We start from the raw sequence: 57,671 nt of genomic DNA on the forward strand, positions 1-57,671 counted from the left end.
GTCGGCCACTGGTTCGAGGACAACTGGGACACCATCGTCACGGTCTGCAAGGTCGTCGTCGCGGTCGTCGGCATCATCGCGATGATCATCGGCGGCCCGATCCTCGGCGCGATCGTGCTCGTCGCCGCCCTCGTCGTGCTCGCCGACACGCTCTACAAATACTCCAAAGGCCAAGCCTCGCTATGGGATGTGGCGTTCGCGGCCCTGGACTGCATACCCGGCGGCAAGGGCATCACCAGCCTCGGCAAACTCGCCAAGGGATTGAAGACCTTGGGCAAGGGCGGTCTGAAAGGCATGGCCTTGGCCCTGAAGGGGATGGGGCCAAGGCTCAAGGGTCTGGGCCGGGAGATGAAGAGTCTCTTCACCTGCGGCGACCCCATTGACATGGCCACCGGGCAGATGGTCATGTCGATCGCGGACCTGTCCCTGCCCGGTGTCCTGCCGGTCGTCGTGGAGCGCAGCCACCGCACCGGAGTTCAGGCCGGCGGCTGGTTCGGACCGAATTGGACCTCGACGCTTGATCAACGGCTGATCTTCGACGATGACGGCATCCGGTTCGTCGCGTCCGATGGCACTGTCCTGTACTACGCGATCCCGGAGCCGGGCGAAACGACGGGTCCGATACTCGGCCCCCACTGGCCACTCACGCAGGGCGGTTTGCCCGACGCGGGCTTCGCACTGCGGCAGCCGGAGACGGACACGACGCTGCGGTTCCGCCGCCTACCGGGCGGCCCGGCGAATGAACTCCCCTTGGTCGGTGTGCAGGACCGCCACGGCAACACACTCACCCTGCACCACGCCGAGGACGGCTCCCCGTCGGAACTGATCCATCACGGGGGGTACCGCGTCAGCATCAGCACGGCGGGCGGCCGGGTGACGGCCCTGGCTCTCCTCAGCGCGCCCGGCGAGCCCACACTCCTGAGATACGGATACGACGCGGACGGCCGTCTCACGGACGTCGTCGACTCCTCTTCCGTACCTCAGCGCTACAGCTACGACGAGCGGCTGCGCGTCACGGGCTGGCAGAGCAGAACAGGCGACTGGTACCGCTACGCATACGACGACGAAGACCGCTGCGTCCGCACGGGCGGTGACGACGGCGTACTCGCCTACCACTACAACTACGACACCGACACCCGCACCACGATGGCCACGGACTCCCTGGGTCACTCGATCACCTACGTGTTCGACGAGAACCACCGTCCCCTGCGCGAGACCGATCCGTTGGGGCACAGCACCCTGCGCGACTGGGACGATCTCGGTCGGCTCGTGGCACAGACCGATCCGCTCGGTCACACCACGCGCCACGGTTACGACGCTGCTGGAAACCTGACTCGGACCGTGCGCCCGGACGGCGCCGTGGTGTCGTTGGAGTACGACGACTACGGCCACGTCACCAAGGTGACGCAACCCGACGGCAGCGTGTGGCAGTCGGTCTACGACGAGTGGGGCAACCGGGTGGCGGTCATCGACCCCCTGGGTGCCACGACGGCCTTCACCTTCGACGAACGAGGCGGCCTCACCGGCATCGTCGACGCACTCGGCGAGCGCCAGCAGACGCTCGTCAACGATGCCGCGGGCCTGGTCGTCGGCGTCACCGACGTCCTGGGGGCGACCGAGAGACTCGTTCGGGACGCCTTCGGCCGTATCACCGAACTCACCGACGGCTTCGGCGCGGTCACGCGAGTGGGCTGGACCCTGGAAGGGCAGCTCGCGTGGCGCCACCTCCCCAATGGGAGCACCGAGCAGTGGACGTACGACGCCGAGGGCAACCCCCTGGAGTACCGCTCCTCGAACGGCAGGCACACCAGGTACGAGAACACCCACTTCGATCTCTGCACCTTGCGGGAGGACGAGGACGGGAGCGTCGAACGCTTCGCGTACGACAGCGAGCTCAGACTCCGCAGCGTGACCAACGGCGCCGGAATGAGCTGGAGTTACGAGTACGACGGGGTCGGCCGGCTGGTCGCCGAGACGGACTTCAACGGCCGTACTCTCACCTACGGCTACGACGCGGCGGGGCGGCTCGTCCAACGGACCAATGGGGCGGGTGAGATCACGCGTCTGCGCCACGACGTCCTCGGAAACGTCGTCGCCATGGATGCCGACGGCGCCACCACCACGTACGAGTACGACCTGCGCGGCAGACTCGTCGGGGCCAGGAACACCGAAGTCGAGCTGCGCCGGGAACTCGACGCGGCGGGCCGTCTGCTCACCGAGTCGTGGAACGGCCGGGAGGTCCGCTCCGAGTACGACGCCGCGGGCCGCCGGGTACTGCGCAGGACGCCGAGCGGCGCGGTCACCCGATGGGCCTACCAGCTCGGGAGGCGAGAGGTCGTCCAGCGGATCGGGGAACACGATCTCACCTTCCGGTACGACGTCGCGGGGCGTGAGATCGAGCGGGTGATGGGGGAGGCCGCCCGCTTGACACAGGACTGGGACAGCGAGGGGCTGCGTACCACCCAGCGAATACTGACCGCAGCCGGTGACACCCGGCAGCGGATCTTCCAGCACCGTGCCGACGGCGCGCTCACCGAGATCCACGACTCCCGCCATGGCCCGCGGACCTTCACCTTCGACCGCTCCGGAAGGGTGACAGCGGTGCACGCCGGCGTCGGCCGGGAGGAGACCTACCGATACGACGCGGTCGGCAACCTCACCGCCTTCACCACATCGGCAGCCGTCCGGGACGAGGAGACGGGGCCCGGCGATCGCAGCTACTCGGGCACCCTCATCGAGCGTGCCGGCCGAACCCGCTATCACCACGACGATCAGGGCCGGGTCGTCCGCAGAGTCACCGGGCTCATCTCCGGCGGCAGGCGCGAGTGGCACTACGCGTGGAACGCCGTAGACCAGCTCACGGACGTACTGACACCGGACGGCCGTCGCTGGCACTACGTCTACGACCCCGTCGGCAGGCGGGTGGCGAAACAGATGCTCGCCGCCGATGGGACCGTCCTCGACGAGACGCGGTTCTACTGGGACGAGGACGATCTCGCCGAGCAGGCCGCCGGGACCGTCAGTACGGTCTGGGACTGGGCCGGTGGCCCGGCGCCGGTGGGGCAGCGCGTGCGTGAGGCCCGTCCGCTCGGCCCCGGGACGTCCCAGGAGGAGATCGACGAGCGCTTCTACGTTATCGTCACGGATCTTCTGGGCACCCCGACGGAAATGGTGGACACCGAGGGCGGTGTCGTATGGACGCAGTCGTCCACGCTCTGGGGGGTCCCCGTCGTCTCGACGGCAGCCCCGCAGGTCGACTGCCCGCTGCGCTTTCCCGGGCAGTACGTCGACGCGGAGACGGGGCTCCACTACAACTACCACCGCTACTACGAGCCCGGCACCGCCCGTTACCTCAGCCCTGACCCGCTGGGGCGGACCCCTGCCCCAAACCCTCACGCCTATGTGAAGAACCCGCTCCAGTGGAAGGACCCGCTGGGGCTCAAGGCTCCGTGTCTCGTCGATCTCTACCATGGGACGCTCGGCCAGCACGCGGACAGCATCATGGCGAACGGGATCGACATGACGGCCTCGGCCCGCAAGATGGACTTCGGGAGGGGCGGCTTCTACGTCACGAACGATGCCCGGCAGGCCCTGGACTGGGCGAAGAAGCTGGCGAACGACAGGGGCGGGGTGCCGGCCGTCATCCACTTCAAGGTACCCAAGGCCCAGCTGGAGGGGTTGCGGAGCAAGATCTTCAGCGGGCCGGGGGACGACGTGGCCGAGTTCATCCGGCATAACCGCAACGGTGGCGCCATGCACAACTACGAGCTGGTTGAGGGGCCGATGCTGCGTAACCTCAAGGGATTCCTGAGGGAAGGGAAGCCCCCCGTGCTGAACGGGCACCAGATCGCGATCTTCGGTGACAGGGCCGCCGAGCTCTTCACTGGCTCCGTTTTCCGACGAGTAGGACCTCCGACACCATGACAACGGAATTCTTGATGGATCTCGACGAGGGAATGGTCGAGTACTTCCGCGACATCGCGAACGAGATGATCTCGCGGTTCGGTATTTCTCGGGCGGAAGCGGTGGCCAGGATCAACGAGCGGTATCACGACTCGGAGATCTCTGCGTACCCCGATCTCATGTGCCACGAGTTCCCGGAGTACTGGTCGTACGGCCTGTACTACTACCCGAACGAGTCCGGACGCCTGCCGACCGGTGACGAGGACGACGACGAGGGCTTCGACATGTCCGCCCTGCGCGTCCGCCCCGCGCCTCCGACGGACTCGCCCTACTGGACGCTCGGGACCTGACCGCCCTTCACGATCGACGGCGAGGTCTTCCCCGCCGTCCCCCGTCCGGCCACCACCGCGGTCTCCGGGCCGCCGCCACGTCCTCCACCCACCCGAAGGCCAGCACCGCCGCCGCGATCAGGGGCCACACCAGCACGAACGTCCAGAAGCCGTACGTCGAGTCCAGCAGGGACGCCGCCCGGTCGGAGGCCATGAAGGGCAGGTTGTACGCCTCGTCGATGATCGGGAACGTTGCCATGATCAGCACGTTGTGCCAGAGGTAGATGGTCACCGCCCGGTTGTTGGCAAGGGTGATCGGTCTGTCCCAGCGGCGCAGGCGGCCCGGCAGCTCCCGCCATGACGGGGAGTACTGCAACAACAGCACCACGGCCCCGAACGACCAGCAGGCCTGCGCCAACGGGATGTCGTTCAGGTCCCAGCCCTCGGGGCCCGGGTGGCCCGACGCCCACCACAGGCCCACCGCCATCACCAGGCAGGACAGCGAGACCGCCGCGTATCGCGGGACCCGCGCCAGCGCGCCCTCGTGGTGGGCGAAGCCCAGGATCCAGCAGCCGCCGTACACCGCGAAGTCGGTCACCGCGTCGCCGGTTTCGCCGGGGACGGACACCACTCCCGTGCCCACCACCGCCGTCAGCGCCAGCGGCGCCAGCACCGTCGGCAGCGGCGCCCTGCGGAACGCCCGCAGCAGGAGCGGGGACAGGAGCACGAACCAGAGGTAGGCGCGCAGGTACCACAGCGGGCCCGCCGCCTGTTCCGCCCAGGTGTCGTCCAGCAACCCCGAGGCTGAGCCCAGGTGTTCGGGGTACGGCGGGGCGCCGATCGGCAGGAAGTAGTCGATCAGCCTGCCCCAGCCGGCCCAACCGCTGCCCACGTCGGGGTCGTTCAGCGGGTGCCAGCCGGCCGTCAGCATCATGGTCAGCAGGACCGCGCTGAACAGCCAGAGTGGCGGCAGGAGTCGGCGGAGCCTGCCCCGGATCACGTTCGCCGCCGGGCGGCCCAGGCTGCGTGCCATCAGCGAGCCGGCCAGCGCGAACATCACGCCCATGGAGGGGAAGAGGATGGTCAGCCAGGGCCAGCCGAACAGGTGGTAGACCACCACGCGGAGCAGGGCCAGCGAGCGGAGCAGGTCCAGGTAGCGGTCCCGGCCGCCGGTTCCGGGCTTCCCCGTTCGGACGGGGGCCGCTTCTGCCTGTGTCATGCCGCCTGCCTCCCCTTCGCCTTCGCCTGGTCGGCGCCGCCGCCCGGCGCCTCCACCACCCCCGTGCGCCGCAGCTTCTGCCAGCGCAGCCGGCCGCCGGTGAGGGCCGTGATCCAGGACTGGAGCAGCACGACGTACATCAGCTGGCGGTAGAGGATCTGCTGGAGAGGGAGCGAGACGAGATGGGTCATGCGTTCGCGGTCCAGGCGAAAGGCGTAGGCCGCGCAGACCGCCTGCACGGCCAGTACGCCCAGCCATGCGCCGATCGTCCGCTGCGTCGGTCCGAAGACGATGCCGTAGAGGAGGAACGCGTCGATCAGGGGGGCCAGGAGGGGGGCCACCACCATGAAGAGCGAGACCAGGGGGAGGCCGACGCGGCCGAAGCGGCCCGACGGTCCACGGTCCAGGAGCGCCCCGCGGTGTTTCCAGATCGCCTGCATGGTGCCGTACGACCAGCGGTAGCGCTGGGACCAGAGCTGGGAGACGGACTCCGGGGCCTCGGTCCAGGCCCGTGCCCGTTCGGCGTACACCACCCGCCAGCCGTCCCGGTGGATGGCCATCGTGATGTCGGTGTCCTCGGCGAGGGTGTCGTCGCTCATGCCGCCGACCCGTTCCAGGGCGGTACGGCGGAACGCGCCCACCGCGCCCGGGATCGTCGGCATGCAGCGCAGTACGTCGTACATCCGGCGGTCCAGGTTGAAGCCCATCACGTACTCGATGTGCTGCCAGGCGCCGATCAGCGAGTCCCGGTTGCCGACCTTCGCGTTGCCGGCGACGGCGCCGACCCGCGGATCGCCGAAGGGCTGGACCAGCTCCCGTACCGTGGCCGGTTCGAAGACCGTGTCGCCGTCCATCATCACGACGATGTCGTGGCGGGCGTTGACCAGGCCCCTGTTGAGGGCGGCGGGCTTGCCCGCGTTCACCTGGCGGATCACCCGGACGCCGGGCAGGTCCAGGTCCGTCACGATCTCCGCCGTGCCGTCCGTCGAACCGTCGTCGACGACGAGGATCTCGATCGGGTGCTCGCTCGCGGTCAGTGAACGGACCGTGTTCTCGATGCACTTGGCCTCGTTGTACGCGGGGACCAGGACGGAGACCGGATCCGTGACCGGCCGGCCCCACGTGAATCCCCTGCGGCGGACCCTGCGGGTGTGTACGAAGGAGAGCCAGAGCATCAGGGCGAACCGGGCCAGCACCGCCACACCGACCACCGCGAGGCCGGCCACCAGCACGTTCGTGACGCCGTCCGCCGCCTGGACCAGGGAGATCCACGCCCTGCCCTGCCAGAGGTCGGCGCCGGTGACCGGGGTGTGGGCGCTCGGCGCGTTCAGGGCCTCGGTGAGGTTGCCGAGGGTGTAGCCGCGGTGCTGGAGCAGCGGAATGAAGCGGTCCAGTGCCTGGACGGTCTGGTGGCGGTCGCCGCCCGAGTCGTGCATGAGGACGATCGCGCCCTTGCCGTCGTGCGGGGTCGCGTTGCGGACGATGGCGGCGACGCCCGGCTTGCGCCAGTCCTCGCTGTCCGTGTTGTTGACGACCGTGATGTAGCCGCGGCTGCCGATGTACCGGGTCACCGGCCAGGAACGGTTGTCCATGGCGTCGGCGAAGGAGGAGTACGGCGGCCGGAACAGGGACGTCCGGATGCCGGCCGCGCCGGTGATCGCCAGCTGGGTCTGGGACAGCTCCCAGTCGATGCGCTTCTTCGACTGGTACGACAGATCGGGGTGGCTGAAGGTGTGCACGCCGACCTCGTGTCCCTCGGCCACCATGCGCCGCACCAGCTGCGGATAGCGGGAGGTCATGGTGCCGGTGACGAAGAAGACGGCGTGCGCGTGGTGCTTCTTCAGGACGTCCAGGACCTTCGGGGTCCAGGTCGGGTCGGGGCCGTCGTCGAAGGTGAGGACCAGGTGGTGGTCGGGGATGCGCAGTGACGTCGTACGGCCGCCCCGGGTGTCGATGACCGGGCCGCCGTCCAGGATCTTCTCCGGCACCTTCTCGGAGGAGGCCTCGGGGCGGACGCGGTGGTCGGCGAGGATCTCGCTGTGGACGTAGCCGCGCAGCATCAGCATCGCCATCACGGCGCCGAGCACCAGCACGGGCAGCGTCAGGCGCATGGGCAGGCGGCGGCGCCGGGAGCCCTCGGTGAGCGGTGCGGGGGCGGTTCCATGACGACGGGTACGGGTGCCGGTCCGGGTACTGCTGCGGGTACGGGTGCCGGTTCGGGTACGGCTGCGGGACGCCATCACAGGACGGGGGTGGGAGAGGTGCCGGTCCCGGTCCGGGGGGCCGCGCCCTCCGCGACCGGACCGCCGGTCGGCGCGGCCGAATCGCTGGGCGAGGGCGGCGCCGACGACGCGGGCGGGGTCGGAGTGGCCGACGTGGGCGCCGAGACGGACGGCGAGGGCGGCACGGACGACGCCCCGGCCTTCGGCGAGGAGCCCGCCGTCCCCGCGGACGACGTCGGCTGCGCGGACGTCGACGCGCTCGGCCGGCCGGCCCCCTTCTTCCCCGCCCCGGGCGCCCGGGAGGAGGCGCGGGCGGACGGGGTCCTGCCGTCGCCGCTCACGGCCGGACCGGCCACCGGGACGCCGTCCCCCGAGGACCCGGCGCCCGGGGCGGGCTGCGGCGAGTCGTCGACCTTGCCGGCCGGCCGGTCGTGGTTCTGCCCGGGCACCGGCAGCCAGGGCGCGTCGGAACTGCCGGACAGCAGGGTTACGACGATGACGACCGCGTAGACCGCGCAGGCGAGGCCGACGGCCATCCCGATCCTGCGGAACCGGCGACTGCGGCGCCCCGACTCGTCGACGAAGACCGGAGCGTCGGAGAGCTCCGCCGCACCGGTCGGCCGTATCCGTACCGCACCGACGTCGACCGGGGCGGCCACCCGGTCCGGGCCCTGGAAGGAGCCCGGGCCCTGGAAGGAGCCCGGGCCCCGGAAGGAGTCCGGGTCCTCGGCAGCGAACGGCCCCTCCGCGCCGGCCGGGACCGCGCGAGCCCCGCCGCCCGGGATCACGCCCCACGGATCCCGTAGCGCACCGACCCGCAGCACCTCGGTCATCCCGGTCGCCTCGGTCGTCCCGGTCGCCGCGGTCGTACCGGGCACCCCGGACGTCCCGGTCACCCCGGCGCCGTCGGCTCCCCGGGCGGCCTCCTCCGGTGCGTCTCCGCCCGCCAGTGGCACATCCCGGGCATCCAGGGCCGCCTGGGGCAATTCCGGTTGGGTTTCTTCTCGCCAATTTTTCACGCGCACGCATCCCCCCACGGGAGTGTTCCGGGCGCGCTGACGAACCCGAGCACACGTCATCGGATCCGGGCCCCCACCCGGTTCCGAACGCCCCCTTCTAGCTCTCCGCGCTCGGGGCCATGAAGCTAGCGCACGAGGGGAGGCCACGTTCCCGATGTGTCATTTGTGGTCGTCCATCACATCTTGATCACTGGCCGGAATCCATCCATCGGACGGCCACCGAAGCCAGCCCTCCGCCCGCCCGATCTCGGCGGCCGCCCGCCGCAGCGCGTCCACTCCCGGATGGACCAGCCCCTTTCGCCACACGAGCGACACGGGCGACAAGGGGACGGGGTCTACCAGGGGCCGCGAGACCGTCCCAGGTATGGCCGGAAATCCCACTACCCCGAGGATCGGATTCCGGTTCTTGGCCATGATGCGCTCGAACTCCTCCTCTCCGACGGCCAGCGGCAGGGGCGGCGCGACCGCGATACCCCGCCCCTCGAAGAGAGAGAACGCCAGGTCAGTCCATTCCAGCGTGCGCTCGTTCCCCGCGCCGGCGTACACCGTCTCGCCCGCCAGCGCGGCCAACGGCACCTCCGCCAGTCCCGCCAGCCGGTGATCCGAGGGAATGATTACGGCCATTCGTTCGAGCCGTACGGGCTGTTGTTCGAGCCCGGAGCGCAGCGCCGGATCCAGTCCCGCGAACCGTCCGAAGGACGCGTCGAGCCGCCCGGCGAGGAGTTCGGCCGCCGCTCCGGTGAGCCCGCTCTCGTAGCGGGCCATCAGCTCCCCGTCGGGGGCGAGTTCACGGGCGCGGTGCAGCACCCGGCGGCCGGTCTCCAGACCCGGGGAGTTGAGGTCCACCAGCAGCGGCCGGGCCTGCCCGAACGCGGCGAGCAGCGCGTCCTGGGCGGCCAGCACCCGGCGGGCGTACGGCAGCAGCCGGGCACCGTCGGCGGTCAGGGCGACCTGCCGGGTGGTCCGGAGGAACAGCTCGGCGCCCAGCTCCCGCTCCAGCCGCCGTACATCACGGCTCAGGGCCTGCTGGGCGACGTACAGCCGGGTGGCGGCGCGAGTGAAGTGCAACTCCTCGGCGACGGTCACGAAGACACGCAGCAACCGGGGATCGATGTGGGCGGGCGCTGACATCACGCGAACTTACAACACGGGTGCGTGAATCGGCACCGAGCAGGTGTTGGACCCCTTGATCGGCCCTGGGCGACGGTGATGGACATGCCGCATCCGACCGAGCCGACCGCCCCGAAGCCCCGCCCACAGGCCCCTCCGAGGCCGCACCCGCAGGACCCTCCGCACCCCCTCTACACCGTCACCGCCGACGCCCTCGTCGCCGTCGACTTCGGCCCCCGCACCCACCACCGCACTCGCGGCCGCTCCGGCTCCCGCACCACCGCCCTCTCCCACCGTCCCCGCCGCCCACCCGGCCCCTACCGCCGGCTCTTCGCCCTCCCGGGCGCCCGCGCCTTCACCGCCGGGAACCTGCTGGCCCGGCTGCCCATGGGCATGTTCAGTGTCAGCGCGGTCGTCATGATCGCCGGTGCCCGTGGTTCGTACGCCCTCGCCGGTGCCGTCACCGCGACCGGCCTCGCGGCGACCGGGGTGGCCGGGCCATGGGTGGCACGGCTGGTCGACCGGTACGGCCAGGCGCGGGTCGCCGTACCCACCACCGTCACCGCGGTGCTCGGCAGCCTCGCCCTGCTGCTCTGCGTCCGCTTCGGCGCCCCGGACTGGACCCTGTTCGCCGCCTACGCGGCCACCGCCACCACGCCCAACCTCGGCGGCATGTCCCGGGCCCGCTGGGCCCATCTGCTGCGCGCGGACCCGGATGCCCTGCACACTGCGAACTCCTTCGAACAGGCCGCGGACGAACTGTGTTTCATGCTCGGCCCGGTGCTGGCTTCCTTCCTGACCGGCACGTTCTTCCCGGAGGCCGGCACGCTGGTCGGCGCGGTCCTGCTGCTGTCCGGCATGCTGCTGTTCACCGCCCAGCGGTCCACCGAGCCGCCGCCCCGGCCCACCCGCACCGGAAAGGGCCCCCTGCCCATCCCTTCCCTCCTCGCCTGCTTCGTCGCGACCGGCGCGGTGTTCGGCTCGATGGAGGTGGTCACGATCGCCTACGCCGACGCCCAGGGCCACCGTGCGGCGGCCGGTGCCGTCCTCGCCCTCCAGGCGGCCGGCTCCTGCGCGGCGGGACTGGTGTACGGGGCGATCCGGCCGACCGGACCGGCCGAACGGCGGCTGCCGGTCTGCCTGTTGTCGATGGCGGCCCTGATGCTCCTCCCCCTCCTCGCGGCCCGCACCGCCGACAGCCTGTGGGCGCTGGCGGCCGCCCTGCTCGTGGCCGGCATGGCGACCGCGCCGACCATGGTGACCGCGATGACCCTGGTCCAGGACCGCACTCCCGAGGAGCGTCTCAACGAGGGGATGAGCCTGGTCGTGACCGCCCTGCTGACCGGCATCGCGGCAGGCTCCGCACTGGGCGGCTGGGCGGCGGAACACGTCTCGCCGACGGCCGCCTTCGCCGCACCGGCCGCGGCGGCCGTCACAGCCCTTGTGGTCAACACGGCCGGCCGAACGGTGAACATGGCGAGATCGTCGAGGCGGCCCGGATCGACGGCGCGAACACGTGGCAGATCCTGGTCCGGATCGTCGTCCCGGTGAGCCGGCCCACCCTGGGCGTCCTGCTGGTCTTCTTCATCTGGACCTGAGTTCACCGACGGCCACGGTGAAGCAGGCGGTCGGGAGCGATCAGTCGGCGTCGATCAGGTACTGCACGTCGGAGACGTGGTACTCGCCGTACCCGATGCGCTCGCCGATCGCCTCGTAGCGGCCGTACTGCTCCCGGGTGAGCGGTACGGCCAGCGTGCTCAGGACGCGGAGGAACAGTCGGAAGCCGAGATCGGGATCGATCCGGGTGACCACGTGTTCCAGGGCGGCCATGACGTCCGCGGCGGGAACGGGGCGCCAGTGCGGACTGGCGACCTCGTCCACCACGACGGCCGCCGTCTCCCGTACTTCCCGCAGCACCGTGCCGGCGAGTTCCGTACGGGCGGGCGCCACCACGGGTGTGTACGCGGGGGCGGCCTCCGCCAGCCGCTCCCGGCACACGTCCGCGATCAGCCGCAGCCAGTCACGGCCTTCGACGCGCCCCGGTGTGCCCGAGGCTCCGACCCACAGCGCGCAGACCGCGGCGTCGGACAGCGCGGACCGCAGCAGGCGGAGTGTGTCCTCCAGGAGGACGGCGGCCGCGGAGCCCGGGGTCTGCCCGACGTCGTCGCCGTCCGCCGCGTCGCGGATCTCCTCCCGGCTTCCGGACCAGTCCTGGTGTGCCTTGCCCGCGAGGTGGGAGAGCCCGAAGTCCCAGACGGTGTCGCGGCGGGCGGTGTCGATCGGCGGCCACGCGATGTCGAGACCGGACTCGACGAGCGCGGAGTGGTGCTCGAACCTCTCGGCGAGCGCCTGGAACCGGTCGTACCACGCCTTGTCGATCCGAACGGAGTGGACCTTCAAGGTCCGCAGGAGGAGCCGGAACGCGAGTTCGGGACTGGCGTGGGCGGCCACCTCTTCGAGGGCCGCGATGGTGTCGGCGGAAGGCGGGGCAGCCGCCGTCCGCTCGCGGCAGAACCGTATCTCCGCGACGACGTCGTCACGCACCTCGTCGGGCTTCGGCGGCCGGGCGTCCCAGATCGGGGACGGCGCCGGGCGCCGCCCGGGGACCTGCCGGGGCGGACGGGCGGCGCAGGTCTCGTCGACGCGCCGCAGCCAGTCACGTGCGCTCATGCCGTGCGCCGCCGGATCCCACCGGCCTCCGGCGGCGGCTCGCCACACCGTCCGGATCGTTTCGTCCGTCAGCGGTGAGGCGACGAGAGCGCGCACGTCCTCGCGCAGATCGTCGGCGTACCCCCACTCGTCGTGGCTGGTGTCGTAGCCGAAGCTGCTGCGCTGTTCCGCGCTGAGGTGGTCGACGGTGTACACCGGGCGGTCGAGGTCGTAGGCATCGAGCTTCGCGGTGACGAGATCGAGTGCCGTGCCGGTGTCCCGCGGGGTGGCCGAGAGGGCGAACGCCTCGGTCAGCCCGCTGAGCCCGAAGTCCCCGTAGTAGTCCACGTAATACGGTTCCTGACGTCCCGTCATGGCCGCCGCCTCCCCTTCCCGGTCAGAGCGACGGCTCCGCGGTCGGCACGGCCCGGCGCCTGCGTCCGCGCAGCAGGTTCCTGACGGTACGTATCCGCCACGCGGTGAAGCCGAGGATGACGACGCCGGTGAGGGTCGGGATCTTCCAACTGCCGGAGCCGTCACGGGTGGCGGTGTGGTCGCCGGGGCCGTCGACGAGGGCGGGCAGGGTCCCGTCGGCGGGACGGGAGTCGACCACCCCGTCGACGGTGACGGCGCTGACGCCGACGGTGTGGTCGGTGGCCGCGAACGAGCCCTCGCAGGCCCAGCCGTCCTGCCACAGGTCGCTCAAACCGCCGGTCGCGGGCGTGCAGTCGGAGACGGTGACCGTGCCGGGGACGCCGGTCGCCTCGGCGTAGGCCTGCTGGACACCGTGCACGGTCAGGAACAGCCCGAAGACGAGCCCGACGAGGCCGAGGGATATCTCGCGGGGCAGCGGAGGGAGAAAACGGAGCAGGAACATGGGCGGACGGGTCCTTCACGAAGTCGGCCAGCGAGGGCAGTGGGAACGCCACCGGACCACGGACTCGTACCGGTGCTGGGACAAGGTAAGGCCCGCACCCGGGTGCGTGCCCCCCTATCGCCTACAACTTCCTTTCGCCCTGCCAGGTGAGGGCCGTCATCATGGACAGGCCGCCGTGGGCCAGGCCCCGGTAGGTCACCCTCCGAGCGGGGCCGACCTCGTGGGCGACGCGTCCGGCCAGCTCCTTCCCGTCGTGGAACAGCCGCTGCCACGCGTCGTCGTACCTGCCTTCCTCCCGGTCCCGCAGGTCCAGGTTCAGCGTGGTGTCGATGGCCTCCGCCCACGCGTACAGGTCGGCTACGAGTTCTTCGGACAGGTCCAGCCCGGCGGCGGGATCGTCGGGGAAGAAGTCCCCGAATCCCTCGGCGCGCAGCGGGCCGAACCGGAACTCGCCCTCGACCGTGAGGTCGACCGGGTACGCGGGTGCGCCGTGGCTGTCGCGTTCCCAGTGCAGGCGGTCGCAGCTCCAGCACACCCACTTCGCCGTCCGGTGGCGCTCGTCCCAGAAGCGCAACGGCCACGACGGCCCGAGCCGCACGGCCAGTCGCCGGGCGTTCACCAGACCCCGCGCGACGTGCCTGCGCAGCTCCGGGCGGGAGGTGAAGCCCTCCGGCGGGCGCGACAGCGACCAGGAGCTCAGCGCGTCCGCCAGCTCTGCCGGAAGGGCCAGCCGGCCGTCGTCCAGCGGGACGTTGCGGGTGAAGGCGGCGGGATCCTCGTGAGTCCCGGAGTCCTGCGGCACGTACAGCGGAGACGGCTCGCCGCGGGCCTGCACGAGCAGGTCCCGCGGTTCTTGGTGGGTCATCCGGGGTTCACTCCGATCACGTGTCCGTCGCCGGCCACGGTCCTGTCGGCGCCGACGGCCTCGGGGACCGGCGGCCTCGCGTACTCCGCCGGCGGCATGACGAAGGCCCCGCCGCTCGGAAGCGTCGGGGCCTTCGCCCACATGGGATGTGGAGGTCCGGGGACCTCCTGATCGTGGAGATGGCGGGAATCGAACCCGCGTCCAACGGTGCAAAAGCAGGGCTTCTCCGTGTGCAGTTCGCTGTGATTTTCTCGGCCCCGGCGATCACGCGAACAAGTCGCCGACGGGCCCAGTCACTGTTTGATTTCCCATCGAACCCCGTGACCGGGCTCGATGGTTTAGTCCCCTAGATTATGCCAGGGTCCGGGTCGGGAACACCCCCGGGCTGACACCCGTTAAGGGCCTTCACTCACTGCTTATTAGGCAGCGAGGGCGAAGGCGCGGGAATCGCTCTTGGAATTGGCGATTATTGGTTGCGACATATGGTTAACGAGATCATTGCCGCTTCCTCGACACGCTTCCCCTGTTTCAACATCCGCTGTCGAAACCGATCATCCCCATGTTGATTTTTCAATGCGCACACCCGGGCTTCCCCTGGTGTTGGTGCCATCGTACGTGACCAACGCACGTCGATGCCACCGTATTCCCGGCGGCTTCGCCCTACTGGCCGCGCTGCTTCCGCTTCGCCGCCGCGATCGCCCGGTCCGACTCCCGCCGGTCCTGCTGCTCGCGCAGGGTCTGCCGCTTGTCGTACTCCTTCTTGCCGCGGGCGAGCGCGATCTCCGCCTTGGCGCGGCCGTCCTTGAAGTAGATGGCGAGCGGCACGATCGTGTGGCCCGTCTCCTGGGACTTGGCCTCCAGCTTGTCGATCTCCTCCCGGTGCAGCAGCAGCTTGCGCTTGCGGCGCACCGAGTGGTTGGTCCAGGTGCCCTGGCTGTACTCGGGGATGTGGGCGTTGTGCAGCCACGCCTCGTTCCCGTCGATCTGCACGAAGCCGTCGGTCAGCGAGGTGCGGCCCTGGCGGAGCGACTTCACCTCGGTGCCGGACAGCACGATGCCGGCCTCGTAGGTGTCGATGATCGCGTAGTCGTGCCGCGCCTTCTTGTTCTGCGCGACGATCTTGCGCTTGCCGCCCTTCTCGCCGTCCCTGGCTTTGGCGGCCGTCCCCTGCTGCTTCTGCTGGGACTCTTTCGGTACGTACATTCCCTTGGCCATAGTGCCCTCCATTTTCGCACTACGGAGGGGGTGCGAGGGAAGTGGATTAGCTGCGGGTCCCGCAGGGGCACCCACGGCGGGCTACGACGGGTCGCCCAGACCGCTGAGGACCGTCTCCGCCCGCTCCAGCGCCCCGGAGCCCACCTCCAGGTCGGGGGTGATGCCCCGGCCGTCGACCGTGTGGCCCGAGGGGGTGCGGTAGTGGCCGACGGTGAGCTCGGCGACCGAGCCGTCGGGGAGCCGGGTGGGCATCTGGATGGAGCCCTTGCCGAAGGTGCGGGAGCCGAGGACGACCGCCCGGCCGCGGTCCTGGAGGGCGCCGGTGAGCATCTCGGCCGCGCTCATCGTGCCGCCGTCGACGAGCGCGACCAGGGGTCTCGCGGTGTCGCCGCCGGCGTCGGCGTGCAGGGCGCGCTGGGCGCCGTCGACGTCGTAGGTGGCGACCAGGCCGCCGTCGAGGAAGGCGGAGGCGGCGGTGACGGCCTCGCTGACCAGGCCGCCGGAGTTGCCCCGCAGGTCGAGGACGATCCCGCCGTCGGCGGGGGCCTGCCGTACGGCGTCGCGGACGAGTTCCCCGGAGCCCCTGGTGAAGGCGGAGATCTTGATGACGGTGATACCGGTGGACAGCTTGCGGACGGTCACCGAGTCGGTGGACAGCAGCGCGCGGCGCAGGGTCTCGGTCCACGCGTGCGTGCCGCGTTCGAGGCCGAGGGTGACAGTCGTGCCGGCGCGGGCGTCGGTGGCGTCACCGCGCAGTAACGAGACGACGTCGGTGACGGGCCGCCCGTCGACGTCCGCCCCGTCGACACTGCGCAGCCGGTCGCCCTTCCTGATGCCGGCGGTGGCCGCCGGCGACCCGGCCTGCACCTTGGTCACCTCGATCCGGCCGTCCCGCTCCCGCCGGGCCCACAGCCCGACACCGGTGTACTGGCCGTCGAGCGCTTCCTCGAACTCCTGGTACTCGCCCTCGGAGTAGACCGCGGCCCACCGGTCCCCGCTGCGGCTCACGGCCCGTTCGGCCGCCTCCATGGGCGACTTGCCGTCGGCCATCGCCTCGGCGGCCGCCCTGGCGACTTCGTCGTGCCCGGCGGCCGAACGAGCGGCTCCGCCCGACGTCTTCCGGTCGGCCAGCCCCGGATCGGGAAACGCCCCGGTGGCCGCCCCGGTCACCAACAACCCTGCGAACACCAACGTCAGAGCCGCCCCCCGGCGAACCCGGCGGGGCTGACAGAACAGCTCTCGGCCTGACATGCCGGTGAGTCTAGGACAACCCGAAGGACCGTACGGGAGGTTGTCCGCACGGTCCTCGTGGCATCCGTCACGCGGCGCCGCCCCACGGGGGATACGGCGTCCACCGGACGATCAAGCATTCACTCGTGAGAGTTGCGGCGACTCGACTGCGCCCAGCTGTTCGGAGGAGGCGGCCTGAGCCGGGAATCCCCTCCCCCCAAGGAGGGGAGCGGTCAGACCTTCAGGTACTTGCGCAGCGCGAAGAACGCAGCAAGGGCGGGCATCAGGAGACTTGTTGCGAGGATGAGCGGGAGCTTGGTCAGCACCGCGTCCCAGCCGATGAAGTTGATCAGGTTCAGCTTCTGGGAGAGGGCCAGGCCGTGGTCGATGATGAAGTAGCGGGCGATCACCAGGAATCCGCAGGCGACCGTGCCGCCGATCAGGCCGGCGACCGCGGCCTCCGCGATGAACGGGGCCTGGATGTAGAAGCCGGAGGCGCCGACCAGGCGCATGATGCCGGTCTCGCGCCGACGGCTGAACGCGGAGACGCGCACCGTGTTGACGATCAGCATCAGGGCGACCACCAGCATCATCGCCATGACCGCGCGGGCCGCCCAGTTCATGCCGTTCAGCAGCCCGAAGAGGTTGTCCAGGATGCCCTTCTGGTCCTGGACGGACTGGACGCCGTCACGGCCGTCGAAGGCCGTCGCGACCACCTGGTACTTCTGCGGGTCCTTCAGCTTGATCCGGTAGGACTCCTGCATCTGGTCCGGCGTGAGGGAGTCGGCGAGCGGGGAGTCGCCGAACTGCTCCTTGTAGTGCTTGTACGCGTCGTCCTGCGACTCGTAGGTGACCTTCTCGACCACCGACATCTTGCTGAGGTCGGCCTGGATCTGCTTCTTCTGGTCGTCGGTGACCGCGCCCTTGGCACAGTGGGGGTCGGACTCGGCATCGCTCTTGTTGCAGAGGAAGATCGAGACGTTGACCTTGTCGTACCAGTAGCCCTTCATAGTGGTGACCTGGTCGCTCATGAGGAGCGAGCCACCGAAGAGCGCCAGGGACAGGGCGACCGAGACGACGACCGCGAAGGTCATCGTCAGATTGCGGCGGAGACCGACTCCGATCTCCGACAGTACGAACTGGGCGCGCATGGCGTCGGGTTATGCCTTTCCGTCGTGGAGCGCGTGAAGCGTCGGGAACGTGTGCATCGGTTTCAGTGCTGGTAGCCGTAGACGCCGCGGGTCTGGTCGCGGACGAGTCGGCCCTTCTCCAGCTCGATGACGCGCTTGCGCATCTGGTCCACGATGTTCTGGTCGTGTGTCGCCATCACCACGGTGGTGCCCGTCCGGTTGATCCGGTCGAGCAGCTTCATGATGCCGACGGAGGTCTGCGGGTCGAGGTTGCCGGTCGGCTCGTCGGCGATCAGCAGTTTGGGCCGGTTGACGAAGGCCCGCGCGATGGCCACCCGCTGCTGCTCACCACCGGAGAGTTCGCCCGGCCTGCGGTCCTCCTTGCCGCCGAGCCCGACGAGGTCGAGCACCTGCGGCACCGACTTGCGGATCTCGCCCTTGGACTTGCCGATGACCTCCTGGGCGAAGGCCACGTTCTCGGCGACCGTCTTGTTGGGCAGCAGGCGGAAGTCCTGGAAGACCGTCCCGAGCTGGCGGCGCATCTGCGGCACCTTCCAGTTGGAGAGACGGGCGAGGTCCTTGCCCAGGACGTGCACCTGGCCGTGACTGCACCGCTCCTCGCGGAGGATCAGCCGCAGGAAGGTGGACTTTCCGGAGCCGGAGGAACCCACGAGGAAGACGAACTCGCCCTTCTCCACTTCCAGGGACACATCCCTGAGTGCGGGGTGGGTCTGCTTGGGGTAGACCTTGGAGACATTGTCGAATCGGATCACGGATGCACCACGGGTCGCCGGGGGTAGATGAGCGTGACCATACGCGAGTCGGGTGAGGAAGCGCAGGCGCCGGTCACGGTTGGGTGAGGCTTGTGCGGTTTTGTTCCGGGGGAGTCTTTCCGGAACGCCGGGGCGAGGTCTACGGACGGCCGCGCTCTTTCCGGGGGAACCTGGCACAGTGGAGGGGGAACGTTCTCGTTCCGCTGAGCGTTGTGTAGGTAATGGCCGGTGCAAGGAGGGCGAGCGCATGACGTACGACCGGTTGGTGTGCGCGAACTGCGCGGCGCCCGTGAGCGAAGGCCGGTGCCCCGTGTGCCGCGCCAACCGCGAGCGTCTGCAGCAGGAGAACTTCCTGGGTGGGCTGAACCCGATGGCGCTGATCGGGCTGCTGGCGGTACTGATCGCCGCCGTGGCGCTGCTGGCGCATCAGACCGCGTAGCGAACGTCACAGACAAACGCACCGCGCGAAAAGCGACCGAAGGGCCCGGAGCTGCTGCTCCGGGCCCTTCGCCGCACGTGAACGCCTACGCTCCGTGAGCGAACGGCTGCCGTCAGGCGGCGGCGCCGCCGCGGCCGCCCATGAGGCGCGGCAGGATACGGAAGCCGATGCCGCCGGCGATCATCGTGGCGGCACCGACGATCAGGAAGCCGGTCTGCGCGGCACCGGTCTCGGCGAGCTGGTCGCCGCCGCCCTGGGCCTGGGTGTTCGTGGAGTCCGAACCGGTGTCGGTGAGGGCGGAGGAGCCCTCCTCCTGCGCGGAGGTGCCGGAGTTGCCGTCGGTGCCGGTGTTGTTGCCGCCACCGGTGCCCGTGCCGCTGCCGTCGGTCGGGTTGTCGCTGGTCGGCTCGTCCGTCGGCTCGGTGGGCTCGTCGGTCGGCTGGGTGGGCTCGTCCGAGGGCTCCGAGGACTCGGACGGCGGCTCGCTGGTCGGCGGCTCGCTGGTCGGCGGCTCGCTCGTGGGCGGCTCGCTGGTGGCCGGGCCGGTCGGGATCCCCGTGGGGTCGTCGGTCGGGTCGTCGGCCGTGTTGACGGTGGCGGTCAGACCGTCCTCGTTGGCCTCGACGCCGATGGAGAGGGCGGAGGCCGCGCCGGCGGCGGTCAGCGAGGCACCGGCGGCGATCACGGCGCAGGCGGCTATCCGCGCGACCCGGATCCGTGTCTTCTTGGTCATCTGGTTGCTACCCCCAGTAGCTGAATGTCAGGTTGGCGGCGCTGGGGCTGTGCTCTACGGAGGTAGCTACGGATACGCGAGCCCCCCGGTTCTCATGCGCCCCAGAGATACGCATGCCACGCTTCACCCTTCCCATTTTTCAAAGCAACGTCAAGGCCGTTGCGGGCGCGATGTCCAGTTGCGCGCCGAATGCGGGGAGTTGAAGCCTGTGAGTGTGATGTAAAACCCAGACACAGCCCCGGCGTGGCCCGGAAATACGAGAACTGCCGCCCCGGGGGCGGCAGTTCTCGAATCGGGCCGACTCGCCATGGGCAAGTCGACAAAGTTACTTCTCCTGCTGCTTGCGCCAGCGAATTCCGGCCTCCAGGAAGCCGTCGATCTCGCCATTGAAGACGGCCTCGGGGTTGCCGACCTCGTACTCCGTACGCAGGTCCTTGACCATCTGGTACGGGTGCAGGACGTACGAACGCATCTGGTTGCCCCAGGAGTTGCCGCCGTCGCCCTTGAGGGCGTCCATCCTGGCCTGCTCCTCCTGCCGGCGCCGCTCCAGGAGCTTGGCCTGGAGGACGTTCATCGCGGTCGCCTTGTTCTGGATCTGCGACCGCTCGTTCTGGCAGGAGACGACGATGCCAGTGGGGATGTGGGTGAGGCGCACCGCGGAGTCGGTGGTGTTGACGCCCTGCCCGCCGGGCCCGGAGGACCGGTACACGTCCACCCTCAGCTCGGACTCGTCGATCTCGATGTGGTCGGTCGTCTCGACGACGGGGAGGACTTCCACGCCCGCGAAGGAGGTCTGCCGCCGGCCCTGGTTGTCGTACGGCGAGATCCGCACCAGCCGGTGGGTGCCCTGCTCGACGGAGAGCGTCCCGTAGGCGTACGGCACCTGCACGGCGAAGGTGGTCGACTTGATGCCGGCCTCTTCCGCGTACGACGTCTCGTAGACCTCGGTCTTGTAGCCCTTCTGCTCCGCCCAGCGCAGGTACATCCGCTGCAGCTTCTCGGCGAAGTCGGCGGCGTCGACGCCACCCGCTTCCGCGCGGATGTTCACGAGCGCCTCGCGGGAGTCGTACTCCCCGCTGAGCAGCGTCCGCACTTCCATCTCGTCCAGCGCCTTCTTGACGGCGGCGAGCTCGGAGTCGGCCTCGGCACGGGTGTCCGGGTCGTCCTCCTCCTCGGCCATCTCGAACAGCACCGCGAGATCGTCGATCCGCCCGCGCAGCGCCTCCGCCTTCCTGACCTCGGCCTGGAGGTGGGAGAGCTTGCTGGTGATCTTCTGCGCCTCGTCCGGGTTGTCCCACAGGGACGGCGCGGCCGCCTGCTCCTCGAGCACGGCGATGTCTGCCCTCAGCTTGTCGAGGTCCAGAACGGCCTCGATCGACTCCATGGTCGAGGAGAGGGACTTGAGCTCTTCGGATACATCGACGACTGCCACGCCTCCCAGCGTAACGGCTCCGCCAAGCGCACAGCGCCCGGCCACCGGCGCCCGGCCCGTCCGCCGGGTGGAGCGGGGTGCCCGGGGACCGCGGTCGCCGGGTCAGGCGGGCGGGCGGAAGGTCACGGCGTAGAGGTGCTGTGGGTGTCCTGGGGCGGGGAGTCGTCTCCGGAGCCCGCCAGCCACGCGCCGACGCCCACCGCCGCCGCCAGCACGATCCCGGCCACGCCCAGCGTCACCCTGCGCCGCCGTGCCGCCGCCTTGTGCCGGGCCGAGCCCGGTCGCGGCGCCCCGGACGCCCTCGGCGCCCTGGCCGTGCCCCGCGCGCCGCCCGCCAGCTCGTCGGGACCCGGCACCCTCATCGACGTGTGCGTGTCCCGGTTGGAGTCCGGCTTGGCGCCCGGCACCAGGGAGACGGCCCCCCGGCGCCGTACCCGCTGCTCCTCCGCGGCCGGAGCGGCGGCCGTCTCCTCGGCGGCCTCCTCCGACGCCTCGGTCTCCGGCTCGTCGACGTCCAGTGGCGGCATCCCGGCCAGCGTCGGCAGCTGCTCCCGCAGCCGCGCGGCCAGCTCGGACGCCCGCAGCCGGGAGGCCGGCGCCTTCGCCAGGCACTGCACGAGCAGCTGCCACAGCTCCTCGGGGATACCGGGGAGGGGGACGACGGTCTCCGTCACGTGCCGGCGCAGGACCGCGCCGGGGTGGCCGCCGCCGAACGGGGTGAAGCCCGCGAGGAGCTCGTACAGGACGGTCGCCAGGGCGTAGATGTCCACCGAGGCCCGGGGCGGCAGGCCCTCGACGATCTCCGGTGCCAGGTAGTCCGGGGTGCCGATGATCTTCGTGGCGCGGGTCCGCTTGGGGGAGTCGATCAGCTTGGCCACGCCGAAGTCGGTCAGCAGGGCGGGGTGGGCCCCGCCGGGGCCGAGCGGGCCCTGCATGTCGAGCAGGACGTTCTCCGGCTTCACGTCCCGGTGGACCACGCCCGCCGCGTGCGCCGCCGCCAGCCCGTCCGCGACGTCCGCGACGATGGCCACCGCGGCCTCGGGCGCGAGGCGCCGCTCCCGCTCCAGGCGGGTGCGCAGATCGGTGCCCCGGACCAGGTCCATGACGAGGGCGAGGTCGTTGCCGTCGACGACGAGGTCGCGGACGGACACCACGTTGGGGTGCTCAAGGCCCAGGAGGGCCGTGCGCTCCTGTACGAAGCGGCCCACGAGCTCCTCGTCGGACGCGAGATCCTCGCGCAGCAGCTTGATGGCGACGGGCCCTTCCGGCCCCTCGCCCAGCCACACCGTGCCGGCGCTGCCCCGCCCCAGGATCTGGTTGGCGGTGTACCGGCTGCCGATCTTCCGTGCCAAGGCTGCTCCTACAGACGCGTGTTGCCGACAAAAGTACGCGTCCGATGAGCCAACCTTCACCACGGAGGCGGAAATCACCCGCCAGGTGTCGACAAATCCCCAGACTCGCGGTCAGTTGTTGTTGCCGGAGCCGTTGCCGAGGTCGCCGATCCAGTTGCTGACCGACGTCGTCCAGTCCTTCAGCTGGCTCCAGTAGCCCCTGCCCTCCCCCACCCATGTGTGCACCGGGGTCAGGTCCCAGATCAGCCAGCCCGCGACGAACAGGATGACGACCATGAACAGGCAGCCCTTGAGGCAGCCGAGCCCGGGGATCTTCATCGGGTTGGCGCTGCGCTGCCGCGGCTCGCGCGGGGCCCGCTGCGGCTCGGCGGGGGCGGCCGGGGGCGCGTAGCGCTGCTGCGGCCGCTGGGGCTGCTGCGGCGGGGCGTACTGCTGCGGCTGGTGGCCGTACCCGGCGGGCTGCTGCTGCCCGTACCCGCCCTGCTGGCCGTACCCGCCGCCCTGCTGGCCGCGCGGCTGCGGCCGGCGTACCGGCTGCTGCTGCGGAGCCTGGCGCGGTTGTTGCTGCTGCGGCCGGGCCACCTGGCGCTGCGGGCGGCGGCGCAGCGGGTCCTCGTTCGGGTCGAGGTACTGGACCTGGGTCTGCTCGTTGCGGTCGCGGGCCGCGCGGAGCTGGGTCTGCCAGGGGTGCGGCTGGTCCGGCTGCGGCTGGCCAGGCTGCCCCTGGGGCATCGGCGGCATGACGGCCGTCGGGTCGGCGGCGCCGGTGTTCGGCAGCACGGCGGTCGGGTCGGCGGCGCCGGTGGGGCCGCCGGTGTGCGGGAGCACGCTGGTCGCCGCGTTCGGGTCGTACGACCCGAACGCGCCGGTGTTCGGCAGCACCTGCGTGGGGTCGGCCGACCCCGGTACGGCCGTCGGCGCCGGGTCGGGGGCCAGCAGCGCGCCCACCCCCTCGGCGGCGGCGATCTGCGCGGAGTTCGCGTGCACGCCGACGCCCTCGGCGACGACCCGCAGGCCGCGCGCGAGATTCTCGGCGCTGGGCCGTTCGTCGGGGTTCTTGCGCAGGCAGCGCTCTATGACCGTCCACAGCGGGTCGGGGACGGTGGAGGGGCGGCGCGGCTCGGCGCTGAGGTGCTGGTGGAGGACTTCGAGGGCGCTGCCGCCGGAGAACGGCGGGCGTCCGGTGACCAGCTCGTACAGCAGGATGCCGGCGCCGTAGACGTCGACGGCGGAGGTCTGCGGGCGGCCCTCGGCGGACTCCGGCGCCACGTACGCGGGCGTGCCGACGAACTCGTGGGTGCGGGTCAGGCCCGGGGAGTCGGCGAGCCGGGCGATGCCGAAGTCGGTCAGCAGCGGGTGCATCTGGCCGTCGTACTGCTGGAGCAGCACGTTGGCGGGCTTCAGGTCGCGGTGCACGACGCCGTCGGCGTGGCTGGCGGCGAGCGCGTCGGCGATCTGGGCGGTCAGCAGCGCGGCGGCGACCGGCGAGAAGGGGCCGTTCTCCCGCAGGTAGCGGTGCAGGTCGGGGCCCTCGACGAGGTCCATGACCAGGGCCAGCAGATCACCCTCGACGACCAGGTCACGGACCCGGACGATGTTCGGGTGGGTCAGCCGGAGCAGCACCGAGCGCTCCCGCAGGAACCGCATCACGACATCGGCGTCGCTGGCGAGCTCCTCCTTGAGGACCTTGATCGCGACGGTCTCCCCGGGCTGGCCGGGCACGGCCGCCTCGGCGCCCGCGGTCTCCCGCTGGCGGGCACGCCAGACGGTACCGGTGGCGCCGCGTCCGAGCGGCTCCTCCAGGAGGTACTTGCTGCCTACCGGCCGCACGTCATCCGCTCCCTGTTGCTTGCTGGTGTGTCCGGTTCTTGTGTCCGACCCACTGTAGTGCCGTGGTCCCTGGCACCGGGCTGTCGTCCGGCTGTGCTTTCCCCCGCACCGTAGGCGGCCGATAAGTGTTCCGGACGTATCCCCATACGTAGGCGTTCCCTCAGTTGTTCGATGGAAAGACGCTCGCTTCGGTCCGGTGGTTGCCGGGTCCCGACGTGACCGATCTCAAGTGATCGCCCGCACGGTATTGGTCAGGCACTTTTGGGGGCAGAGCTGACCAATCAAGATCACTTACCATCGGGGCGTGGGCGCGTTGTCAGTGGCAGGTGCGAGGATGCGTGCGACAGCAGAACTGGCCGACGTGCTCGTGGCGGTGGGGGGAATTCCGCGCCCGCGCAGAAGGGACCGCTGACGGCGATGCAGATCCGGCTGACCGTCGTAGACCCGCTGGGCCCTGCCGCGCAGCGGGGCCGGCCCGTGAGCCGGGACGTGCTGGTGACGGCGCCCGCGGGCACGGATCTGGCCGCGGTGGCCTCCGCGCTGGCCTCGGCTGTCACCGGTGACGGCGGCCCGGGCGGCCGGGAGACGAGCGGCGCCCCGGTGGTGCTGTACGCGGGGACCGAGCGGCTGGACGCCCGCCGCCGGACCCTGGGCGAGCCCCCGCTGGTCGACGGCGCCGTGCTGTCCCTGGGCGCGCCGGCCGCCCCCGAGCCGCATCCCGAGCTCGACGACGCCCCGACCCAGCTCCATGTGATCGCCGGGCCCGACGCGGGCGGGGTCCACCTCCTGCACGGCGGCCAGATCACCATCGGCCGCTCCGCCGACGCCGACGTCCCGCTCGACGACCCCGACGTCTCGCGGCTGCACTGCGCCGTCACGGTCGCCGCCGACGGCCGCGTCTCGGTCGCCGACCTGCACTCCACGAACGGCACGGCCCTGGACGGCACCCGCGTCACCGACCGCCCGGTCCGCCTCGCCGCGGGAGCGCTCCTGCGCATCGGGGAATCGGCCCTGCGGCTTACGCCGTCCGGGGGACCGGGAGCCCGGGTGGACACGGCACCGGACGGGGAGGGCTGCGTACGGGTGCTGCTCGGCGGTGAGGGCGCGGACGCGGACGAGGGGAGCGGCGGCTTCGCGGCCGGTGGTTTCGCGGGCTCCGCGCGCGGGGCGGCCGCGGCCGACGGCCCGACCGGACCCGCGGGCCGCACCCATCACGCCTACGGCACCGCGGGCTGGGGAGCCTCGGGCGGAGCGGCGGGGGGCCAGGAGCACGGGCCGGTGGAGCCACCGGTCGTACCCGCGCAGGGGGAGGCGCCGAGGATCGAGAGCCGGGGTGGACTGCCGACGGCCGGCCAGGGCGGCGGGTTCCCCGCGGGCGCCGGGCGCGGGGACGCACCGCAGACGGCCGGGCGCGCAGACGGTTCACCGCCGGCCGGGCCCAGGCACGAGCCCCCGTCGGCCGGGCGCGGAGGCGGACCGCAGCCGACCGGATCCAGGCACGAACCGTCCCGGGCCGGACGCCGGGACGGAGCACAGACGACCGCACCCGGGCAGGAACCGCCCATGTCTGCCGGGCGCGGGTACGAGTCCGCGCCGAGCGGACACGGGTACGACGCTGCGTCGACCGGAGGCCGCGGCGGACTGCCCGGCCCACGCGGTGGCGCCGCCCCCGCGCAGCGCTCCGGCGACCCACAACGCCCCGCCGCCGCGGAAGGCTCCACCGTCACGGACCGCCCCACCACCACCGACCGCTTCACCGCCACGGGCCGGTCCGCTCCCACGCAACGCTCCGGCGACACCCACGTCGGCCGCTCCGGAGTTCTCGGCGGCCCCGGCGCCCCAGGCGGCTCCCACGGTCCCGCGTCCGGCCCCAGCGCCCGAAGCGGCGGCTCCGCCGGGCCCGCGGCCTCCGATCCTCCGGCGGCAGCGCACCACCGCCCGTCCCCGGACGACGCCTCACCGACCGACGACGCCTCCGACGGCCCCGCCCTCTCCGCGAGGCGCAAAGGCACCCCCCTGCGCGGCACCGACGCCCCCGCCCTGCCCGGCGCCCGTAGGCGCGGCGGGCTCGGGGCCTGGGCGCGGCGGCTGGCCGGCGGGCGCGGTGAGATCCCGTCGGCCGCCGACGGCGAGCCCGCGGCCGAGGTCGGCGGCCCGGCATCGGCCGGTCTCCCCGCCCAGCCCGAGACCTGGCCGGATCCCGCCGCCCTGCTGCTGACCGCGCTCGGCCCCGGCCCCCGTCTCTGGGAGCGCGGGCCCGGCCACCCGGAGACGCTCACGGTCCGGCTCGGTACCGCGGACCGCCCGGCGCCCGACGCCCCGGGGCTGCTCCCCGCCGTGCCGGTCACCGCCGACCTGCGCGAGGCCGGCGCCCTCGGTCTCGCGGGCCCGCGCAGCCGCCTCGCCGGCCTCGCCCGCGCGGTACTGGCCCAGCTCGCCGCGCTGCACTCCCCCGACCTGCTGGAGATCGTGCTGATCAGCGCGGACCGGGCCCGCCCCCTGGAGGAGCGCACGGCCGAGTGGTCCTGGCTCGGCTGGCTCCCGCACGTCCGCCCCGGACACGGCCAGGACTGCCGCCTCCTGCTCGCCTACGACCGCGAACAGGCCGCCGCCCGCGTGGAGGAACTGCTCCGCAGGGTGGAGGACCTGTCCGCGCCCCGCCGACCGGCCACCGCCGCCGACCGCCCGAACCTGGCCGGTACGACCCCGGACGCCTCGTCCGCCGAGGCCGGCCACCGCCCCTCCTGGGCCCGCGACGACCTCGGCGCCGACGACGGCGACGGCAGGGGCGGCTTCCCGGGGCCGTACACGGTCGTCGTCGTGGACGGCGATCCCGGCGGCTCCGCGCTGCGGGACGCGGTGGCGCGGCTGACCGTCGCCGGGCCGCGCGCCGGAGTGCATGTGATCTGCCTGGCGGAGACGGCACCCACCTCGCCCACCTCGCCGGTCACCCAGACCTACGAGGCGGCGTGCGCGGTCACGCCGACGTTCCGGGAGTGCGGGGCCGTGGCCCTGCTCAGCGGGGACGTGGCGACCGCACTGCATCTGCTGCGGGTGGCCCGCACCGACGCGGCGGGCCCTCTCGGCCCCGGCACCCTGGCCGCGGTGGACGCGGTCTCCCCCGCCTGGGCCGAGCGGTTCGCGAGGGCGCTGGCCCCGCTGCGCCCCGACGGGCCGGCCGGCGACCGGCACACCCGCGTGGCCACCCCGCTCCCCCAGTCCGCCCGTCTGCTGGACGAGTTGGGGCTGGCCCGGGCCACCCCGGCCTCGCTGATGGCCCGTTGGGCGGACGCGGCCGACGACGCGGAGTCGCTGGGCGGCCGGGCCCGGGCGGTGCTCGGCGCCGGACCGCGCGGCCCGCTCGGCGCCGACCTGGTGGCCGAGGGACCGCATCTGCTGATCGAGGGGCCGCCCGGCAGCGGCCGTACCGAACTGCTGCGGGCGATCGTCGCCTCGCTGGCCGCCGCCGAGCGCCCCGACCGGCTCGGGATCGTCCTGATCGACGGCCGCGACGGCGTCGGCACCGGTTCCGGCGCGGGACTCGGCGAGGGCCTGCGGGTGTGCACGGACATACCGCATGTGACCACCCATCTCTCCGTCAACGACCCGGTCCGGATGCGTGAGTTGGCGCAGTCGCTGAGCGCCGAGCTGAAGCGGCGGGCCGAACTGCTGGGCCGCTCCGACTTCGCCGACTGGCACGCCCAGCGGGAGATCTCGGGCCGTATCGTCGCCCAGCGCGGCCGCCCCGCCGCGTCGGGCGCCGCCGACATAGAGGCGCCGCCGAGCTCCACGATCCGGCTGCGCCCGTCGGCCGGGGCCGCCGCCCGTCAACGCACCGAGGCACCACCGCCGTTGCCGCGCCTGGTCGTCGTGGTCGACGATCTGGACGCCCTGGTCTCCCCCGCCCTCGGCTCACCGGGCCGGCCGGCCGCCGGTTCCGTGATGCGGGCGCTGGAAGCGGTGGCGAAGGAGGGCGACCGGCTCGGCGTCCACCTGATCGCGGCGGCCGGCGCGAGCGGTCGTACGGCGGAGACGGAACCGGCCCGGCGGGCCACCCTGCGCGTCACCCTGGACCCACCGGCCTCGGGACCCGACGAACCGGCGCCGGGCCGCGGCCGCCTGACCACCCCGGACGGCCGTGTCACGGCGTTCCAGGCGGGCCGCGTCACCGGCCGCATCCCCCGCACGGCGACCCAGCGCCCCACGGTCGTCCCCCTCGACTGGCCCCGCATGGGCGACCCCCCGACCCGCCGCCCGGTGAGGGAGCTGGGCAACGGCCCGACGGACCTGGCGCTGCTGGCGAGCGCGGTGGAGAGAGCGGCCAAAGAGGTCGCGGCGGCGGAGGTTCCCTCGCTGCTGTGAGCGAGGGCGAACCCGGGTCACTGATCACGAGGCGATCACGATCTACGGCCCTCACCTGTACGCACCCTTGCCGCACAGGCGCCCCCCGCGTACACCGGAGCGCACGGAACAGAGTTCTGACGTTCAACGAGGAACGACGAACGGGGAAGTGATGCGCGCCATGAGCAACACCATCCGGACAGGCAGGGCCCTCACGACACTCACCGCACTCCTCGCGGGAGCCCTCGTGCTCACCGCGTGCGGAGGCAGTGACGACAAGAAGGACGGCAACGGCTCGGAGAGCAGCGCCAGTACGTCCGGTTCCACCCTCACCCTCCCGAAGCTGGACGGCACCACACTCGAGGTGGCCGCGGTCTGGACCGGCCAGGAGCAGAAGAACTTCAAGCAGGTGCTCGCGGAGTTCGAGAAGCGCACCGGTGCGAAGGTCACCTTCGTGCCCGCCCAGGATCCGATCATCAACTTCCTCGGGTCGAAGATCGCGGGCGGTCAGCCGCCGGACATCGCGCTGCTGCCGCAGCCCGGCGCGATCAAGCAGGCCGTGCAGAAGGGCTGGGCGAAGCCGCTCGGCGCGGACGCGGTCAAGGAAGTGCAGAAGAACTACTCGCAGGGCTGGCAGGACATCGGCAAGGTCGGCGGCAAGCAGTACGGCGTCTACTACAAGGCCGCCAACAAGTCGCTGATCTGGTACAACGCCAAGGTCTTCGAGAACGCGGGCGCCACCGAGCCGAAGACCTGGAAGGACCTGCTGACGACCTCGCAGGCGGTGTACGACTCCGGTGTCACCCCGTTCTCGGTGGCCGGCGCGGACGGCTGGCCGCTGACCGACTGGTTCGAGAACGTGTACCTCTCCCAGGCGGGCCCGGAGAAGTACGACCAGCTGGCCCAGCACAAGATCAAGTGGACCGACCCGTCGGTGAAGCAGGCGCTGACCACGCTCGCCCAGATCTGGGGCAACAAGAACTATCTGGCGGGCGGCCAGAACGGCGCGCTGCAGACGGAGTTCACCACCTCGGTCACCCAGACCTTCACGGGCGGCGACCAGCCGAAGTCGGCGATGGTCTACGAGGGCGACTTCGTGCAGGTCAACATCGGTCAGACCAAGGCGAAGGTGGGCACGGACGCCAAGGTGTTCCCGTTCCCGGCGGTCGGCTCCGCCGCGCCCGTGGTCTCCGGCGGTGACGCGGCCGTCATCTTCAAGGACTCCAAGGGCGCCCAGGCCCTCGCGACCTTCCTGGCCTCCCCGGACGCGGCGACGATCCAGGCGAAGCTCGGCGGCTATCTCTCGCCGAACAAGAGCGTGCCGAACTCGGCGTACCCGAACGAGGTGCAGCGCACCATCGCCAAGGCCCTGATCTCCTCCGGTGACGACTTCCGCTTCGACATGTCCGACCAGGCCCCGCAGGCGTTCGGCGGTACCCCGGGCAAGGGCGAGTGGAAGGACCTCCAGGACTTCCTGAAGAACCCGAAGGACGTCGCGGGCACCCAGGCGAAGCTGGAGAAGGACGCGGCGGCCGCCTACGGCAGCGGAAGCTGACCGGGCGATGGCCGCACCCGCGACGACGGCCCCCGCCCCTCCGGGCCGCCGCAAGAGCGTGACCGGCACCCGCAGGACCGTGGCGTTCCTCTTTCTCCTGCCCGCCCTGGTGCTGCTCGGCGCGCTCGTGGTCTACCCGATCGGGTACTCGCTGATCCGCAGCTTCTACAACGCGAACGGCGACGGTTTCGCCGGCTTCGACAACTACAAGGCGATCTTCACGGACGACGGCATCCGCACCGCCCTGAAGAACAACATCATCTGGGTGGTGTTCGCGCCGACGGTCTCCACCGCCCTCGGTCTGATCTTCGCGGTGCTGACCGAACGGATCCGCTGGGGCACGGCGTTCAAGCTGGTCGTCTTCATGCCGATGGCGATCTCGATGCTGGCCGCCGGGATCATCTTCCGTCTCGTCTACGACCAGGATCCGGACAAGGGCGTCGCCAACGCGGTCTGGGTCGGGATCCACGACACCTTCGCCCAGTCCTCCGCGTTCCCGAACGCCCACCCGGGTCGCGAGTCACCGCTGAAGCCGGACCAGGGCGGCTTCGTCACCACGGCCACCGTCCACACCGGGCAGACCGTCGCTCTCCCCCTGGTCGGCGTCGCCCCGGACCAGATGCCCGACGGTGCGAAGAAGGCCGTGGCGGCGAAGCCCGACCCCGGGAAGATCACCGGCACCACCTGGCAGGACTTCACCCGTGGCAAGGGCGTCGGCAGGCTCGGCGCCCCCGACCCGTCCGAGGTCGGCTACGACGGGATGCGCATCGAGGCGGTGAAGGACGGCAAGGTGGTGGCCTCGGCCAAGGCCGCCGCCGACGGCACCTTCACGCTGCCCGCCGCCGCCGACGGTGCCCGGCTCAAGCTGCCGGCGAGCAACTTCAAGCAGCCCTACAACGGCGTCGACTGGCTCGGCCCGTCCCTGGTCACGCCCGCCATCATCGGGTCGTACATCTGGATGTGGGCGGGCTTCGCGATGGTGCTGATCGCGGCCGGGCTGGCGGGTGTCCCCCGGGAGCTCCTCGAGGCGGCCCGGGTCGACGGGGCGACCGAGTGGCAGGTGTTCCGCAAGGTCACCGTGCCGCTGCTCGCGCCGGTCCTCGCGGTGGTCACCGTCACCCTGATGATCAACGTGCTGAAGGTCTTCGACCTCGTGTACATCATCGCGCCCGGCTCCTCGCAGGACGACGCGAACGTGCTCGCCCTGGAGCTGTACCGCAAGGGCTTCGCGGAGGACCAGCCGGGCATCGCGAGCGCGATCGCGGTGTTCCTGCTGCTCCTCGTGATCCCGGTGATGTGGTTCAACGTGCGTCGGCTGCGACGGGAGGAACGGCGATGAGCTGGCTGCTGGAGAAGATCAACGGCGGTCTGGTGCGGGTCTTCCTGATCGTCGTCGCCCTGTTCTGGCTGGTGCCGACGATCGGGCTGCTCGCCTCCTCCCTGCGTTCCCCGGAGGACATGAGCGCGAGCGGCTGGTGGAACGTGTTCGCCAAGCCGTCCCAGCTGACGTTCGACAGCTACCAGAACCTCCTCGAGAACAGCGACATCACCCACTCGCTGTGGAACACGGTCCTGATCACGGTTCCGGCGACGGTCCTGGTGGTGATCATCGGGGCGCTGGCCGGTTACGCGTTCGCGTGGATGGAGTTCCCGGGCCGGGACTGGTGGTTCCTGATCGTGGTCAGCCTCCTGGTGGTCCCCGTCCAGGTCGCGCTGATCCCGATCGCCGAACTCTTCGGCAAGATCGGCCTGTTCGGGACGATTCTCGGGGTGGTCCTCTTCCATGTCGGCTTCGGCCTGCCGTTCGCGGTGTTCCTGCTGCGGAACTTCTTCGCGGAGATCCCGCGCGAGCTGCTGGAGGCGGCCCGTCTCGACGGCGCCGGTGAACTGCGCCTGTTCACCCGGGTGGTGATGCCGCTGGGCGGCCCGGCGATCGCGAGTCTGGGCATCTTCCAGTTCCTGTGGGTGTGGAACGACATGCTGGTCGCGCTGGTGTTCACCAAGTCGGGCACCCAGCCGATCACGGTGGCGCTCCAGACCCAGGTCCGCCAGTTCGGCAACAACGTCGACGTCCTGGCCCCCGGCGCCTTCATCTCGATGGTGATCCCGCTGGCGGTGTTCTTCGCGTTCCAGCGGCAGTTCGTGACGGGGGTGATGGCCGGCGCGGTCAAATAACCGCACAAGACGCCTCGAAGAAGGGCGAGTCGGTCATCGGCTCGTCCTTCGCCGGGTTCTGGGGGTGGCCCTGTCCCCCGGAAAGCGCAGGTACGGAACGTAACCCACATGACGTAGGGAACCGTAACCAAATCACTCCATTGGCCGTTCCCGGGCAGAACGCCCGCGCCGACCGACCCATGGATGCCCCTTGCCCAGGTTCAGTGTCATTGTCCCCGCGTACAAGGTCCAGGCGTATCTGCACGAGTGCCTGGACTCGGTGCTCTCGCAGTCGTATCCCGATCTGGAACTGATCGCCGTCGACGACCGCTCACCGGACGCCTGTGGCGCGATCATCGACGAGTACGCGGCCCGTGACGCGCGTGTACGGCCTGTGCACCTGCCGGAGAACCAGGGCCTGGGCGGTGCCCGCAACACCGGGATGGAGCAGGCGGGCGGCGACTACCTGCTCTTCCTGGACGGTGACGACACGCTCACCCCCGACGCGCTGCGGGCGATCGCCGACCGGGTCAAGGAGACCGGCGAGCCGGACGTGCTGGTCTACGACTACGCGCGGACCTTCTGGACGGGCCGGGCGGAACGCAACAAGGTCGCGCCGCAACTGACCGAGCAGGGTCCGGCGCCCTTCCGTCTGGAGGACCGGCCGGGTCTCCTCCGGGTTCTCATGGTGGCCTGGAACAAGGCGTACCGGCGGGAGTTCGTGGCGGAGCACGGCTTCGTCTTCCCGCCCGGCTTCTACGAGGACACCCCCTGGACCTACCCGGTCCTGATGACCGCCGGGTCGATCGCGACCCTGGACCGGGTCTGCGTGCACTACCGGCAGCGACGGCAGGGCAGCATCCTCTCCACCACCAGCCGCGGCCACTTCGACATCTTCGAACAGTACGACCGGGTCTTCGCGTTCCTCGACGAGCGGCCCGAACTGGCCCGCTGGCGGCCGGTGCTGTTCCGGCGGATGATCGACCACCTGTCGACGGTGTTCACCAAGCGGGAGCGGCTGCCCCGCGGCACCCGCGCCGAGTTCCTGCGCAGGGCCCGTGCCCACTACCGCCGGCACCGGGCCGAGGGCGCCCCGGTCCCGTGGCCCACCCGGCTCCGCCACGGCCTCGTCCACTACGGTCTGCACCGCACCTACCGCGCCCTCCAGCTGGCCCGGTTCGCGGGCCGCCGCACGGTGAAGACCGGCGTCAAGTCCCTCCGGGGCCTGCGCTCGGCCCTTCTCCAGCTGCACTACCGCGTCCAGCTGCGGCTGCCGCTGCGCGCCGACCGCGCGGTCTTCGCCGCCTACTGGAACCGCGGCCACAGCTGCAACCCGGGCGCGCTGGAGGCGGCGTTCCGCAGCCACGCCCCGCACATCCGCACCGCCTGGATCGCCCGCCCCGAGCACCAGCACGCCGTCCCGCCGGGCCCGCGCCGGCTGCGCCCGGGCACCTTCGGCTACTGGACCGCGCTGGCCCGCTCCAAGTACCTGGTGAACAACGTCAACTTCGACCGGCGGCTGAGGAAGCGCCCCGGCCAGGTGTTCGTGCAGACCCAGCACGGCACCCCGCTCAAGCACATGGGCCTCGACCTCCAGGAACACCCGGCGGCCGGCGCCCGCATGGACTTCGAGGAGCTCCTGCGGGGCGTCGACAAGTGGGACTACCTGCTGTCCGCCAACCGCCACACCACCCTGACCTGGGAGCGCGTCTACCCCGGCGGCTACACCACCCTCGAATACGGGTATCCGCGCAACGACGTCTTCCAGCAGGCCACCTCGGCCGACGTGACCCGGATCCGCGAGTCGCTGGGCGTCCCCGAGGGCACGGTCGCGCTGCTGTACGCGCCCACCCACCGCGACTACCGGCGCACCCAGCGCCCCGCGCTCGACCTGGACCGGATCGTGCGCCGGCTCGGCCCGCGCTTCGTGGTCCTGGCCCGCGCCCACTACTGGCACGGCGGCCCGCTCGCGGCCGGGGCGCGAGTGATCGACGTCAGCGACCACCCGAGCGTGGAGTCGCTCTGCCTCGCCTCGGACGCGCTGATCACCGACTACTCGTCGATCATGTTCGACTACGCCAACCTGGACCGCCCGATCGTCGTGCACACCGAGGACTGGGACGCCTACCACGCGGCCCGTGGCACCTACTTCGACCTGCGCTCCACCCCGCCGGGCGCGGTCGCCCGCAGCGAGGACGAGCTGATCGACATCTTCGCCGGCGGCCACTGGCGCGGCTCCCGCTCCGCGCAGCTGCGCGCCGCCTTCCGCGAGCGGTTCTGCCCGTACGACGACGGACGCGCCGCCGAGCGGGTCGTACGGCATGTGGTGCTCGGCGAGACGGCCGGGCTGCCGGAGTTCATCCCCCTGGACGAGCGACACCCTGTTCCGTCGGCGGCCTCGGGGCTCGCCCACTCCCCGCTGGCCACCGTTCCGCAACCTTCTGGTCACCCGCCCGTCACCGAGAGCCGCTGACCGCCGTTTGCCTTCCAGGGAGTTCTTTCGTGCCCCCCAACACCTCGCGGCCCACTCCGTCCCGGCCGTCCACCTGGCGCCCCACGGGGAGGCCGGGCCGCATGGACACCTGAGAAAGAGCAGCATGCCCCGCTTCAGCATCATCGTCCCGTCCCACGGGGTCGCCGGCCGGCTGTCCCAGGCGCTGGACTCGGTCCTCGCCCAGTCCTTCGGCGACCTGGAGCTGATCCCGGTCTGCGACGCGCCCGACGCCCCGGCCGCCTCGGTCGCCGCCGCCTACGCCGAGCGGGACTCCCGGGTGGCCCCGGTGCACTCACCGCCGTCCGCCGGGCTGAGCGGGGCCCGGAACACCGGGATGCGGGCGGCGCAGGGCACGTACCTGCTGTTCCTCGACGGCGACGACGTCCTGGTCCCGGGCGCGCTGGCGCGGCTGGCGGCACGGCTGGCCGAGACCGGTGACGTGGACGTGCTGTACTTCGAGCACGAGCGGGTGCCCTGGTGGGAGGGTGAACCCGCCAACCCGGCGGCAACGCTGCCGGCGGGCACCCCGCAGGGCGCCTTCGCCCCGGCCGAGGCACCCGCGCTGACCGGCGTGACACGGCCTGCGTGGAGCGCGGCCTACCGCGGCGCCTTCCTCACGGATCGTCGGCTCCGCTTCCCCGACGGCCACTTCACGGACCTCGGCTGGGGTGGCCGGACCACTGTCGCCGCCGGCCGTGTCGCGGTGCTGCGTTCGGTGGTCGTACGCCACCGGCTGCGCCGGCAGGGCAGTCGGCTGAACCTGCCGGGTGCGCACCAGCACGAACTCCTCGACCAGGTCGAACGGGTACTGGCGGGGGCGTTCGCGGCGGAGCTCCCGGGCGAGCGGACGCGGCCGCTGTTCGAGCAGCTCTTCGAGGCCGTGCTGGGGACGGCCGCCCGCCCGCAGCGGCTGCCGTCCGGGCACCGGGCGTTCTTCCGGCGGGCGGGGGCGCTGTACCGCACGTACCGGCCGGCCGGGTTCCGGATGCCGGGCGGCAGTCTCGGGGTGCAGCACCGGCTCCTCGCGGCGGGCGCGTACACCGCGTTCCGGGCGCTGCGCGGGGCCAACCGGGCGGTGGTCCGGGCGGCCGGACGGCTGCCCCGCCCAAGGCTGCCGCTCACCCGGCTGCGCTACGCCCTCGACCTGCGCCGCCCGCTGGACGAGAGCCTCGCCGTGTACTGCGCCTACTGGGGACGCGGTTACGCGTGCAACCCGGCCGCGATCCACGCCACGGCCCGCCAGCTGGCCCCGCGGCTGCGTTCGGTGTTCCTGGTCGAGGCCGGCCAGGAACACACCGTGCCCCGGGACGTCGAGTACGCCGCGATCGGCAGCCGCCGCTACTGGCAGGTGCTGGCCCGCGCCAAGTACCTCGTCAACAACGCCAACTTCGCGGAGGGCGTCGTCAAGCGGCCCGGCAGCGTGCATCTCCAGACACAGCACGGCACCCCGCTGAAGAAGATGGGCGTCGACCAGTCGACGTACCCGGTGGTCGCCGCGCAGACCGGCAGCTTCACCAAGCTGCTCGGCCGCGTCGACCGCTGGGACTTCAACCTCTCCGCCAACCGCCACTCCACCCAGACCTGGGAGCGCGCCTTCCCCGGCTCGTACGAGGCGCTGGAGTACGGCTATCCGCGCAACGACGTCTACTACACGGCGTCCGCCCACGACGTGGTCCGGGCCCGCCGCGGCCTGGGCGTCCCGGACGGCAGGACGGCCGTGCTGTACGCCCCCACCCACCGCGACCACCACAGCGGCTTCGAGCCCGGCCTCGACCTGGAGGCGTTCTGCGAGGCGGCCGGCGAGAACGTCGTCGTCCTCCTGCGCGCCCACTACTTCTACGACCGGGGCGCCTTCGCAGGCACCGGCCGGGTCATCGACGTCACCTCGCACCGCTCCGCCGAGGACGTGTGTCTCGCGGCGGACGCGCTGATCACCGACTACTCCTCCATCATGTTCGACTACGCCAACCTGGACCGGCCGATCGTCGTCTACGCCGACGACTGGGAGGTCTACCGGGAGACCCGGGGCGTCTACTTCGACCTGATGGCCGAGCCGCCGGGCCCGGTCGCGCGCACCCCCGAGGAACTGGCCCGGATCTTCCGCGAGGGTTCCCACCTGAGCCCGGAGTCCAAGCGGCTGCGGGCCGAGTTCCGGGCCCGCTTCTGCCAGTTCGACGACGGTCTGGCCGCCGAACGGGTCGTACGCCGGGTGTTCCTCGGCCAGCCGCCGGAGTCGCTGCCGCCGCTGATCCCCCTCGCGGAACGCCTGCCCGCGCCGGCGTCCACCGCCTTCGTGAGGAGCTGACCGTGCCCCGACTCAGTCTGATCGTGCCCTGTTTCAAGGTGCAGGGCTTTCTGCGCGAGTGCCTCGACTCGGTCCTGGACCAGTCCTTCCACGACATCGAGGTGATCGCCGTCGACGACCGCTCCCCGGACGGCTGCGGCGCGATCCTCGACGAGTACGCGGCCCGCGACCCGCGGGTACGGGTCCTGCACCTGCCCGAGAACGTCGGCCTCGGCCGTGCCCGCAACGCCGGACTCCCCCACGCCACCGGCGACTTCCTCCTCTTCCTCGACAGCGACGACACCCTCACCCCGGGCGCGCTGCACGCGATCGCCGACCGGCTGACGGAGACCGGCGACCCGGACGTCCTGGTCTTCGACTACGCCCGCACCTACTGGTGGGGCGGGACCCGGCGCAACGCCCTCGCCGAGGTGCTGAGTTCGACCGACGGCGTCTTCACCGCGGCCGAACATCCGGAGATCCTCGACCTGTTGATGGTGGTGTGGAACAAGGCCTACCGGCGTGACTTCGTCGCGGAGAACGGCTTCCGGTTCCCGCCGGGCTACTACGAGGACACCCCCTGGACCTTCCCGGTCCTGCTCGGCGCCGGCCGGATCGCCACCCTCGACCGGATCTGCCTGAACTACCGCCAGCGCCGCCAGGGCAACATCCTCTCCACCACCAGCCGCAAGCACTTCGACATCCACGACCAGTACCGGAGGGTGTTCGAGTTCGTCGACTCGCGCCCGGAGCTGGCGGGTTGGCGGCCGTATCTGCACCGGAAGATGGGCGAGCACTGCCTGGACATCCTCGCCAAGCCGGACCGGCTGCCGCCCGCCGCCAAGGGCGAGTTCTTCCGCCGCACGGCGGAGCTGTACCGGGCGTACCGGCCGGAGGGTGCCGACCTCGGGGTGCTGGGCGGCTCGTACGCGTCGTACCTGCTGCGGCGGCAGGCCGGGCGGGCCGGCCGGGAGAGCGGACGGCAGGTGCTGCGGGTGCGGCGGGCGGCGGGCGCCCGAGCCCGGCGCGCGCTGACCGGGCTGGGCGGCCACCGTGCGCTGGACGAGCGGCTGGTCCTGTACTCGGCGTCCTCGCACCGGGGCCTGCGGGGCGACCCGGCGGCCGTCTACCGCAAGGCCCGGGAGATCGCGCCGGAGCTGCGGGGCGTCTGGGTGGTGAAGGACGCGGAGGTGGCGGCGGACCTGCCCGCGGACGTGGAGCACGTCCTGCTGGACTCCCCGGAGTACCGGCGGCTCACCGCCCGCGCGAAGTTCCTCGTGAACGACGTCAACTGGCCCGGCGCGCTGGTCAAGCGGCCCGGCAGCGTGCACATCCACACCCATCGGGGCACCCCGCTGAAGTACCTGGGCGCCGACCTGCTGGGCAAGCCCGGCGCCCGGCTCGGTCTCGACGTGCCGCAGATGCTGCGCCGGGCCGACCGCTGGGACCACAGCCTGGTCGCCAACCTCCACTCCGAGTTGGTGTGGGAGCGGGCCTACCCCTGCCACTTCGCGTCGGCCCGCACGGGCAGCCCGCGCAACGACGTCCTGGTCCAGGGCGGTCCCACGGACTTCCGGGCCCGGTACGGCATTCCCGCCGACCACACGGTCGTGCTCTACGCCCCGACCCGCCGGGACTACGTCCGGGGCGGTCATGTCGAGCGGATCGACCTGGCCCGGTTCGCCGCCGACCTCGGCGCGGGCCACACCCTGGTGGTCCGGCTGCATCCGGCGCTGGCGACCGGCCCGGCACGCGGGATGGGCCTGGCCGAGCTGCACCGGCGCGGGATCGTGGTCGACGCGACCGGCGAACCGCACGGGGAGCAGGTGCTGCTGGCGGCGGACGCGCTGGTCACCGACTACTCCTCCGTCATGTTCGACTACGCGAACCTGGACCGGCCGATCGTCGTGCACGCCGACGACTGGGCCGCGTACACCGCGAGCCGGGGCGCCTATCTGGACATCACCGCCGAGGCGCCGGGCCATGTCTCCCGCTCCTACCGGGAGCTGGCGTGGCTGTTCGCCTCGGGCGGCTGGCGGGACGAGGAGTCGGCACGGCTGCGGGCCGACTTCCGCTCCCGTTTCTGCGAGTTCGACGACGGCAGGGCCGCCGAACGGGTCGTACGGACGCTGCTGCTCGGCGAGTCGATGCCGGCCGCCGACGTGCGGGTGCCGGAACCGGCCCCGGGTCACGATCTGCTGGCGTCGACGTGAGACCGCGCACCTGGGTGCTGGTCCTGGCCGCCGTGTTCGCGGTGCTGCAACTCGCCGACGTCACCGGCCGGGACACCCCCGACTCCAGGAACTACGTGTCCTACGCGCTGACCCTGGGCGGCGCGGACCAGCGGACGGCGGCGGCCCGGACGGTCGACTGGGCGTGCGCCGGCCAGGCGTCCGAGGCGGCCCGCGCGCAGAGCGTGAACGTCGTGCACTTCCATGCGCCGAGCCCGGCGGAGCGGGTCTTCGCCGAGTGCCGGGAGGACGAACTGCGGCGCGTGGAGACCCGGTTGGCGGCCGGGCAGACGGACGGGCACGTCGTGCCCTTCGTGGGCCCCCGGCTGCGGGCCATCTTCGAGGTGCGGCCCGGCTATCCGGTGCTCCTGCTGCCGTTCGTCACCGTGTTCGGGGTGACCTGGGGGGTGTGGCTGGCGTCTGTCCTGGTCACGGTCGCGGGCGGGGTACTGGCCTTCCTGGTCCTGCGGACCCTGTCGGTACCGGTGCCGCTCGCGCTGACCGGGCAAGCCCTGTACTACGTCCTGCCGGTGGGCACGACCGCGATGCGGCCGATGACCGAGGGCCTGATGCTGGCGCTGACCCTGACGGCGGTCTGGGGCTGCGCACTGGCCCTCACCGGGCGGGCGCGAGGTGGAACGGCGCTGGTGGCGGGCGCGCTGTCGGCACTGTTCGCCGTGAAGCACGCACAGGCGCTGTTCCTCGGGTTGTGCCTGGCCGGGGCGGGAGCGGCGGTCGCCCTCGGGCGGCGACGGCACGGCCGGGCATCCGGGCGCGGGGTGGTGGCGATCGCGGCGGCGGGCTGCGTGGCGGTCGCCGGCACCCTGCTGCTGGCTCGGCTGCTGCACTATCCCTCCGAGGCGGAGAGCATGCAGGACCTGCTGACCGACCACTACCGCCACCCGGACCGGGTGCGGCCCTGGCCGGAGTTCCTCCATCTGGAGTGGGACTTCTGGGTGGAGTGGCTGCGCCGGCAGCTGCCGTCCCCGCTGTTCCCGGCGGCGCTGGCGGCCGGGGCGTGGGGAGCGCGGCGGCGGCCGGCCTTCGGGGCTTTCCTGCTGGCCGCCGCGGCCACCGGGATCCTGACCCAGGCCGGGCATCCCGACATCACCATCGGGGGCGACCGGCTGATCGTGCTGGCCTGGCTGCTGCCGGTGGTGGGCATCCCCCTGCTCCTTGACCGCCTGGCGCACCGGGCGATTCCGGTTCCCCTGCAGGGGACACTCGCGGAGACGAACGCTGCGGGCCTGCGGGAGGGTCACTCGATGACGTGAGCGGTATGGGCCTGCGGGAGGGTCACTTGATGACGTGAGCGGTGTGGGCCTGTCGGAAGCTCACTCGTTGAGGTGACGGGCGGCAGAGCGGACGGGATGCCGGCGGGGCGGGCGGGAACACTCGGCAAATGGTCCGCCCTGTCCGTTCTCTCCGGTGAGCACCGGCGCCCTGGTCCGGCGCGCCGCGCGCGGCTCCACCGCCCTGCGCGGCGGCCGCGTCCGGAGACTCACCCCGTACCAGGTCTTCGGCCTGCTGTTCTGGCTGGTGATGACCCTCGCGTACTGGCGGGTGCCGCCGTGCTGCGAGGCCGGACAGCACGCGGCGGCGGTGGAGCGGCTGCTGCGGGCGCGCCCGGCCGACACCGCTGCCTCCCCGTACGTGCTCGCGCAGGACGCGCTGGCGCGGCTGACCGGGCTCAGCGGGTGGCAGCTGCTGCGGGTGTGCGGCCCGCTGAACCTGCTGGTGCTGCTGACCGGGCTCGGCCGGCTGGTGCGCGTCCTCACCCCGCGCCCCTGGGCGCCGGTACTGGCGCTGGCCTTCGGGTCCGTGCTGTGGGGCACCCGGCCGGGATGGGGCGGTGGCTCGCTGGCCCTGCTGCCCCTGACCGGCAGCCTCGGCTACCCCTCCGCGTTCGCCCTCGGCCTCACCCTCTGGGCCTGGGCCCTGACCGGCGCCCGGGCCCGTGATCTGCGCCGGGTGCGCTATGTCGGTCCGAGCGGCCTGCGCAGCCGCTCCGGATACGCGGCGCTCGGGGTGCTCTACGGAGTGGTGGCGCTGGTCGACCCGCTGCTCGGCGTGGCGGCGGCAGCCGGGGCGGTGGCGTTCGGGGCGGGATGGCAGCGGGGGTGGCCGGGCGCGGTGTGGGGGCGGTGGGGGCTGATGGGCGCGGTGGCGGCCGGGGTGATCGCCTGCGGCACCCACGCGCGTGTGCTGCCGCAGGCGGACGGGCTGGACGGACTGGAGGGCGTGTACGGGCTGTACGGGGCCTACGGCGGGGTGGTCGGGCAGTGCTGGCTGGCGCTGCTCGGCGTACCCGCGCTGTGGCTGCGGGCACGGGACGCGGGATCGGCCCCGGAAGTGGCCGCGGGATCGGCCCTGGGAAAGGCCGCGGGATCAGCCCTGGAAAAGGCCGCGGGATCAGCCGCGGGAAGGGGCGAGGGATCAGCCCTGGAAAACGCCGCGGGATCGGCCGCGGGAAGGAGCGAGGGATCGGCCGCGGGAAGGGCCACGAGGCAGGACGCGGGACGGTCCGCGGCTTGGCGTGATCCGCTCGTACTGCTGTTCCTCATGGGGGCCCTGTTGGCCGGGTACGGCGTTCGCCACGGCTTCGGCGAACTGCTCGGCCCCGCCCTCCTGGCACCGCAGTGCGCGCTCGCGGTGGAGCTGGCGGCACAGCGTCCCTGGCCGGTCCGGCGGCGGGCGCTCGGCTGGGCCGCGGCCGGCGGGGTCTGCCTGGGCTTTCTGACGGCGCAGGCCGGAGCGGTCGTACCGCGGTCACTGGACCCGGTCGGCTTCGTCCAGCCGCCGCGCTGGCCGTCGTACGACTGGGCGGCCCGGCACATCGGCCCCGGGGAACCCGTGGTCACGGACGCCTACTACGCCGTACGCCTGCTCCCCGGATACGGCATCGAGCTGGCCGACGCCCGCGACCACCGCCCCCGGGTGCGCTGGCTGCTGCTGACGCGGCGCGAGCGGCTGCCCGGGGATGCGGTGGTCGTGGACTGGAGCCGGCGGACCGGGGAGGTGCTCGCGCGGCTCACCGGGACGAAGGACGTACCGGTGACCGCTCGGCCGGCTGCCCGACTGACTGCTCGGGCGACTACTCGACGATGAGCTCGACCGGGATGTTGCCCCGGGTGGCCTTGGAGTAGGGGCAGTAGTCGTGGGCCTGGTGGACGAGCTTCTCGCCGGTCTCGTTGGCGAGCTCCTCGGGGAGCTCGACGCGCAGCGTGACCTTGAGCGCGAAGCCGCCGTCGGACTCGTCCTTGCCGATGCCGACCTCGGCGGTGACGGAGATCTCGCCGGTGTCCACCTTGGCCTGGCGCCCGATGGCGCCGAGCGCGCTGGCGAAACAGGCGGCGTAACCGGCGGCGAAGAGCTGCTCGGGGTTGGTGCCCTGTCCGTTGCCGCCGAGAGCCGGCGGGAACGCCAGCGCGAGGTCCAGCTGCCCGTCCGAGCTGACCGCCCGTCCCTCCCGGCCGGTGGCGGTGGCGGCTGCGGTGTAGAGCGCGTCCATGGAAGACCATCCCTCTCGAAGTTTCGGTGTTCCGGCGGCTCCGTTCCTGCCGCCCTCACGACGACAAGTAGAGCACACAACTCAATTGCGCACAACTAAATGACTCACAAGAGGTAGGATGGAGCCATGACCGCGACGACCCCGACCCCCGCCCCCGAGGCAGAGTGGCTGCGCCTGGACCGCCAGATCTGCTTCTCCCTGCACGCCGCGTCCCGCGCCTTCAACAGCGTCTACCGCGTGATCCTCAAGGACCTCGGGCTCACCTACCCGCAGTACCTGGTGATGCTGGTGCTGTGGGAACAGGGCGACCTGCCGGTCAAGAAGCTCGGCGAACACCTTCGTCTGGACTCCGGCACGCTGTCACCCCTGCTCAAGCGTCTGGAAGCGGCGGGTCTGGTCCACCGGGAGCGCAGCGCCCGCGACGAACGCTCGGTGGAGGTACGGCTGACGGAGCAGGGCGCCGAGCTGCGGGAGCGGGCGTTCGAGGTACCGCGCAGGATCATGTCCGCGACCGGCTTCGACGTGGACGAGATCCGGGATCTGAAGGCACGCCTGGACCAGCTGACGGGGTCGTTGGACACGGCGGCTTCGGAGGAGGGGGCGCGCTGAGCGCCCCGCCAGGGCAAGGGGCGCGCTGAGCGCCCCGCCAGGGCATGGCGCGCGCTGAGCGCCTCGTCAGAGAAGCGTGCGCTGAGCGCCCAAGTCAGAGAAAGGGGCCTGGTGAGCGTCCCGCCAGGGGCGCGGGGCTGTGTCAGGGGCGGTGTCGATGGTGCGGCTTACCGCCGCATGGGCGCGACCAGTGCTCCCCAACCCCCGCCGAGCCCGCAGCCGGCACTCAGCCCAACCCGCTCCGGATCGGCCGCACATACAGCCGCAGCGCGATCCGGTCGATCACCATCTCTTCCCGCAGCACGAACTGCTGGTTCAGCACGGCGAGTTTGGCGCGCTCCGTGCCGAGCCGCGGCCGATACCCGCTCACCAGCGCGTACTTCTCCATCACCGCCCACACCTCGTCCACTCCGGCCAGCCGCCGCCGCAGTGTCCCCGCCCCGACCTCGCGGCCGTACAACGTCCCGGACGCCGAAGCCGGTTCGGCCAGTGCGACGTCCCGGGTGCCCTTGAAGTCGTCGGGGTAGGCCAGCTCCGTCCCCCGCGCGTGGGCCGGCAGGTACAGCACGGGATCGCCGGGCCGCAGCACCCGCGCCGCCGCCTCCGCGACCGCGCCGAGGTCGTCGGGCCGGTTGGTCGGCACACGGTCGTGCCGCAGCAGCGGCACCTGGTGGGTGAAGGCGAGCACGAGCGCCAGGACCCCCGCCAGGGTGAGCGCGGGCGACCTGGGCGTGGTCGCCGTGCCGCGCGGCCAGAGCCGGCCGAGCGCCCCGGCGACCCGGTCCGCGCCGAGCGCCACCAGCAGGGGCGCCCCGGCGAGCGCGTACAGCACATACCTGTCGACGTAGAGTGGCGTGAGCTGCGACGCCAGCATCAACGCCACCGGTGGCAGCACCGCGAGCGGCAGCGCCACGGCCGCGAGGGTCACCTCACCGCGCCGGCCCACCAGCCGGGTCAGCCCCAGCAGACCGAGCGCGAGGCACGCCCAGTACACCCCGTCGGTGGGTCCGAGGTACTGGCGCAGCAGCACCTGCGCGGTCTCCAGGTCCGGCTCCCACAACCACGCCAGCTGGGCCGACTGCGCGTGTGAGATGACGGCCATCGGAGCCAGGGACACCGCCACGCCCGCGGCCGCGCAGCCCCACCCCCGCCACACCCTTCCCGACGATCGGGTCAGCGCCAGAGTTCCCGCGTGCGCGAGCAGCAGCAGGACCGCGAACTCGTGCAGCCAGCAGGTGACCGCGAGGACGGCGCCGTACCACCACCAGGCCCGCCATCGCCCTCCGGCCTTCGCTTCGTTCTCCGATTCGCCCTCTCCTGCGGCCTCCGCCTCGGTCTCTCCGCCGGCCTCCCTTTCGGCCGCCGCCCGTACGAACAGCAGGGTCGCGCCGGTCGCGCCCGCGGCGACCAGGGCGTAGGAGCGGCCCTCCTGCGCGTAGTGCCCGACCAGCGGGGTGACCGCGTACATCAGTCCAGCCCACAGTCCGACGCGCGGCCGGGCCAGGCGGGTGCCGAGGGCGGCCACCAGGCCCGCGGTGACGGCCGCCGCGCACACCGAGGGCAGCCGGAGGTCGACCTCGCCCGGCCGGCCGGGGGCGACGGCGAGGACGACGTGCATCAGCAGGTAGTACAGGCCGTGCACCGCGTCCACACCGTGCAGCAGCCGCCAGATCTGCGGCACCGTGCGCCGGGCGACCTGGTAGGTGACGGCCTCGTCGCGCCACATCCCGCCGCGGTGCAGCCCCCAGAGGCCGACCGCGAGCATCACCGCGGCCGGAACGGCCACGACGACGGCACGGCGCGCGCGGCCCGGCGGACCGTCGGGGGGTCCCCCCAACGGCTTCGGCCGACTCGACGGAGTCGGCCGGCCGGTTGCTGTCGTTCGCGTTGTCCGCGGATGCGCTTTTACGAGAGGCCCGATACTCACCACGGCCCGATCTTTTGCGATTAGCCAACCTTTGCCGGGTATTGACGGCGTATCGGCATGGATACACCATCCGCGCGGCTTACGCTCGCGGTTGATGAATCACCGCTCTTACTTCCCGCTCCCACCGGCCCCGTTCGCCCCGCCTGTTCGACTCCCGCGCCTGTGGCGCCCCGCGCGCACCGCACGCCCCCCGCGCTCGCCGCGCCTCGCGCGCCCCCTCTGCCTCGCCGGTGTCTGGCTCGGCACGCGCGCGCTGATGCTGTGGCTCCTCGCCCACAACAACGAGCGACTCCTGGGACACGGAGCGGTCGCGCGCGAAGTATGGCGGCTCTACTTCCACTGGTACGGCGTCCTGTCGCAGGGCGCGTTCCCGGCGCACGACACGTTGTGGCAGTACCCGCCGGGCGCCGGCGCGGTGTTGCTCGCGCCGGGGCTGGTGCCGGGGCTGAGCTACTTCCAGGCGTTCGTGGCGCTCACCCTCGCGACCGACGCGCTGATCACGGCGGCGCTCGTGCGCGCGGGCACGCGCCCCGGGCGCACGCTGCTGGGCGCGGCCCTGTGGACCGGCGCCCTCCCTCTCCTGCTGCACCTCCCGCTCGCCCGCTACGACGTGGCGGTCACCGCCTTCGCCGTGCTCTCCCTGCTGGCGCTGGCGCGCGCCCCGCGCGCGGCCGGGGCGCTCGCGGCGCTGGGCGCGCTGGTGAAGGTGTGGCCCGCGCTGGTGCTGCTGGGCGTCGAGCGCGGGCGTACGACGCGCACGGCGTGGACCTGGGCGGCCGTGACCGGGGCCGCGACCCTCACCGCGTTCCTGCTCTCCTTCCGCAACCCGCTCGCCTTCCTCCGGCAGCAGGGCGGCCGGGGCGTGCAGGTCGAGTCCCTCGGCGGCACCGCGCTCAGCCTCGCCCGGCACGCCGGCTGGCGGGGCACGACCCGCTACCAGTACGGCGCGATGGAGCTGGTCGGCCCGCATGTGCACGCGGTCGCGACCGCCTCCCTCGCGCTCACCGCCGTCGCCTTCGCGCTCCTGCTGCTGTGGCGGGTTCGGGCCCTGCGCTGGACCCAGGCCACCCCGTACGACGCGGCGCTGAGCGCGGTGCTCCTCTTCACCGTCACCAGCCGGGTGATCAGCCCCCAGTACCTGATCTGGCTGCTCGGTCTGACGGCCGTCTGCCTGACCTCCCGGCACACCACCCAGCGCCCGGTCGCCGCGCTGGTCGTGACGGCGACCGCGCTCAGTGCCGTCGCCTATCCCACGTTCTACGCCGAGGTGGTGCACGGCACCTGGACCGGCTGTCTGCTGATGCTCGCCCGCAACGGCCTGCTGGCCACGGCCGCCGTCCTCTCCCTCACCCGCCTGTGGCGCGCCACGCGCCGCCCGCAGGCCGTCGCGCGCCCCTCCGTGAACGCGGGACGTCACCCCGTCCGTCCACTGACGTCGGCGGCACCTGCTTCACTGAAGGGTGACCGCGGCTGAAGAACAGCACGGGCCGACTGACGGAGGGAACGGGCATACATGACCTGGCTCATCACCGGCGGCGCCGGCTACATCGGGGCGCATGTCGTACGCGCGATGACCGAGGCGGGCGAGCGGACGGTGGTCTACGACGACCTGTCCACCGGCGTCGCCGAGCGCGTGCCGAAGGATGTCCCGCTGGTGGTGGGCTCCACGCTGGACGGCGAGAGGGTGGCGCGCGCCCTGGCCGAGCACGAGGTGACCGGGGTCGTCCACCTGGCGGCGAAGAAGCAGGTCGGCGAGTCGGTGGAGCGCCCCCTGCACTACTACCGGGAGAACGTCGAAGGTCTGCGTGTCCTGCTCCAGGCGGTGACGGACGCGGAGGTCCCGTCCTTCGTGTTCTCCTCCTCCGCGGCGGTCTACGGCATGCCGGACGTCGAGCTGGTGACGGAGGAGACGCCGTGCGTGCCGATGTCGCCGTACGGCGAGACGAAGCTCGCGGGTGAGTGGCTGGTCCGCGCGACGGGCCGGGCCACCGGTCTGTCCACAGCCTCGCTCCGCTACTTCAACGTGGCCGGCGCGGCCCGCCCCGAACTCGCCGACGTGGGCGTCTTCAACCTCGTCCCGATGGTCTTCGAGAAGCTCACGGAGGACGCGCCGCCGCGCGTCTTCGGCAACGACTACCCGACGCCCGACGGCACCTGCGTCCGCGACTACATCCACGTGGTGGACCTGGCCGAGGCCCATGTGGCGGCGGCCCGCGCCCTCCAGGCCGAGCCGGGCCGCGAACTGACCCTCAACATCGGGCGCGGCGAGGGCGTCTCGGTCCGCGAGATGATCGACCGCATCAACGCGGTCACCGGCCACGACCGCCCCCCGACCGTCACCCCGCGCCGCCCCGGCGACCCGGCCCGCGTGGTCGCCTCCGCCGACCGCATCGCCACGGAACTGGGCTGGAAGGCCAAACTCGACGTCCAGGACATGATCACCTCAGCCTGGCAGGGCTGGCTCCACCACCACCCAGAACCGACCCGAACCTGACCCACGGCCCCACCGCCCCGCCGCCTCACCAGTCGCCGCCCCCCGGCCGGGGGTGGTGAGGGATGGTCAGTCCCCGGGGTGGCGGGCTCGTTTGAGTTTTTCCGAGATGGCCCAGGCGTCGGCCACCGGGCCCATGTGGGCGAGTTTGTCGGGGTTCAGGACCAGGCGGATCGTCTGGATGCGGCCGTCGAGGATGTCCAGGGAGAAGGTCTGGAGGACCCTGCCGTCGCGGTCGTGGAAGATCGCGCCCGGCTGGCCGTTGACCTCGTGCTGCTCGCAGCTCACCTCGACCCGGTCCAGCACCGGGAAGACGGCCGCGAGCAGGCGGGCCACGTTCTGGGCGCCGGCGATCGTCCGGGCCAGCTGCGGGGCCTTGCCGCCGCCGTCGCCGACCAGGGACACGTCGGCGGCGAGGAGGTCCTGGAGGCCGGCCAGGTCGCCTTCGTGGAGGGCCTCGAAGAAGCGTGCCGCCAGTTCGTCGCGTTCCCTGCGGTCCGCCTCGAAACGGGGGCGGCCCTCGGCCATGTGGCGCCGGGCCCGTACGGCGAGCTGACGGCAGGCGGCCTCGGAGCGGCCCACCGCCGACGCGACGTCGGGGAAGCCGAAGTCGAACACCTCGCGCAGCACGAAGACGGCCCGCTCCAGCGGGCTGAGCCGCTCCAGGAGCAGCAGCGCCGCCATCGACACCGAGTCGGCCAGCTCCGCCGACCGTGCCGGATCCTCGTAGGGGTCGGCGAGCAGCGGCTCGGGGAACCACGGGCCGACGTACTCCTCGCGCCGGACGCGGGCCGAGCGCAGTACGTCGATCGAGATCCGGGTGACCGCGGCCGACAGGAACGCCTTCGGTGACCTGACCTCCGTCGGTGAGCCCTCGAACCGCAGCCAGCTCTCCTGGACCGCGTCCTCCGCCTCGCTGACGCTGCCCAGGATCCGGTACGCGATCGAGAACAGCAGCGGCCGCAGCTCCTGGAACTCCTCGGTCCTGTTCATGTCCACTCCCCCATGTCCCCCTTCTCCCCCGACTCCCCCGTCGACATCCATGAACCGGCCGCTCAGAAGGGCGCGGGACCGAACCGGCCCACCGCGACGACCAGCGCGAGCACGAGGTAGACCAGGTTCAGTGCCACGAACGCCCGCTCACCGCGCCGGCCGTGGGTGATCATCGCTCCGACCATCAGCAGGATCCAGCACGCGGCGGTCACCGGTACCAGCACCGGCGCGGTGCCGGTGGCGGCGGGCAGCACCAGACCCACCGCGGCCAGGAGCTCCAGCACACCGAGCGTCTTGACGAAGCCGGTGCCCGCCTCTCCGGTCCAGCCTCCGCCGTGGGCCGCGGCCAGCCTCTCCCGGGGTACGAACGTCTTGCTGATCCCACCGGTCAGGGCCACCGCGGCGAGCAGTCCGGCGGCGATCCACAGGGCGAGGTTCATCGTCCACTCCTTGATCGAGGATGCCTGCGCCCTCTACGACGAGACGGCAACCTCGCCTGTGACATCCCCGGCGGAGTGGTTCACAGCGCCTTGAGCGCCTCCGTGGTGCCACGGGCCAGCGCCGCCAGATACCCCTTCGGCAGCTTCGGGGTGCGGATCACCACCGAACGCCAGTACAGCGGGCCGGAGATCAGGTCCATGGCCAGGTCGTCGTCGAGGCCCGCGGCGAGTTCACCGCGGCGCTGGGCCGCCTCGATGATCTTGCTGGCGACGCCGTCCTGGCCCTCGCGCAGCGTCTTCTGCATGGCCTCGGCGATCTCCGGGTTGCGGGCCGCCTCGGCCTGGAGGTCCGGGATGATCTGCGAGGCGACCGGGTGGCGCAGCGCGCGGGAGGTGACCTCGTACAGGAGCCGCAGGTCGCCCTCCAGGGAGCCGGTGTCGGGCACCGGCAGGCCCAGCACCGCGAGGGCCGAGACGACGTCGAGGACGAGGTGCAGCTTGGAGCGCCACCGGCGGTAGACGGCGGTCTTGCCGACGCCCGCGCGGCGCGCGATGCCCTCGATGGACATGCGGGCGTACCCGACCGCCGCGAGTTCCTCGAAGACGGCGGCCCGGATGGCCTCGGTCACGTCCTCGCGGAGGACGGCCGCCCCGGCGGGGGCTCGTCGGCGCGGACGCGTCTGGGACTCCTCGGCGTTCGTCGTCATGCCCCCCAGCATAGGGGCGTAACGACGAAACGGTTGCGTCCCGACGAGGCCCACCACCCGATCGCCGCAACACAGCCGCGCTGAACGACTCCCAGCTCACCGCCGTACCGAACACGAGCGCGGCTCGTCCCCCGGCAACGAATCGGTCGCGTCCCGACCTCGGAAGTGTTACGGCGCACACCAGTCCGTGACGACGAAACGGTTGCGTTCCGACGCCAACTCCGCCTACGCTCCCGTTGCGACGATACGGTCCCGTCCCGACGTAAGAAAACGTGAAGAGAAGCGTAAGGAAACGCCGGATGACGGGCCGGTGCCCAGCCGGACGCCGCACCCCCACCCCCCGAGTGAAAGCAGCGGATGTGACCCAGGTTCTCCACACACCGCCCCCGACCCCGGTCACGGCCGAGGACGACCTCGCGGCGCTCGCCGCCCGGCACGGACTCTCGGTCAGCGGCGCCCGCCCCTCCCTGCCGCAGTACGTCCGCCAGCTGTGGGCACGGCGGCACTTCATCACCGCCTTCGCGACCGCCAAGCTCACCGCCCAGTACGCCCAGGCGAAGCTCGGCCAGGTCTGGCAGGTCATGACCCCGCTGCTGAACGCCACGGTGTACTACTTCATCTTCGGCATTCTGCTGGAATCGAAGAAGGGTGTGCCGGACTACATCCCGTTCCTGGTCACGGGCGTGTTCATCTGGACGTTCACGTCCAGCTCGATCATGACCGGCACCCGTGCCATCGCCGGCAACCTCGGGCTCGTCCGCGCCCTGCACTTCCCGCGCGCCGCACTCCCGATCTCCTTCTGCCTCCAGCAGCTCCAGCAGCTGCTGTTCTCGATGGCCGCCCTGGCCGTCATCCTGCTCTGCTTCGGCGTGCCGGTCGCCGCCTCGTGGCTGCTGGCCATCCCGACGCTGATCCTGCAGTTCACCTTCAACACCGGCATGTCGCTGATCATGGCCCGGTGGGGCGCCAAGACCCCGGACATCTCCCAGCTGATGCCGTTCGTGCTGCGCACCTGGATGTACATCTCCGGCGTCATGTGGAGCATCGACAAGCTGACCGGCAAGCACAAGGGTCTGCCGAGCTGGGTGGCTCCGGTGCTCAAGGACAACCCGGCCGCCGTCTACATCGATCTGATGCGCTACTCCCTGATCGACAGCTTCCACGGCAGCCAGCTGCCGCCGCACGTGTGGCTGGTCGCGACCGGCTGGGCCCTGGTCGTCGGCGTCGGCGGCTTCATCTACTTCTGGAAGGCTGAGGAGACGTACGGCCGTGGCTGAGAACGTGAGCGACACCCGCATCCCCACCGTCGTCGCCGACAGCGTCGACATCGTCTACCGGGTCAACGGCACCGGCGCCGGCCGCGGCTCCGCCACCGCCGCCCTCAACCGCATGATGCGCCGCAAGAAGGCCGAGAAGGCGGCGGGCGTCCGCAAGGTGCACGCGGTCAAGAACGTCTCCTTCGTCGCCTACAAGGGCGAGGCGATCGGCCTCATCGGCACCAACGGCTCCGGCAAGTCCACCCTCCTCAAGGCCGTCGCCGGCCTGCTCCCGGTGGAGAACGGCGCCATCTACACCGACGGCCAGCCCTCCCTCCTCGGCGTCAACGCGGCCCTCATGGGCGACCTGACCGGCGAGAAGAACGTCTACCTCGGCGGCCTCGCCATGGGCATGTCCCGCGAGGAGATCAAGGAGCGCTACCAGGAGATCGTCGACTTCTCGGGCATCAACGAGAAGGGCGACTTCATCACCCTCCCGATGCGCACCTACTCCTCCGGCATGGGCGCCCGGCTGCGGTTCTCCATCGCCGCCGCCAAGGACCACGACGTCCTGCTCATCGACGAGGCGCTGGCCACCGGTGACGCGGCCTTCCGGATGCGTTCCGAGGAGCGCATCCGGACCCTGCGCGAGCACGCCGGCACGGTGTTCCTGGTCAGCCACAACAACAAGTCCATCCGCGACACCTGCGAGCGGGTGCTGTGGCTGGAGCGCGGTGTGCTGCGCATGGACGGGCCCACCGAGGAGGTCCTCGCGGAGTACGAGGCCTTCACCGGCGACAAGGGCAAGGCGAAGCCGAAGCCCAAGCCGAAGCCGAAGGCCGCGCCGCCGAAGCAGGCCGACGCCCAGACCGACGCTCCGAAGGTCACCACCCAGCCCTCCTGAAGCAGAGGTGTACGACCCGAGCCGCGCCGTCCCCACACGGCGCGGCTCGGGTCCGTCCGGAACACCCGTGCCGGCGCGAACCGTCACCGCCGAGACAGAAGCCGAGAAAGAAAGGCGCCCCGAGCCGTCACCGGCCCGGGGCGCCTTTCATGTCGCACGACTGCGACCGCGCCTACGAGTGCGTGCGCAGCAGCGTCCGCATCGTCCGCATGGCCACCGACAGGTTGGCCAGGTCGAAGGAGTCCGAGCTGCGGATCTCCTCCAGCGTGGCCCGGGCCCGGCCCAGGATGGCCGCGTTCTTCTGCTCCCAGGCCTCGTAGCGCTGCTCGGGCGTCGACGCGCCGTTGCCCGCCGCGAGCACGTCGGCGGTGAGCAGCGCGTGGGCCGCGTACAGGTCCTCGCGGATGGAGGCACGGGCCATCGACTGCCAGCGGTCGGCACGCGGGAGCTCGATGATGCGGTCCATCAGCTGGGACACGCCGAGACGGTCGGCGAGGTCGTAGTAGACCTCGGCGACATCCAGCGGCTCCTTGCCCGTGCGGTCGGCCACCGAGACGATGTCCAGCGCCGGGAAGGCCGAGGAGAAGCCGGCCACCCGGGTCGCCAGCTCGTCCGGGACACCGGCCGCCGACAGCTCGTCGTACACGTGCTGGTACCACTCCAGGTCCGCGCCGCGCAGCAGCTTGGGCAGCTGCTGCCAGACCTGTTCGACCCGCTCGGAGAAGAAGTCGACGTTCTCGATCAGCTCCAGCGGCTGCGGCCGGTTGTTGAGCAGCCAGCGGGTGCCGCGCTCCACCAGACGGCGGGAGTGCAGCCGGATCCGGGTCTGGACGGCCGCGTCGACCTTGTTGTCCAGCTCCTCGACCGCGTCCCAGACCGGGGCGGAGCGGAAGATCGCACGCGCCGCGGTCTGGGCCCGGACGATCTCCTCCAGGGAGGCCCCGGTCTCCTCGCGCAGCCGGTGCAGATAGGTCGTACCACCGGTGTTGACCGTGTCGTTGACCAGGACCGTGGTCGTGATCTCACGGCGCAGCGGATGGGTGGCGAGCGCGGCGGCGAACCGCTCGCGCAGGGCCGTCGGGAAGTAGGCGTGCAGCAGGCCGCTCAGATACGGGTCGTCCGGCAGCGAGGTCGCCAGCAGCTCGTCGGCGACCGTGATCTTCGTGTACGCCAGCAGGACGGCCGTCTCCGGGCTGGTCAGGCCCTGGCCGGAGCCGAGCCGCTCGCGGATCTGGCGGTCGGTGGGCAGGAACTCCAGCGCCCGGTCCAGATGGCCCTCCCTGACCAGGTGGCGGATGAACCGCTGCTGGGCGTGGAGCATGTCCTTGGACTGGGCCAGGGCGTTGGCGATCGCCACGTTCTGCGCGTAGTTGTTGCGCAGCACCAGGCCACCGACCTCGTCGGTCATCTCGGCGAGCAGCTTGTTGCGCTGCTTGACCGTCATGTCGCCGTCCGCGACCACGCCGTTGAGCAGGATCTTGATGTTCACCTCGTGGTCGGAGGTGTCCACGCCGGCGCTGTTGTCGATGGCATCGGTGTTGATCTTGCCGCCCTGGCGGGCGAACTCGATCCGGCCGAGCTGGGTCAGGCCCAGGTTGCCGCCCTCACCGACGACCTTGACGCGCAGGTCGGCGCCGTCGACGCGGATGGCGTCGTTGGCCTTGTCGCCGACGTCCGCGTTCGACTCGGTCGACGCCTTGACGTAGGTGCCGATACCGCCGTTCCACAGCAGGTCCACCGGCGCTTCCAGGATCGCCTTCATCAGGTCGGCCGGGGTCAGCTTGGCGACCTTCTCCTCGATGCCGAGCGCCTCGCGGATATGGCTGTTGACCTGGATCGCCTTGGCGCTGCGCGGGAAGATCCCGCCGCCCGCCGAGAGCAGTTCGGTGTTGTAGTCGCCCCAGCTGGAACGGGGCAGGTCGAACAGACGGCGGCGCTCGGCGTAGCCGGTGGCCGCGTCCGGGGTGGGGTCGATGAAGATGTGCCGGTGGTCGAAGGCGGCGACCAGGCGGATGTGCTCGCTGAGCAGCATGCCGTTGCCGAAGACGTCACCGGACATGTCACCGATGCCGACGACCGTGAAGTCCTCGGTCTGGGTGTCGACGGCCAGCTCCCGGAAGTGCCGCTTCACGGACTCCCAGGCGCCGCGCGCGGTGATGCCCATGCCCTTGTGGTCGTAGCCCGCGGAACCGCCGGAGGCGAAGGCGTCGCCGAGCCAGAAGTTGTAGCTCCCGGCCACCTCGTTGGCGATGTCGGAGAACGTCGCCGTGCCCTTGTCGGCCGCGACCACCAGGTAGGTGTCGTCCTCGTCGTGCCGGACCACGTCCTGCGGGGGCACGACCTCGCCGGCCACCATGTTGTCGGTGATGTCGAGCAGCGCCGAGATGAACGTCTTGTAGCTGGCGATGCCCTCGGCCAGCCACGCGTCCCGGTCCTTCGCCGGGTCCGGCAGCTGCTTGGCGACGAACCCGCCCTTGGCGCCGACCGGCACGATGACGGTGTTCTTGACCATCTGCGCCTTGACCAGGCCGAGGATCTCGGTCCGGAAGTCCTCACGCCGGTCGGACCAGCGCAGACCGCCGCGCGCGACCTTGCCGAAGCGCAGGTGCACACCCTCGACGCGCGGCGAGTACACCCAGATCTCGAACGCCGGGCGCGGCGCCGGGAGGTCCGGGATGGCCTGCGGGTCGAACTTCATGGAGACGTACGAGTGCGGGGTGCCCTCCACCGTCTCCTGGAAGAAGTTGGTGCGCAGCGTCGCCTTGATGACGGTCAGGAAGGAGCGCAGGATGCGGTCCTCGTCGAGACTCGCCACCTGGTCGAGGGCGGCGTCCAGCTCCTCGTGGAGGGCGTCGGTGATCTCCAGGCCGGCCTTCTGCCGGTCCGGCGACATCCGCGCCTCGAAGAGCGACACGAGCAGCCGGGTGGTGTGGACGTTGTGACGGAGCGTGGTCTCCATGTAGTCCTGGCTGAACGTGGAACCGGCCTGCCGCAGGTACTTGGCGTACGCCCGCAGCACCATCGCCTGCCGCCAGCTCAGCCCGGCGCTCAGCACCAGCGCGTTGAAGCCGTCGTTCTCCGCCAGGCCGGTCCAGGTCGCCGCGAAGGCGTCCTGGAACCGCTCACGGCCGTCGTCACCCAGGTAGTCGCCGTTGCCGCCGCCCGCCGTCTTCGGCATCCGCATGCCGAAGTCGTAGATCCACGCGGTCGTCCGGTCCGAGCAGCGCAGCTCGTACGGCCGCTCGTCGATCACCTCGACGCCCAGCCGGTTCAGGACCGGCAGCACCGCCGACAGGGAGATCGCCGCGCCCTTGCGGTAGATCTTGAAGCGGCGCTCGTCCGGGGCGGCGCCCACCGGCTCGTAGAGGCTGAGCGCGAAGTCGTTGCCCGCCTCCTCGGTCAGCCGCTCCAGGTGGACCAGGTCGGCCACCGCCGCACGCGGGGTGTGGTCGGCCTTGTAGCCCTCGGGGAAGGAGTTGATGTAGCGGCGCTGCAGCTCGGCCGCGCGCTCCTCGCCGCACTCGGCGGTGAGCGCCTCGGCGAAGCTGTCGGCCCAGGAGCGGGCCGCCTCGACCAGGCGGGCCTCGATGCGGTCCCTGTCGGCGTCGGACAGCTCGGGCAGCTCGGTGCCCTGCGGGACCCGGACGACGAAGTGCAGCCGGGAGAGGATGGACTCGGTGTTCCAGGCCGTGAAGTCGACGCTGATGCCGCCGAGCTCTTCCTTCAGGATGTCGATGATCCGCAGCCGGACACCGGTGGTGTAGCGGTCGCGGGGGAGGTAGACGAGGGCCGAGTAGTAGCGGCCGTACTCGTCCTGGCGCAGGTAGAGGCGGAGCCGCCGGCGTTCCTGGAGGTAGAGGACGCTCGTGACGATCGACTCCAGCTCCGGGACCGGGGTCTGGAACAGCTCGTCGCGCGGGAAGGTCTCCATGATCTGGAGCAGGTCACGGCCGTCGTGGCTGTTGGGCGAGAAGCCGGCCCGCTCGAGCACCGCGTCGACCTTGCGGCGGATCACGGGCACCCGGCGCACCGACTCGGTGTACGCGGCGGACGAGAACAGCCCCAGGAAGCGGCGCTCACCGACGACGTTGCCGTCCGCGTCGAACTTCTTGACCCCGATGTAGTCCAGGTACGACGGCCGGTGCACGGTCGACCGGCTGTTCGCCTTGGTCAGGACGAGGAGCTTGTGCTCGCGTGCCTTGGCGCGCGCGTCGGCCGGGAGCCGCTCGAAGGAGGGGCTGACCGGGTGGCCCTCCTCGCCGGCGTGCGGCGGGTCGGAGCGCAGGATGCCGAGGCCGGTGCCGGGCACGGCGCCCAGCGAGTCGTCCTCGCGCAGCTGGTACTCGCGGAAGCCGAGGAAGGTGAAGTGGTCGTCGGCCAGCCAGCGCAGCAGCTCGCGGGCCTCCTCGACCTCGGGACGGGGCAGGTCACCGGGGACCGGCTCGGAGCCGAGGTCCTCGGCGATACGGACCGCCGCCTCCCGCATCTTCTCCCAGTCCTCGACGGCCTCGCGGACGTCGGACAGCACCCGCAGCAGATCGACGGTGATCTGCTTGAGGTCGGCGCGGTCGGTCTCGCGGTCGATCTCGACGTGGATCCAGGACTCGATGTGCGCGTCGTGGGGCAGTTCCTCGCCGGCGGCCGGGGTGGGCAGCATCTCGATGAGCTTGCCGGTGAGGTCGCGGCGGACCACGAACTGCGGGTGGATCACGACATGGATGCCGCGCCCCTGCCGGGTCAGCTCGTTGGTGACCGAGTCGACGAGGAAGGGCATGTCGTCGGTGACGACCTCCACCACGCTGTGGCTGCAGGTCCACCCGTTCTCCTCGACGGTCGGGGTGTGGACCCGGACGTTCGCGGTGCCCTGCGGGCGGGTCTCGGCGAGACGGAAGTGCGAGACGGCTGCGCCGAAGACGTCGACCGGGTCACGGTCGGCGAGGTCCTCTGGCGCGGTGTGCAGGTAGTAGCGCTGAAGGAACGCGAACACGGACTCCTGGTCCGCCGTCCCCGTCGTCCCAGTCGGTAGGTGCCCCCCTGCCGGGCTGTTCTCAGCTACCCGGGCGGCCCGTTCGAGCAGCTCGGCCTTGGCTTCGTCCAGCTTGGTCTGCATTGTCCTCTGGCTCCTGTCGCGCGCCATTGCGTGACGTAGAAGGAAGTACGGGCTCTTCCCCCTGCGGCTCGACGCCACGGCCGGGGTCTCCGGTCTGCTCCGACGCTATGCCGCAAGGTGAGACGAGCGGGGGGTATTCGGCCATTCTCGACATGCCCCGAGGGTGTGACGTCGCTCTCGGCGACGCCGCTACCAGGGCTGTTTCGGGTGCCCTCCGCCCGCGAAGACCAGCCACCGCCGCCCGGTCACGGAGGTGTTCCGTGCTCACCGGGCGCAGGGCAGGGGCGCCGAGGCCCCCGCGAACTATCGCGCTGATCACGCCACCAAGGCTATCGCT

At 71.6% G+C, this 57,671-nt stretch carries 39 protein-coding genes and 1 other RNA gene; 18 read left to right on the top strand and 22 right to left on the bottom strand.

Annotated elements, in window-relative coordinates; translation table 11 throughout:
- Together ACZ4N4_RS44560 and ACZ4N4_RS44565 are read left to right on the top strand one after the other, a co-directional pair.
- Positions 1-3,924, top strand: a 3,924-nt coding sequence (locus tag ACZ4N4_RS44560) for a DUF6531 domain-containing protein (protein WP_467600107.1), incomplete at its 5' end; no start/stop codon positions are given.
- Complete coding sequence (locus tag ACZ4N4_RS44565; protein WP_453383686.1) at positions 3,921-4,253, top strand: hypothetical protein; 333 nt, start codon at positions 3,921-3,923, stop codon at positions 4,251-4,253. The genes ACZ4N4_RS44560 and ACZ4N4_RS44565, both read left to right, overlap by 4 nt.
- 7 nt (positions 4,254-4,260) lie before the next feature.
- Here the strand turns inward: ACZ4N4_RS44565 and ACZ4N4_RS44570 are convergent, their stop codons facing one another.
- From ACZ4N4_RS44570 to ACZ4N4_RS44585, 4 genes are all read right to left on the bottom strand, one after another.
- Positions 4,261-5,451 carry an acyltransferase family protein gene (locus ACZ4N4_RS44570; RefSeq protein ID WP_467600110.1) on the bottom strand — a complete coding sequence of 397 codons (1,191 nt, stop codon included), beginning with the start codon at positions 5,449-5,451 and terminating at the stop codon, positions 4,261-4,263.
- Positions 5,448-7,691 (bottom strand): polysaccharide deacetylase family protein, encoded by a 2,244-nt coding sequence (locus tag ACZ4N4_RS44575; RefSeq protein WP_467600113.1) that lies wholly within the window; start codon positions 7,689-7,691, stop codon positions 5,448-5,450. The genes ACZ4N4_RS44570 and ACZ4N4_RS44575 overlap by 4 nt, the downstream gene beginning before the upstream one ends.
- Positions 7,691-8,659 (bottom strand): hypothetical protein, encoded by a 969-nt coding sequence (locus ACZ4N4_RS44580; RefSeq protein WP_467600116.1) that lies wholly within the window; start codon positions 8,657-8,659, stop codon positions 7,691-7,693. Before ACZ4N4_RS44580 ends, ACZ4N4_RS44575 begins: the two co-directional genes overlap by 1 nt.
- Before the next feature lie 192 nt (positions 8,660-8,851).
- Positions 8,852-9,823 (bottom strand): LysR family transcriptional regulator, encoded by a 972-nt coding sequence (locus ACZ4N4_RS44585; protein WP_467600118.1) that lies wholly within the window; start codon positions 9,821-9,823, stop codon positions 8,852-8,854.
- Positions 9,824-9,907: 84 nt separating this feature from the next.
- Here ACZ4N4_RS44585 and ACZ4N4_RS44590 point away from each other — a divergent pair, with 84 nt between their 5' ends.
- Complete coding sequence (locus ACZ4N4_RS44590; protein ID WP_467600121.1) at positions 9,908-11,353, top strand: MFS transporter; 1,446 nt, start codon at positions 9,908-9,910, stop codon at positions 11,351-11,353.
- Positions 11,354-11,440: 87 nt separating this feature from the next.
- Here the strand turns inward: ACZ4N4_RS44590 and ACZ4N4_RS44595 are convergent, their stop codons facing one another.
- The 8 genes from ACZ4N4_RS44595 to ftsE form a co-directional block, all read right to left on the bottom strand.
- Positions 11,441-12,826 carry a hypothetical protein gene (locus ACZ4N4_RS44595; RefSeq protein WP_467600124.1) on the bottom strand — a complete coding sequence of 462 codons (1,386 nt, stop codon included), beginning with the start codon at positions 12,824-12,826 and terminating at the stop codon, positions 11,441-11,443.
- 22 nt (positions 12,827-12,848) lie between these two features.
- Positions 12,849-13,328 (bottom strand): hypothetical protein, encoded by a 480-nt coding sequence (locus ACZ4N4_RS44600; RefSeq protein ID WP_467600127.1) that lies wholly within the window; start codon positions 13,326-13,328, stop codon positions 12,849-12,851.
- Between the two features lie 121 nt (positions 13,329-13,449).
- Positions 13,450-14,193 carry a hypothetical protein gene (locus tag ACZ4N4_RS44605; protein WP_467600130.1) on the bottom strand — a complete coding sequence of 248 codons (744 nt, stop codon included), beginning with the start codon at positions 14,191-14,193 and terminating at the stop codon, positions 13,450-13,452.
- A 171-nt stretch (positions 14,194-14,364) separates the two neighbouring features.
- Positions 14,365-14,752: a transfer-messenger RNA gene (ssrA, locus tag ACZ4N4_RS44610) on the bottom strand.
- A 101-nt stretch (positions 14,753-14,853) separates the two neighbouring features.
- Positions 14,854-15,396 (bottom strand): SsrA-binding protein SmpB, encoded by a 543-nt coding sequence (gene smpB, locus ACZ4N4_RS44615; RefSeq protein ID WP_351701596.1) that lies wholly within the window; start codon positions 15,394-15,396, stop codon positions 14,854-14,856.
- A 93-nt stretch (positions 15,397-15,489) separates the two neighbouring features.
- Positions 15,490-16,659, bottom strand: a complete 1,170-nt coding sequence (locus tag ACZ4N4_RS44620; RefSeq protein ID WP_467600133.1) for a S41 family peptidase — start codon at positions 16,657-16,659, stop codon at positions 15,490-15,492.
- Between the two features lie 212 nt (positions 16,660-16,871).
- The gene (ftsX, locus tag ACZ4N4_RS44625; protein ID WP_453571611.1) at positions 16,872-17,789 is read right to left on the bottom strand and encodes a permease-like cell division protein FtsX; all 918 of its coding nucleotides are present in this window, start codon (positions 17,787-17,789) and stop codon (positions 16,872-16,874) included.
- A 62-nt stretch (positions 17,790-17,851) separates the two neighbouring features.
- Complete coding sequence (gene ftsE / locus ACZ4N4_RS44630; RefSeq protein ID WP_360489516.1) at positions 17,852-18,541, bottom strand: cell division ATP-binding protein FtsE; 690 nt, start codon at positions 18,539-18,541, stop codon at positions 17,852-17,854.
- Between the two features lie 247 nt (positions 18,542-18,788).
- Between ftsE and ACZ4N4_RS44635 the strand changes: the two genes are divergently transcribed.
- A complete protein-coding gene (locus ACZ4N4_RS44635) occupies positions 18,789-18,980 on the top strand; it encodes a hypothetical protein (protein ID WP_351701422.1) in 192 nt (63 codons plus the stop codon).
- Positions 18,981-19,092: 112 nt separating this feature from the next.
- On the opposite strand, the gene ACZ4N4_RS44640 is transcribed toward ACZ4N4_RS44635, so the two are convergent.
- The 4 genes from ACZ4N4_RS44640 to ACZ4N4_RS44655 form a co-directional block, all read right to left on the bottom strand.
- Complete coding sequence (locus tag ACZ4N4_RS44640; RefSeq protein ID WP_450756388.1) at positions 19,093-19,713, bottom strand: hypothetical protein; 621 nt, start codon at positions 19,711-19,713, stop codon at positions 19,093-19,095.
- Positions 19,714-20,038: 325 nt separating this feature from the next.
- On the bottom strand, positions 20,039-21,145 hold the full coding sequence (prfB, locus tag ACZ4N4_RS44645) for a peptide chain release factor 2 (RefSeq protein WP_450756390.1): 1,107 nt from the start codon (positions 21,143-21,145) through the stop codon (positions 20,039-20,041).
- 122 nt (positions 21,146-21,267) lie between these two features.
- Entirely contained in the window at positions 21,268-22,497 is a 1,230-nt protein-coding gene (locus ACZ4N4_RS44650) for a serine/threonine-protein kinase (RefSeq protein WP_467600139.1), read from the bottom strand.
- A 111-nt stretch (positions 22,498-22,608) separates the two neighbouring features.
- Positions 22,609-24,327: a serine/threonine-protein kinase gene (locus tag ACZ4N4_RS44655; protein ID WP_467600142.1), complete on the bottom strand. Its 1,719-nt coding sequence runs from the start codon at positions 24,325-24,327 to the stop codon at positions 22,609-22,611.
- A gap of 417 nt (positions 24,328-24,744) precedes the next feature.
- On the opposite strand from ACZ4N4_RS44655, the gene ACZ4N4_RS44660 reads away from it, so the two are divergent.
- The 9 genes from ACZ4N4_RS44660 (at position 24,745) to ACZ4N4_RS44700 (ending at position 42,494) form a co-directional block, all read left to right on the top strand.
- Entirely contained in the window at positions 24,745-28,689 is a 3,945-nt protein-coding gene (locus tag ACZ4N4_RS44660; RefSeq protein WP_467600145.1) for an FHA domain-containing protein, read from the top strand.
- 151 nt (positions 28,690-28,840) lie between these two features.
- A complete protein-coding gene (locus tag ACZ4N4_RS44665) occupies positions 28,841-30,223 on the top strand; it encodes an ABC transporter substrate-binding protein (RefSeq protein ID WP_453579317.1) in 1,383 nt (460 codons plus the stop codon).
- A gap of 7 nt (positions 30,224-30,230) precedes the next feature.
- On the top strand, positions 30,231-31,562 hold the full coding sequence (locus ACZ4N4_RS44670) for a carbohydrate ABC transporter permease (protein WP_467600148.1): 1,332 nt from the start codon (positions 30,231-30,233) through the stop codon (positions 31,560-31,562).
- The gene (locus ACZ4N4_RS44675) at positions 31,559-32,398 is read left to right on the top strand and encodes a carbohydrate ABC transporter permease (protein WP_453579312.1); all 840 of its coding nucleotides are present in this window, start codon (positions 31,559-31,561) and stop codon (positions 32,396-32,398) included. Before ACZ4N4_RS44670 ends, ACZ4N4_RS44675 begins: the two co-directional genes overlap by 4 nt.
- Positions 32,399-32,588: 190 nt before the next feature.
- Complete coding sequence (locus ACZ4N4_RS44680; protein WP_467600151.1) at positions 32,589-34,850, top strand: bifunctional glycosyltransferase/CDP-glycerol:glycerophosphate glycerophosphotransferase; 2,262 nt, start codon at positions 32,589-32,591, stop codon at positions 34,848-34,850.
- Positions 34,851-34,974: 124 nt separating this feature from the next.
- The gene (locus ACZ4N4_RS44685; protein ID WP_467600154.1) at positions 34,975-37,176 is read left to right on the top strand and encodes a CDP-glycerol glycerophosphotransferase family protein; all 2,202 of its coding nucleotides are present in this window, start codon (positions 34,975-34,977) and stop codon (positions 37,174-37,176) included.
- Positions 37,177-37,178: 2 nt separating this feature from the next.
- Positions 37,179-39,368 carry a bifunctional glycosyltransferase/CDP-glycerol:glycerophosphate glycerophosphotransferase gene (locus ACZ4N4_RS44690; RefSeq protein WP_467600157.1) on the top strand — a complete coding sequence of 730 codons (2,190 nt, stop codon included), beginning with the start codon at positions 37,179-37,181 and terminating at the stop codon, positions 39,366-39,368.
- Complete coding sequence (locus ACZ4N4_RS44695; protein ID WP_467600160.1) at positions 39,365-40,660, top strand: hypothetical protein; 1,296 nt, start codon at positions 39,365-39,367, stop codon at positions 40,658-40,660. Before ACZ4N4_RS44690 ends, ACZ4N4_RS44695 begins: the two co-directional genes overlap by 4 nt.
- A 154-nt stretch (positions 40,661-40,814) precedes the next feature.
- A complete protein-coding gene (locus ACZ4N4_RS44700) occupies positions 40,815-42,494 on the top strand; it encodes a hypothetical protein (protein ID WP_467600163.1) in 1,680 nt (559 codons plus the stop codon).
- Here ACZ4N4_RS44700 and ACZ4N4_RS44705 read toward each other — a convergent pair.
- Positions 42,481-42,897 (bottom strand): organic hydroperoxide resistance protein, encoded by a 417-nt coding sequence (locus ACZ4N4_RS44705; protein ID WP_467600166.1) that lies wholly within the window; start codon positions 42,895-42,897, stop codon positions 42,481-42,483. The two genes, ACZ4N4_RS44700 and ACZ4N4_RS44705, sit on opposite strands and share 14 nt — an antisense overlap.
- A 126-nt stretch (positions 42,898-43,023) precedes the next feature.
- On the opposite strand from ACZ4N4_RS44705, the gene ACZ4N4_RS44710 reads away from it, so the two are divergent.
- Entirely contained in the window at positions 43,024-43,506 is a 483-nt protein-coding gene (locus tag ACZ4N4_RS44710) for a MarR family winged helix-turn-helix transcriptional regulator (protein WP_450756415.1), read from the top strand.
- A gap of 226 nt (positions 43,507-43,732) precedes the next feature.
- On the opposite strand, the gene ACZ4N4_RS44715 is transcribed toward ACZ4N4_RS44710, so the two are convergent.
- The gene (locus ACZ4N4_RS44715) at positions 43,733-45,271 is read right to left on the bottom strand and encodes a glycosyltransferase family 39 protein (RefSeq protein ID WP_467600220.1); all 1,539 of its coding nucleotides are present in this window, start codon (positions 45,269-45,271) and stop codon (positions 43,733-43,735) included.
- A 256-nt stretch (positions 45,272-45,527) separates the two neighbouring features.
- On the opposite strand from ACZ4N4_RS44715, the gene ACZ4N4_RS44720 reads away from it, so the two are divergent.
- Both ACZ4N4_RS44720 and galE read left to right on the top strand, forming a co-directional pair.
- Entirely contained in the window at positions 45,528-46,907 is a 1,380-nt protein-coding gene (locus ACZ4N4_RS44720; protein ID WP_467600169.1) for a glycosyltransferase 87 family protein, read from the top strand.
- A 39-nt stretch (positions 46,908-46,946) separates the two neighbouring features.
- The gene (galE, locus tag ACZ4N4_RS44725; protein ID WP_467600171.1) at positions 46,947-47,927 is read left to right on the top strand and encodes a UDP-glucose 4-epimerase GalE; all 981 of its coding nucleotides are present in this window, start codon (positions 46,947-46,949) and stop codon (positions 47,925-47,927) included.
- Positions 47,928-47,993: 66 nt separating this feature from the next.
- On the opposite strand, the gene ACZ4N4_RS44730 is transcribed toward galE, so the two are convergent.
- The 3 genes from ACZ4N4_RS44730 to ACZ4N4_RS44740 form a co-directional block, all read right to left on the bottom strand.
- The gene (locus ACZ4N4_RS44730; RefSeq protein ID WP_467600174.1) at positions 47,994-48,917 is read right to left on the bottom strand and encodes an RNA polymerase sigma-70 factor; all 924 of its coding nucleotides are present in this window, start codon (positions 48,915-48,917) and stop codon (positions 47,994-47,996) included.
- Positions 48,918-48,979: 62 nt separating this feature from the next.
- Entirely contained in the window at positions 48,980-49,357 is a 378-nt protein-coding gene (locus ACZ4N4_RS44735) for a DoxX family protein (RefSeq protein WP_467600176.1), read from the bottom strand.
- Between the two features lie 80 nt (positions 49,358-49,437).
- A complete protein-coding gene (locus tag ACZ4N4_RS44740) occupies positions 49,438-50,064 on the bottom strand; it encodes a TetR/AcrR family transcriptional regulator (RefSeq protein ID WP_362716893.1) in 627 nt (208 codons plus the stop codon).
- Between the two features lie 359 nt (positions 50,065-50,423).
- Here ACZ4N4_RS44740 and ACZ4N4_RS44745 point away from each other — a divergent pair, with 359 nt between their 5' ends.
- Positions 50,424-51,341 carry an ABC transporter permease gene (locus ACZ4N4_RS44745; RefSeq protein ID WP_467600179.1) on the top strand — a complete coding sequence of 306 codons (918 nt, stop codon included), beginning with the start codon at positions 50,424-50,426 and terminating at the stop codon, positions 51,339-51,341.
- Positions 51,334-52,224, top strand: coding sequence for an ABC transporter ATP-binding protein (locus ACZ4N4_RS44750; RefSeq protein ID WP_467600182.1), 891 nt, complete (start codon positions 51,334-51,336; stop codon positions 52,222-52,224). The genes ACZ4N4_RS44745 and ACZ4N4_RS44750 overlap by 8 nt, the downstream gene beginning before the upstream one ends.
- 172 nt (positions 52,225-52,396) lie before the next feature.
- On the opposite strand, the gene ACZ4N4_RS44755 is transcribed toward ACZ4N4_RS44750, so the two are convergent.
- The gene (locus tag ACZ4N4_RS44755) at positions 52,397-57,334 is read right to left on the bottom strand and encodes an NAD-glutamate dehydrogenase (protein WP_467600185.1); all 4,938 of its coding nucleotides are present in this window, start codon (positions 57,332-57,334) and stop codon (positions 52,397-52,399) included.
- Positions 57,335-57,671: the final 337 nt, after the last annotated feature.

Source organism: Streptomyces sp. NPDC026538, from assembly GCF_055567535.1.

Excerpts from the sequence above, each read along its gene's own strand:
- ACZ4N4_RS44565 (WP_453383686.1), top strand. The coding sequence starts at position 3,921 with ATGACAACGGAATTCTTGATGGATCTCGACGAGGGAATGGTCGAGTAC.
- ACZ4N4_RS44570 (WP_467600110.1), bottom strand. The coding sequence starts at position 5,451 with ATGACACAGGCAGAAGCGGCCCCCGTCCGAACGGGGAAGCCCGGAACC.
- ACZ4N4_RS44575 (WP_467600113.1), bottom strand. The coding sequence starts at position 7,691 with ATGGCGTCCCGCAGCCGTACCCGAACCGGCACCCGTACCCGCAGCAGT.
- ACZ4N4_RS44585 (WP_467600118.1), bottom strand. The coding sequence starts at position 9,823 with ATGTCAGCGCCCGCCCACATCGATCCCCGGTTGCTGCGTGTCTTCGTG.
- ACZ4N4_RS44590 (WP_467600121.1), top strand. The coding sequence starts at position 9,908 with ATGCCGCATCCGACCGAGCCGACCGCCCCGAAGCCCCGCCCACAGGCC.
- ACZ4N4_RS44595 (WP_467600124.1), bottom strand. The coding sequence starts at position 12,826 with ATGACGGGACGTCAGGAACCGTATTACGTGGACTACTACGGGGACTTC.
- ACZ4N4_RS44600 (WP_467600127.1), bottom strand. The coding sequence starts at position 13,328 with ATGTTCCTGCTCCGTTTTCTCCCTCCGCTGCCCCGCGAGATATCCCTC.
- ACZ4N4_RS44605 (WP_467600130.1), bottom strand. The coding sequence starts at position 14,193 with ATGACCCACCAAGAACCGCGGGACCTGCTCGTGCAGGCCCGCGGCGAG.
- smpB (WP_351701596.1), bottom strand. The coding sequence starts at position 15,396 with ATGTACGTACCGAAAGAGTCCCAGCAGAAGCAGCAGGGGACGGCCGCC.
- ACZ4N4_RS44620 (WP_467600133.1), bottom strand. The coding sequence starts at position 16,659 with ATGTCAGGCCGAGAGCTGTTCTGTCAGCCCCGCCGGGTTCGCCGGGGG.
- ftsX (WP_453571611.1), bottom strand. The coding sequence starts at position 17,789 with ATGCGCGCCCAGTTCGTACTGTCGGAGATCGGAGTCGGTCTCCGCCGC.
- ACZ4N4_RS44635 (WP_351701422.1), top strand. The coding sequence starts at position 18,789 with ATGACGTACGACCGGTTGGTGTGCGCGAACTGCGCGGCGCCCGTGAGC.
- ACZ4N4_RS44640 (WP_450756388.1), bottom strand. The coding sequence starts at position 19,713 with ATGACCAAGAAGACACGGATCCGGGTCGCGCGGATAGCCGCCTGCGCC.
- ACZ4N4_RS44660 (WP_467600145.1), top strand. The coding sequence starts at position 24,745 with ATGCAGATCCGGCTGACCGTCGTAGACCCGCTGGGCCCTGCCGCGCAG.
- ACZ4N4_RS44665 (WP_453579317.1), top strand. The coding sequence starts at position 28,841 with ATGCGCGCCATGAGCAACACCATCCGGACAGGCAGGGCCCTCACGACA.
- ACZ4N4_RS44670 (WP_467600148.1), top strand. The coding sequence starts at position 30,231 with ATGGCCGCACCCGCGACGACGGCCCCCGCCCCTCCGGGCCGCCGCAAG.
- ACZ4N4_RS44675 (WP_453579312.1), top strand. The coding sequence starts at position 31,559 with ATGAGCTGGCTGCTGGAGAAGATCAACGGCGGTCTGGTGCGGGTCTTC.
- ACZ4N4_RS44685 (WP_467600154.1), top strand. The coding sequence starts at position 34,975 with ATGCCCCGCTTCAGCATCATCGTCCCGTCCCACGGGGTCGCCGGCCGG.
- ACZ4N4_RS44705 (WP_467600166.1), bottom strand. The coding sequence starts at position 42,897 with ATGGACGCGCTCTACACCGCAGCCGCCACCGCCACCGGCCGGGAGGGA.
- ACZ4N4_RS44710 (WP_450756415.1), top strand. The coding sequence starts at position 43,024 with ATGACCGCGACGACCCCGACCCCCGCCCCCGAGGCAGAGTGGCTGCGC.
- ACZ4N4_RS44715 (WP_467600220.1), bottom strand. The coding sequence starts at position 45,271 with ATGCTCGCGGTCGGCCTCTGGGGGCTGCACCGCGGCGGGATGTGGCGC.
- ACZ4N4_RS44720 (WP_467600169.1), top strand. The coding sequence starts at position 45,528 with ATGAATCACCGCTCTTACTTCCCGCTCCCACCGGCCCCGTTCGCCCCG.
- galE (WP_467600171.1), top strand. The coding sequence starts at position 46,947 with ATGACCTGGCTCATCACCGGCGGCGCCGGCTACATCGGGGCGCATGTC.
- ACZ4N4_RS44730 (WP_467600174.1), bottom strand. The coding sequence starts at position 48,917 with ATGAACAGGACCGAGGAGTTCCAGGAGCTGCGGCCGCTGCTGTTCTCG.
- ACZ4N4_RS44735 (WP_467600176.1), bottom strand. The coding sequence starts at position 49,357 with ATGAACCTCGCCCTGTGGATCGCCGCCGGACTGCTCGCCGCGGTGGCC.
- ACZ4N4_RS44740 (WP_362716893.1), bottom strand. The coding sequence starts at position 50,064 with ATGACGACGAACGCCGAGGAGTCCCAGACGCGTCCGCGCCGACGAGCC.
- ACZ4N4_RS44755 (WP_467600185.1), bottom strand. The coding sequence starts at position 57,334 with ATGCAGACCAAGCTGGACGAAGCCAAGGCCGAGCTGCTCGAACGGGCC.